This is a genomic window from Hyphomicrobium sp. (assembly GCF_009026145.1).
In the GTDB taxonomy this organism is placed as follows: domain Bacteria; phylum Pseudomonadota; class Alphaproteobacteria; order Rhizobiales; family Hyphomicrobiaceae; genus Hyphomicrobium_A.
Map to the genome: position 1 here is coordinate 1 of NZ_WBUE01000020.1, position 55,165 is coordinate 55,165.

The 55,165-nt window shown below is 66.2% G+C and carries 59 protein-coding genes and 1 pseudogene; 20 read left to right on the forward strand and 40 right to left on the reverse strand.

Features of this window, described 5'->3' with window-relative positions:
- Positions 1–170: 170 nt before the first annotated feature.
- Entirely contained in the window at positions 171–2,930 is a 2,760-nt protein-coding gene (gene uvrB / locus F9K20_RS14575) for an excinuclease ABC subunit UvrB (protein ID WP_291003432.1), read from the forward strand.
- Here the strand turns inward: uvrB and F9K20_RS14580 are convergent, their stop codons facing one another.
- The 4 genes from F9K20_RS14580 to F9K20_RS14595 form a co-directional block, all read right to left on the reverse strand.
- On the reverse strand, positions 2,931–3,326 hold the full coding sequence (locus tag F9K20_RS14580) for a hypothetical protein (RefSeq protein ID WP_291003200.1): 396 nt from the start codon (positions 3,324–3,326) through the stop codon (positions 2,931–2,933).
- Between the two features lie 102 nt (positions 3,327–3,428).
- On the reverse strand, positions 3,429–3,668 hold the full coding sequence (locus F9K20_RS14585) for a hypothetical protein (protein ID WP_291003202.1): 240 nt from the start codon (positions 3,666–3,668) through the stop codon (positions 3,429–3,431).
- An 80-nt stretch (positions 3,669–3,748) separates the two neighbouring features.
- Entirely contained in the window at positions 3,749–4,297 is a 549-nt protein-coding gene (locus tag F9K20_RS14590; protein ID WP_291003205.1) for a DUF3280 domain-containing protein, read from the reverse strand.
- Between the two features lie 161 nt (positions 4,298–4,458).
- Positions 4,459–5,451 carry a hypothetical protein gene (locus F9K20_RS14595; protein ID WP_291003207.1) on the reverse strand — a complete coding sequence of 331 codons (993 nt, stop codon included), beginning with the start codon at positions 5,449–5,451 and terminating at the stop codon, positions 4,459–4,461.
- Between the two features lie 199 nt (positions 5,452–5,650).
- On the opposite strand from F9K20_RS14595, the gene F9K20_RS14600 reads away from it, so the two are divergent.
- The 4 genes from F9K20_RS14600 (at position 5,651) to F9K20_RS14615 (ending at position 7,359) form a co-directional block, all read left to right on the forward strand.
- Entirely contained in the window at positions 5,651–6,085 is a 435-nt protein-coding gene (locus tag F9K20_RS14600) for a hypothetical protein (RefSeq protein WP_291003210.1), read from the forward strand.
- Between the two features lie 104 nt (positions 6,086–6,189).
- Positions 6,190–6,462, forward strand: coding sequence for a hypothetical protein (locus F9K20_RS14605; RefSeq protein WP_291003213.1), 273 nt, complete (start codon positions 6,190–6,192; stop codon positions 6,460–6,462).
- 55 nt (positions 6,463–6,517) lie between these two features.
- Complete coding sequence (locus F9K20_RS14610; protein WP_291003215.1) at positions 6,518–6,976, forward strand: FKBP-type peptidyl-prolyl cis-trans isomerase; 459 nt, start codon at positions 6,518–6,520, stop codon at positions 6,974–6,976.
- Between the two features lie 110 nt (positions 6,977–7,086).
- Positions 7,087–7,359, forward strand: a complete 273-nt coding sequence (locus F9K20_RS14615) for a hypothetical protein (RefSeq protein WP_291003217.1) — start codon at positions 7,087–7,089, stop codon at positions 7,357–7,359.
- Between the two features lie 13 nt (positions 7,360–7,372).
- On the opposite strand, the gene F9K20_RS14620 is transcribed toward F9K20_RS14615, so the two are convergent.
- Together F9K20_RS14620 and F9K20_RS14625 are read right to left on the reverse strand one after the other, a co-directional pair.
- The gene (locus F9K20_RS14620) at positions 7,373–7,666 is read right to left on the reverse strand and encodes a hypothetical protein (protein WP_291003219.1); all 294 of its coding nucleotides are present in this window, start codon (positions 7,664–7,666) and stop codon (positions 7,373–7,375) included.
- A 123-nt stretch (positions 7,667–7,789) separates the two neighbouring features.
- Positions 7,790–8,416, reverse strand: a complete 627-nt coding sequence (locus F9K20_RS14625) for a hypothetical protein (RefSeq protein WP_291003221.1) — start codon at positions 8,414–8,416, stop codon at positions 7,790–7,792.
- A 354-nt stretch (positions 8,417–8,770) separates the two neighbouring features.
- Between F9K20_RS14625 and F9K20_RS14630 the strand changes: the two genes are divergently transcribed.
- The 5 genes from F9K20_RS14630 (at position 8,771) to F9K20_RS14650 (ending at position 14,043) form a co-directional block, all read left to right on the forward strand.
- Positions 8,771–9,184, forward strand: coding sequence for a nuclear transport factor 2 family protein (locus tag F9K20_RS14630; RefSeq protein ID WP_291003223.1), 414 nt, complete (start codon positions 8,771–8,773; stop codon positions 9,182–9,184).
- A 271-nt stretch (positions 9,185–9,455) separates the two neighbouring features.
- Positions 9,456–11,630: a methylmalonyl-CoA mutase gene (gene scpA, locus F9K20_RS14635; RefSeq protein WP_291003225.1), complete on the forward strand. Its 2,175-nt coding sequence runs from the start codon at positions 9,456–9,458 to the stop codon at positions 11,628–11,630.
- A gap of 359 nt (positions 11,631–11,989) precedes the next feature.
- Positions 11,990–12,244 (forward strand): hypothetical protein, encoded by a 255-nt coding sequence (locus tag F9K20_RS14640; protein ID WP_291003228.1) that lies wholly within the window; start codon positions 11,990–11,992, stop codon positions 12,242–12,244.
- A 151-nt stretch (positions 12,245–12,395) separates the two neighbouring features.
- Positions 12,396–12,932: a hypothetical protein gene (locus F9K20_RS14645; protein ID WP_291003231.1), complete on the forward strand. Its 537-nt coding sequence runs from the start codon at positions 12,396–12,398 to the stop codon at positions 12,930–12,932.
- A gap of 139 nt (positions 12,933–13,071) precedes the next feature.
- On the forward strand, positions 13,072–14,043 hold the full coding sequence (locus tag F9K20_RS14650) for a magnesium transporter CorA family protein (protein WP_291003234.1): 972 nt from the start codon (positions 13,072–13,074) through the stop codon (positions 14,041–14,043).
- Between the two features lie 158 nt (positions 14,044–14,201).
- On the opposite strand, the gene chrA is transcribed toward F9K20_RS14650, so the two are convergent.
- Complete coding sequence (gene chrA, locus F9K20_RS14655; protein WP_291003236.1) at positions 14,202–15,518, reverse strand: chromate efflux transporter; 1,317 nt, start codon at positions 15,516–15,518, stop codon at positions 14,202–14,204.
- Positions 15,519–16,432: 914 nt separating this feature from the next.
- Between chrA and F9K20_RS14660 the strand changes: the two are divergent.
- Positions 16,433–16,717: pseudogene (locus tag F9K20_RS14660) on the forward strand (septal ring lytic transglycosylase RlpA family protein); the annotation flags it as partial.
- A 77-nt stretch (positions 16,718–16,794) separates the two neighbouring features.
- Here F9K20_RS14660 and F9K20_RS14665 read toward each other — a convergent pair.
- Positions 16,795–16,980, reverse strand: coding sequence for a hypothetical protein (locus F9K20_RS14665; protein WP_291003238.1), 186 nt, complete (start codon positions 16,978–16,980; stop codon positions 16,795–16,797).
- A gap of 217 nt (positions 16,981–17,197) precedes the next feature.
- Here F9K20_RS14665 and F9K20_RS14670 point away from each other — a divergent pair, with 217 nt between their 5' ends.
- Complete coding sequence (locus F9K20_RS14670; RefSeq protein ID WP_291003240.1) at positions 17,198–17,977, forward strand: helix-turn-helix transcriptional regulator; 780 nt, start codon at positions 17,198–17,200, stop codon at positions 17,975–17,977.
- A 53-nt stretch (positions 17,978–18,030) separates the two neighbouring features.
- On the opposite strand, the gene F9K20_RS14675 is transcribed toward F9K20_RS14670, so the two are convergent.
- The 5 genes from F9K20_RS14675 to F9K20_RS14695 all read right to left on the reverse strand — a co-directional run bounded on the left by F9K20_RS14675 (position 18,031) and on the right by F9K20_RS14695 (position 22,960).
- Positions 18,031–19,104 (reverse strand): ABC transporter ATP-binding protein, encoded by a 1,074-nt coding sequence (locus F9K20_RS14675; protein ID WP_291003242.1) that lies wholly within the window; start codon positions 19,102–19,104, stop codon positions 18,031–18,033.
- Complete coding sequence (gene modB, locus F9K20_RS14680) at positions 19,094–19,768, reverse strand: molybdate ABC transporter permease subunit (protein WP_291003245.1); 675 nt, start codon at positions 19,766–19,768, stop codon at positions 19,094–19,096. Before modB ends, F9K20_RS14675 begins: the two co-directional genes overlap by 11 nt.
- 9 nt (positions 19,769–19,777) lie before the next feature.
- On the reverse strand, positions 19,778–20,587 hold the full coding sequence (modA, locus tag F9K20_RS14685) for a molybdate ABC transporter substrate-binding protein (RefSeq protein WP_291003247.1): 810 nt from the start codon (positions 20,585–20,587) through the stop codon (positions 19,778–19,780).
- 65 nt (positions 20,588–20,652) lie between these two features.
- Positions 20,653–21,723, reverse strand: a complete 1,071-nt coding sequence (locus tag F9K20_RS14690; RefSeq protein ID WP_291003250.1) for a patatin-like phospholipase family protein — start codon at positions 21,721–21,723, stop codon at positions 20,653–20,655.
- 304 nt (positions 21,724–22,027) lie between these two features.
- Complete coding sequence (locus F9K20_RS14695; protein WP_291003253.1) at positions 22,028–22,960, reverse strand: metallophosphoesterase; 933 nt, start codon at positions 22,958–22,960, stop codon at positions 22,028–22,030.
- A gap of 140 nt (positions 22,961–23,100) precedes the next feature.
- Between F9K20_RS14695 and F9K20_RS14700 the strand changes: the two genes are divergently transcribed.
- The 4 genes from F9K20_RS14700 (at position 23,101) to F9K20_RS14715 (ending at position 25,699) form a co-directional block, all read left to right on the forward strand.
- Positions 23,101–23,565, forward strand: a complete 465-nt coding sequence (locus F9K20_RS14700; RefSeq protein WP_291003255.1) for an NUDIX domain-containing protein — start codon at positions 23,101–23,103, stop codon at positions 23,563–23,565.
- A gap of 137 nt (positions 23,566–23,702) precedes the next feature.
- Positions 23,703–24,242 carry a GNAT family N-acetyltransferase gene (locus F9K20_RS14705; protein ID WP_367115815.1) on the forward strand — a complete coding sequence of 180 codons (540 nt, stop codon included), beginning with the start codon at positions 23,703–23,705 and terminating at the stop codon, positions 24,240–24,242.
- Between the two features lie 63 nt (positions 24,243–24,305).
- Entirely contained in the window at positions 24,306–24,842 is a 537-nt protein-coding gene (locus tag F9K20_RS14710) for a deaminase (protein WP_291003257.1), read from the forward strand.
- Between the two features lie 434 nt (positions 24,843–25,276).
- Positions 25,277–25,699: a GFA family protein gene (locus F9K20_RS14715; RefSeq protein ID WP_291003259.1), complete on the forward strand. Its 423-nt coding sequence runs from the start codon at positions 25,277–25,279 to the stop codon at positions 25,697–25,699.
- 12 nt (positions 25,700–25,711) lie between these two features.
- Here F9K20_RS14715 and F9K20_RS14720 read toward each other — a convergent pair whose 3' ends face one another.
- The 5 genes from F9K20_RS14720 to F9K20_RS14740 all read right to left on the reverse strand — a co-directional run bounded on the left by F9K20_RS14720 (position 25,712) and on the right by F9K20_RS14740 (position 32,119).
- On the reverse strand, positions 25,712–27,004 hold the full coding sequence (locus F9K20_RS14720) for an adenylosuccinate synthase (protein WP_291003262.1): 1,293 nt from the start codon (positions 27,002–27,004) through the stop codon (positions 25,712–25,714).
- Between the two features lie 138 nt (positions 27,005–27,142).
- The gene (locus F9K20_RS14725) at positions 27,143–28,855 is read right to left on the reverse strand and encodes a mucoidy inhibitor MuiA family protein (RefSeq protein WP_291003265.1); all 1,713 of its coding nucleotides are present in this window, start codon (positions 28,853–28,855) and stop codon (positions 27,143–27,145) included.
- A 138-nt stretch (positions 28,856–28,993) separates the two neighbouring features.
- On the reverse strand, positions 28,994–30,151 hold the full coding sequence (locus F9K20_RS14730) for a phosphoserine transaminase (protein WP_291003268.1): 1,158 nt from the start codon (positions 30,149–30,151) through the stop codon (positions 28,994–28,996).
- An 86-nt stretch (positions 30,152–30,237) separates the two neighbouring features.
- On the reverse strand, positions 30,238–31,050 hold the full coding sequence (locus F9K20_RS14735; RefSeq protein ID WP_291003271.1) for an outer membrane beta-barrel protein: 813 nt from the start codon (positions 31,048–31,050) through the stop codon (positions 30,238–30,240).
- A gap of 232 nt (positions 31,051–31,282) precedes the next feature.
- A complete protein-coding gene (locus F9K20_RS14740; RefSeq protein ID WP_291003273.1) occupies positions 31,283–32,119 on the reverse strand; it encodes an outer membrane beta-barrel protein in 837 nt (278 codons plus the stop codon).
- A 280-nt stretch (positions 32,120–32,399) separates the two neighbouring features.
- Between F9K20_RS14740 and F9K20_RS14745 the strand changes: the two genes are divergently transcribed.
- Entirely contained in the window at positions 32,400–32,561 is a 162-nt protein-coding gene (locus F9K20_RS14745) for a hypothetical protein (protein ID WP_291003276.1), read from the forward strand.
- Between the two features lie 65 nt (positions 32,562–32,626).
- Here the strand turns inward: F9K20_RS14745 and glmM are convergent, their stop codons facing one another.
- From glmM to F9K20_RS14825, 16 genes are all read right to left on the reverse strand, one after another.
- The gene (glmM, locus tag F9K20_RS14750; protein ID WP_291003279.1) at positions 32,627–33,979 is read right to left on the reverse strand and encodes a phosphoglucosamine mutase; all 1,353 of its coding nucleotides are present in this window, start codon (positions 33,977–33,979) and stop codon (positions 32,627–32,629) included.
- Between the two features lie 206 nt (positions 33,980–34,185).
- Entirely contained in the window at positions 34,186–35,271 is a 1,086-nt protein-coding gene (folP, locus tag F9K20_RS14755; protein WP_291003282.1) for a dihydropteroate synthase, read from the reverse strand.
- A gap of 12 nt (positions 35,272–35,283) precedes the next feature.
- Positions 35,284–35,868 (reverse strand): hypothetical protein, encoded by a 585-nt coding sequence (locus F9K20_RS14760; protein ID WP_291003285.1) that lies wholly within the window; start codon positions 35,866–35,868, stop codon positions 35,284–35,286.
- Between the two features lies 1 nt (position 35,869).
- Entirely contained in the window at positions 35,870–36,067 is a 198-nt protein-coding gene (locus F9K20_RS14765; RefSeq protein ID WP_291003288.1) for a hypothetical protein, read from the reverse strand.
- A 9-nt stretch (positions 36,068–36,076) separates the two neighbouring features.
- On the reverse strand, positions 36,077–38,005 hold the full coding sequence (gene ftsH / locus F9K20_RS14770) for an ATP-dependent zinc metalloprotease FtsH (protein WP_291003291.1): 1,929 nt from the start codon (positions 38,003–38,005) through the stop codon (positions 36,077–36,079).
- A gap of 199 nt (positions 38,006–38,204) precedes the next feature.
- Positions 38,205–39,503, reverse strand: coding sequence for a tRNA lysidine(34) synthetase TilS (tilS, locus tag F9K20_RS14775; RefSeq protein WP_291003294.1), 1,299 nt, complete (start codon positions 39,501–39,503; stop codon positions 38,205–38,207).
- A gap of 46 nt (positions 39,504–39,549) precedes the next feature.
- Positions 39,550–40,605 (reverse strand): tol-pal system protein YbgF, encoded by a 1,056-nt coding sequence (gene ybgF / locus F9K20_RS14780; RefSeq protein ID WP_291003297.1) that lies wholly within the window; start codon positions 40,603–40,605, stop codon positions 39,550–39,552.
- A gap of 162 nt (positions 40,606–40,767) precedes the next feature.
- The gene (locus tag F9K20_RS14785; RefSeq protein ID WP_291003300.1) at positions 40,768–41,769 is read right to left on the reverse strand and encodes an OmpA family protein; all 1,002 of its coding nucleotides are present in this window, start codon (positions 41,767–41,769) and stop codon (positions 40,768–40,770) included.
- Positions 41,770–41,988: 219 nt separating this feature from the next.
- Positions 41,989–42,498: a peptidoglycan-associated lipoprotein Pal gene (pal, locus tag F9K20_RS14790; protein WP_291003303.1), complete on the reverse strand. Its 510-nt coding sequence runs from the start codon at positions 42,496–42,498 to the stop codon at positions 41,989–41,991.
- Positions 42,499–42,849: 351 nt separating this feature from the next.
- Positions 42,850–42,975 carry a hypothetical protein gene (locus tag F9K20_RS14795; protein ID WP_267873852.1) on the reverse strand — a complete coding sequence of 42 codons (126 nt, stop codon included), beginning with the start codon at positions 42,973–42,975 and terminating at the stop codon, positions 42,850–42,852.
- 206 nt (positions 42,976–43,181) lie between these two features.
- The gene (locus tag F9K20_RS14800) at positions 43,182–43,316 is read right to left on the reverse strand and encodes a hypothetical protein (RefSeq protein WP_291003310.1); all 135 of its coding nucleotides are present in this window, start codon (positions 43,314–43,316) and stop codon (positions 43,182–43,184) included.
- Between the two features lie 273 nt (positions 43,317–43,589).
- The gene (gene tolB / locus F9K20_RS14805; protein ID WP_291003437.1) at positions 43,590–44,864 is read right to left on the reverse strand and encodes a Tol-Pal system beta propeller repeat protein TolB; all 1,275 of its coding nucleotides are present in this window, start codon (positions 44,862–44,864) and stop codon (positions 43,590–43,592) included.
- 239 nt (positions 44,865–45,103) lie between these two features.
- Positions 45,104–46,120: a protein TolA gene (locus F9K20_RS14810; RefSeq protein ID WP_291003313.1), complete on the reverse strand. Its 1,017-nt coding sequence runs from the start codon at positions 46,118–46,120 to the stop codon at positions 45,104–45,106.
- 165 nt (positions 46,121–46,285) lie between these two features.
- Positions 46,286–46,735: a protein TolR gene (gene tolR, locus F9K20_RS14815; RefSeq protein WP_291003316.1), complete on the reverse strand. Its 450-nt coding sequence runs from the start codon at positions 46,733–46,735 to the stop codon at positions 46,286–46,288.
- A gap of 32 nt (positions 46,736–46,767) precedes the next feature.
- Positions 46,768–47,484 carry a protein TolQ gene (tolQ, locus tag F9K20_RS14820; protein ID WP_291003319.1) on the reverse strand — a complete coding sequence of 239 codons (717 nt, stop codon included), beginning with the start codon at positions 47,482–47,484 and terminating at the stop codon, positions 46,768–46,770.
- A gap of 283 nt (positions 47,485–47,767) precedes the next feature.
- A complete protein-coding gene (locus F9K20_RS14825) occupies positions 47,768–48,424 on the reverse strand; it encodes a carbonic anhydrase (protein WP_291003322.1) in 657 nt (218 codons plus the stop codon).
- 232 nt (positions 48,425–48,656) lie between these two features.
- On the opposite strand from F9K20_RS14825, the gene F9K20_RS14830 reads away from it, so the two are divergent.
- Both F9K20_RS14830 and F9K20_RS14835 read left to right on the forward strand, forming a co-directional pair.
- Entirely contained in the window at positions 48,657–49,361 is a 705-nt protein-coding gene (locus F9K20_RS14830; RefSeq protein ID WP_291003325.1) for a hypothetical protein, read from the forward strand.
- A 439-nt stretch (positions 49,362–49,800) separates the two neighbouring features.
- Positions 49,801–50,169 (forward strand): hypothetical protein, encoded by a 369-nt coding sequence (locus tag F9K20_RS14835; protein WP_291003328.1) that lies wholly within the window; start codon positions 49,801–49,803, stop codon positions 50,167–50,169.
- A gap of 204 nt (positions 50,170–50,373) precedes the next feature.
- Here the strand turns inward: F9K20_RS14835 and F9K20_RS14840 are convergent, their stop codons facing one another.
- The 6 genes from F9K20_RS14840 to F9K20_RS14865 form a co-directional block, all read right to left on the reverse strand.
- A complete protein-coding gene (locus F9K20_RS14840; protein WP_291003331.1) occupies positions 50,374–50,658 on the reverse strand; it encodes a hypothetical protein in 285 nt (94 codons plus the stop codon).
- A 175-nt stretch (positions 50,659–50,833) separates the two neighbouring features.
- Positions 50,834–51,136 carry an HU family DNA-binding protein gene (locus F9K20_RS14845; protein ID WP_291003334.1) on the reverse strand — a complete coding sequence of 101 codons (303 nt, stop codon included), beginning with the start codon at positions 51,134–51,136 and terminating at the stop codon, positions 50,834–50,836.
- Between the two features lie 167 nt (positions 51,137–51,303).
- Positions 51,304–51,783 (reverse strand): YbgC/FadM family acyl-CoA thioesterase, encoded by a 480-nt coding sequence (locus F9K20_RS14850; RefSeq protein WP_291003337.1) that lies wholly within the window; start codon positions 51,781–51,783, stop codon positions 51,304–51,306.
- 46 nt (positions 51,784–51,829) lie between these two features.
- Positions 51,830–52,735: a metallophosphoesterase gene (locus F9K20_RS14855; RefSeq protein WP_291003440.1), complete on the reverse strand. Its 906-nt coding sequence runs from the start codon at positions 52,733–52,735 to the stop codon at positions 51,830–51,832.
- A gap of 107 nt (positions 52,736–52,842) precedes the next feature.
- Positions 52,843–53,922: a Holliday junction branch migration DNA helicase RuvB gene (gene ruvB, locus F9K20_RS14860; protein WP_291003340.1), complete on the reverse strand. Its 1,080-nt coding sequence runs from the start codon at positions 53,920–53,922 to the stop codon at positions 52,843–52,845.
- Positions 53,923–53,970: 48 nt separating this feature from the next.
- Positions 53,971–54,585 carry a TMEM175 family protein gene (locus tag F9K20_RS14865; RefSeq protein ID WP_291003343.1) on the reverse strand — a complete coding sequence of 205 codons (615 nt, stop codon included), beginning with the start codon at positions 54,583–54,585 and terminating at the stop codon, positions 53,971–53,973.
- Positions 54,586–54,756: 171 nt separating this feature from the next.
- Between F9K20_RS14865 and F9K20_RS14870 the strand changes: the two genes are divergently transcribed.
- Positions 54,757–55,149 (forward strand): hypothetical protein, encoded by a 393-nt coding sequence (locus F9K20_RS14870; protein WP_291003346.1) that lies wholly within the window; start codon positions 54,757–54,759, stop codon positions 55,147–55,149.
- The last annotated feature ends 16 nt before the right edge of the window (positions 55,150–55,165 follow it).

Here is a 55,165-nt window from a genome sequence, read left to right on the forward strand (position 1 = left end):
CCCTCTCTCCCCGCGCCCCTTCGGCGGGGAGAGAGGGCGGGGGTGAGGGGCAGCTACGAGCAGCGCCAGATTTTGCCCCTCACCCCGACCTTCTTCCCGTAAACACGGGGAGAGGGGATAGCGCCGCGCAGCCCCGCCCGAGCTATGACCTCGAAGAGACCCACAAGCCGCTGCCGGCGCTGCGCCAGCAGGGGCCGCGGCCGCCATTCGCCGGCGAGTCGATCGGCAAGTACCTCGATGCGCTGCTGGCGAAGCCCGAGCAGCGCTCCGAGCGCGCGCGCGAAATCCTGCAAAGCCAGCCGATGCTGGCTACACATCCGCTCGTGTCTGGCGACCAGCCGACGTTCATGCCGCACCGGCCCGAGCGACCGGAGAAATCGGAGGGCGGCATCCGCTTCCGGATCGTCTCCGACTACGAGCCGAAGGGTGACCAACCGACCGCCATCGCCGAGCTGGTCGACGCCATCAACAAACACGAGCGCAGCCAGGTGCTGCTCGGCGTCACCGGCTCGGGCAAGACGTTCACCATGGCCAAGGTGATCGAGGGCACGCAGCGTCCGGCGCTGATCCTCGCCCCCAACAAGACGCTCGCCGCGCAGCTCTACGGCGAGTTCAAGAGCTTCTTTCCCGACAACGCAGTCGAATACTTCGTGTCGTACTACGACTACTACCAGCCGGAAGCGTACGTGCCGCGCACCGACACCTACATCGAGAAGGAATCCTCGATCAACGAGCAGATCGACCGCATGCGCCACGCGGCGACGCGCGCCCTGCTGGAGCGCGACGACGTGATCATCGTCGCCTCCGTGTCGTGCATCTACGGCATCGGCTCGGTGGAAACCTACACGGCAATGACCTTCACCGTGCAGGTCGGCGAGCGGCTGTCGCGCGACCAGCTCATCGCCGACCTCGTCGCCCTGCACTATCGGCGCAACGACGCCAACTTCGTGCGCGGCTCGTTCCGCGTGCGCGGCGATACGGTGGAGCTGTTCCCGGCCCACTTGGAGGACCGCGCCTGGCGCATCTCGCTGTTCGGCGACGACGTCGAGAGCATCGTCGAGTTCGATCCATTGACGGGGCAAAAGTCGGACGACCTGGCGCTGGTCAAGATCTACTCCAACTCGCACTACGTGACGCCGAAGCCGACGCTGCAGCAGGCGATCAAGTCGATCAAGACCGAGCTGAAGCAGCGTCTCGACGAGCTCTACGCCAACGGCAAGCTCCTGGAGGCCCAGCGCCTCGAGCAGCGCACCATCTTCGACATGGAGATGATGGAGGCGACGGGCTCGTGCGCCGGCATCGAGAACTACTCGCGCTATCTCACCGGGCGCAAGCCGGGCGAGCCGCCACCGACGCTGTTCGAGTACCTGCCCGACAACGCGCTCGTGTTCGTCGACGAGAGCCACGTCACGGTGCCGCAGATCGGCGCCATGTTCCGCGGCGACTACCGGCGCAAGGCGACGCTGGCCGAGTACGGCTTCCGCCTGCCCTCGTGCATGGACAACCGCCCGCTGCGCTTCGAGGAGTGGGACGCCATGCGCCCGCAGACGGCGTTCGTGTCGGCGACGCCGGGTGGCTGGGAGCTGGAGGAGACGGGCGGCGCCTTCGTCGAGCAGGTGATCCGCCCCACTGGCCTCACCGATCCGCCGGTGCTGGTGCGCCCGGCCAAGAGCCAGGTCGACGACCTGTTGTTCGAGGTCAAGGAGACGGCGAAGCGCGGCTACCGTACCCTGGTGACGACGTTGACCAAGCGCATGGCCGAGGACCTCACCGAGTACATGCACGAGGCCGGCGTGCGCGTGCGCTACATGCACTCGGACATCGAGACGCTGGAGCGCATCGAGATCATCCGCGATTTGCGCCTCGGCGCCTTCGACGTGCTGATCGGCATCAACCTCTTGCGCGAGGGCCTCGACATCCCCGAGTGCGCGCTGGTCGCCATCCTCGACGCCGACAAGGAAGGCTTCCTGCGCTCGGAGACTTCCCTGGTGCAGACCATCGGCCGCGCGGCGCGCAACGTCGACGGGCGCGTGATCCTTTATGCCGACACGGTGACCGGCTCGATGGAGCGCGCCATCGCGGAGACCGAGCGGCGGCGCGAGAAGCAGATCGCATATAACGCCGCCAACGGCATCACGCCGGAGAGCGTGAAGAAGAACATCGCCGACGTGCTGGCTTCCGTCTACGAGCAGGACCACGTGACGGTCGACATCGGCCTCGCCGACGCGCCGATGGTCGGGCACAACCTCGCCGCCGTGATCGAGGACCTGGAGCGGCGCATGCACGAGGCGGCGGCCGATCTCGAGTTCGAGACCGCGGCGCGACTGCGCGACGAGATCAAGCGCCTGCGCGACACCGAGCTCGCCGTCGCCGACGATCCTCTGGCGCGGCAGTCGGAGGTCGAGGACAAGGCCGGGTCGTTCAAGGGGGAACGCAAGTACGGCCCGAGCGCCAACCTGCCGGCCGGCTCGCGCATTGCTACCGAGTACGAGCCGGTGCAGCCGACCAACGCACAGTCGACGGCGAAGCCGCTGTCACGCATCAAGAAGCCGTCGCTGGACGACATGGGGCCCGGCACCGACCGCGCTATTCCCCGCCGCGAAGCGGCCAGCGGCCAAGCGGCCGCCGGGCCCGAGGCCCGCCATCGTGCCGAAGGCGCGTCTCCGACACGACGCGGAGGGCCCGCGCCGCATGGCGCGGATCAGCCCATGAGCGAGAAGGGTCTTCCGGCGCGCGCGCCGAGCATCGATCCGCGCGCCAAGGCGGGTGCGTTCGGGGAAGGCGTACGCGGACCGCACAAGCCGACGCTGGACGAGATGGGCCCGCACGCCATGCTGGCGCGCCCCGCGCGCACCGTCGACGTGCCGACCGAGGCGGAGAAGAAGGGGCGCCGCGGCCGCCGGCGCAAGACAGGCAGACCGGGGCAGTAGCTACGCGGGAGAAAACTTCCACCACGCGAGTGCCAGGGCGGCGACAGGCAGCAGAGCCGGCAGGCCGACCGTCGCCGCCGCCTTGAGCGCCAAAAGCGCGCTGGCCTTGTCAGGCGGCGCGACAAGTCCCGTCACCGCGACCAACAGAGCACCGACGAGCCAGGCGCCGGCGTTCGCCATCAGCAACCAGCGCGGGGCGGTCTTGCGCGGGTTCATGAAGCCCGCCACGGCGCCGAGCAGCGAGGCGAGCGCAAGAACGCATGCGGCGATGAACAGGAGCTGGGCGCGCTGCGGCTGTCCGCCGCCCATGAACATGACGAGTTGCAGGAAGAGGAAGGAGAAGGCGAGGCCTACGACGCCGCCGAGCACACCAAGCGTGGCATAGAGCAACCGCATCCGGCAAAATGCTCCCCACGCCTGTATAGCGGTGGAGCGCATCGGCGGACAAGGCGCGATCTCGCCGGATGTGACAGGGGCATTAGCGGCGACGAGCCGTGCTCAGTCGTTGCGGGCGGCGGTGCAGCGTGCGCAGCCGCAGGATAATGAGTGCGCTTGCGTGTCGGCGCTGCAGGCCGTGGTCTCCTGCATGGACTTCGCCGAGGCGGAGGCGACGCCCGAGTGGGCGGCTGCAGGCGATGCGGTCGCTTGGCCCTGCTCGGCAAACGCAACAGCGGGCACGCTGACCCAGCCGCCGGTGGCGAGCACGGCTCCAACCAGCACTGACGCGGACGACTTCATGATTGTGCTCCCTTGTCGCTGCCGACCGTTCGGATGCTATAACATCCGAAATATGGCGACTTTCCAGCGCCCATGGCCGCCTAGGTACGCGGCCTGGCGAGGATGCGGTTCTGCATCAGCGACCTGACCCCGCGCCACCAGGCGTAGTTGGCGCCCATGCGCAAGCCGGTGAAGTAGTTGGCGACGGGCGCGCCCGTGCCGGCGTCGAAGAACTGCACGAGCAGCGTGTACTCGGTACGGTTGATCCGAGTGAGCGTTCCGATCACAGCCTGGTCGGCACCCAGCTTCCGGGTGATAGGACCAACGCAACCACCGCAAGCGCGCATCTTGTGCGCCTTCACCGGCTCGTCCGGCGCGCCGCTCGTATCGACGATGCTGTAGCGGCCCGACTCGCCAAGCAGGCGCCTCGCCTCCTGCGTCGCTTGCTCGAGGTAAGCGGCATCGCGCTCATCCGGCGCAATGATGCCGCCGCCGGCACTGAAGTCCTCCAGCTCGAAGGCGTAGACGGCCACCTTGATGGGCTGCGGTTCCATACTGAGCGCCATATCGATGCGCGCGACGACCGACAGCGCGGCGCAGGCACACGCCAGCAGCGCGCGAAGGGGTAATGTAGAGGCTGCACGTGCCATGGGGGAAACCTCGCTGCTGCGTGCCTTCGTTGGCCCATCGGTTTGCGGCAGCGGGGCCGAGCCTCACATAGACGATTGCCCGAGCGCACCAAGGCAAATCGCCCGCCGAGGACGGGCAATTTTCCTAGGTGCTCGATTGAAAGCGGTCGTCGCCGGTGGCGCTACTGCACGGGCGCTGGTGTCAGGTTCGCGACCGAGGCCGGCGCCGGGGCGATGTCGTACATCCGGTCGAGCGTCGCATGATCGGATGACGTCTTGCGCAACGAGTACAGGTACTCGTCGACGAACGGCCGCGGCATGCCGAGCCGGCCGCGTCCGCGCGCGTCCGCCTTGGCACGCATGCCGTCGAGGCCGGTGGCGAGATGCTCCATGCAGGTGACGCGCGAGAAGATCATCTCCTTGATGTCCCCGCGCGGCCGGCATACCTCGCCGTAGCCGTTGCGCACCTCGGCGCCGGCATGCGCCGGGAAGTACAGCGCTTCGGTGCCGCCGCTGCGCTTCTTCCTGTTCTGCTTTTGGCTGCCCCAGAAGCAGATCATGTCGCGGCCGTCCACCTCTCGGCGGCCGGTGTAGACGACCTGATGCCCCTTCTCGGAGGCGCCGACGTTGTCGTTCCAGAAGATCTTCAGGAAGTCGCCGGGACGTGCATAGGCGAGCTTGTCGTCGCGAAAGCTCATGCCGGTGCCGGTGTGTTTCAAGAAGGCGGCGACGCCGGCGCCGTTGGCATTGAAGATCCAGAACGGGCCCTGGCCGTCGACCAGCTGCGTGCCGTCCGGCAAGCGCCGCCTGACCTCGAGCGCGCGCAGTTGGTCGGGGGTGAGGCTGATCCTGCCGCCGTTCTGCAGCACCGCGACGAGGTGACTATAGAGCGCGTACGTGGCGCTGGTGCAGTGGGACGGATGCCCGTCGTAGACGCGCAGCTCCCAGCGGCCGCCGCCGACGTTGTGCGCCTGCACGGCCGGCGCCACGAAGTCGGAGCCGATGCTGTAGCCGCCGCCGGTGGGAAGCTCGCGGATGATGTCGAGGATCATGCGATTGTAGTCGACGCCGACGCACGTGCGCGGCTCCGCTTGGGCGCCGAGCGATGTCGCGGCGAGCGCGAACGCAGCGATTGCGGCGCCAATAAACCTTGTCGCCGAGGATGCGATCCTCATGCTGGGAAGTTCCCCCGAATTGCCTGTCCTCGCGCCTATATGCACCCCTTCCTGGGCACGATAGCGGCACTCGCGCGCGGCGAGTCGTCTCGCTTTTGCTCGTTCTGATATTCTGTGCGGCGGTGTGGCGCGGAAGCGTCAGCTAGATTGAAGCCAGCCCAGCAAAATCGGGCCCGGCCAATATTGCATGAGGACGAACATGCGCCATCGCTTGAAGCTCGCAGCACTGCTCGTAGGCAGCGCAACTACGGGAGCGCACGCCTTGCTGGCTCCTGAGTACTACCGCAAGGCGCGTGCCGAGGCGGCGTATCACGTGCAGGTCGCCATTACACGCGTAGTGGCGCCCGCTTCAGGTGCGGGCGCGTGCAGCGTGGAAGGGACGATCGCGGAGATCTTCAGGGACACTCCGAGCAAGCTCGCCGAAGGCATGCCGATCAGCTTCCCCATCGCCTGTCATCTCCCCGGCGAGATGGTGCCCATCGGCGGCACGATATGGACCGACACCGAGGCGCTGATGCACGCCAAGTACATCGAGGTCTATCTCGTCGCCGACGGCGCGGGCTACGAGACGGCTCTGTCGCAGTCGCGGATTATCGACGAGCCCTCTCCGATGCCGCAGCTACCCGTCGACTGACGCAGCGCAGGGGGACAGACATGGGAATCGGTGCGACACTTTGACTTGCCAGCAATGGTCCGCGCGCTTACCTTTGCAGGTGAGGTAAGCGCACGGTGAGCGCCATGACAGAAACCTGCACACGCGAGATTTCCAAGGCCGAGGTCGAACGTTTTCTCTACGGCAAGCACATCACCGCCTGCCCTGCCTGCGGACGCTTCCGCTCCCAGTGCGATCTCGATGTACAGGCCATCACCTGCCAGCGTCCGGCATCGGCCGGAGCATCCGCCACGCCGGTAGACGTGCTGATGGTCGTCTGCCAGAACTGCGGGGCCATCCAGTTTCACGAGCGCACCGTCATCGCCAAGTGGCTCGACTGCCAGCGCCGCGTGAAATGACAGGGCAGCCGTCGCGCAGTCGCTAGCTCCCATCACGAACAACCGGAGGAAACGTATGGCCGCTTTTCCGCGTGGAGGCGCCGCCTTGGCCCTCGCGCTCATTGCTTCGCTCGGCACCTTTATCGGCGCCGCCTCCCTCCCCGCTCTCGCACAAGAAGGAAAGACCATGACCACGCCCTCCGGCCTAACCATCGCCGACAGCAAGGTCGGCAGCGGCGCCGAGGCGCGCCCGGGGAACACGTGCGTGATGCACTACACCGGTTGGCTGTACGAGAATGGCGCCAAGGGTGCCAAGTTCGACTCCTCGCTCGATCGCGGGGAGCCATTCGAGTTCGGTCTCGGCCAGGGGCAGGTGATCAAGGGCTGGGACGAGGGCGTCGCCGGCATGAAGGTCGGCGGCAAGCGCACGCTCATCATCCCGCCGCAGCTCGGCTACGGCGCGCGCGGCGCCGGCGGCGTCATTCCGCCCAACGCGACGCTGCTGTTCGACGTCGAGCTGCTCGAGGTGAAGTGAAGCGGGGGCCGCGGTCGCGGGCTGTTCCTACCGGAACGGCTCGCTGACCCAGACAGGGCTATCGGGTGGGCCACGGCTGCACGGCGCAGCCGACAGAAGAGGCTCCGCCCATGTCACGCATCATGAACTGGATCGAGCGCGACAGCGCGCGCACCGACGAAATTCTCGCTAGCCGTCCGACGCTGTGGATCATCATCCGAACGCTAGCCGGCGTGCTCGTCTCGGTGAAGGGCGTCGCGCTGACGATGCACGCCGCGCACGCCTGGCATTACGCGCTGGCGCCATTGCTGTTCGTCGGCGGCATCATGCTCGCCTTCGAAAGCACCAAGATTCTCCTGGAGCGCGTGCAGACACGCACGCCGAGCGCTATCGAGCACGAGTAGCAGAAGGATCCGCTCACTTCAGCGGGCCGCGGTCGCAGTTGTCGCCACAGCCGATCGGGTACCCCCAGGCCGGGAAGTACGGCGGCTGGATGTAGTAAGGCCGCGGCCGGCGCATCTCCCAGGCGGGGCGCCAGTCACCCGAGTTGTAATAGGGATAGTAGCGCGGCGGCTCGTAGACGTAGGGGTAGCGATCCGGTGCATCCGGGTCCTTGTCACGCCAGAACCACCCGGCCTCGGCGGGCGCAGGCATGAAGAGACCAGCCGTGAGAGCCAAGCCGATAGCGGCAAACGCTGTCTTCAATTGCATATGACACCCCTGAATCGTCAAACCTTAGGCGATTCCGCCGAACCGGCACAATGACCGCCGGGACGCACCCCGCACCTAAAATAGCGCGCGGAAATCTCAGACGTTTCTCCGCACGCTTGGGGGTCAGAGGATGGCCAGGGCGGCAATCACGGCCGCGGCGCACAGGATGACGAGCGGCTCGGTGAGGTTGGCGAGCGCGCCGGCCATCAGCGCCGCGTGACTGAGCCCCTCGCGCTCGATGGCCAGCAGCGCACGGTCGCGCTCGTCGATCTCGCTCATCACGGCGTCGGCGTGCGCGCGCGTGCAGGCGCCTGCGAAGTGAACGCGCAGCGGCACGAAGACATAGCGCGTTCCCTTGAGGGCCGTCTCGAGATCGAAATCGGGCTCGCAGGGGACGTCTTCGAATTGACGGCGCACCGCCGGCGAGGGGATCTGCCGGTGATGGACGGTGACGAAGGCGCGGTAGAGCTCCAACAGCGAGGGCTTGTCGGTACGCGCGATGTCGGCGGCGACACGATCGCAGCCTCCGCTCCACAATGCCGACTCCGGGTCGGGCTCGCAGGTCATGCGCACGGCGTAGCCGGACGGCAGGTCGAGGCGCCCCTGGCGGTCGCTGATTTGGATAGCCAGCGAGACGCCTGCAACGGCCAGCGCGGCGGCGGCGAGCAGCCGCCAGTGCCGCCGCAATTCGCCCGCCAGCACAGTGGCCAAGGCGGCCACCCTCCCCCTGACGCTGCTGCCGACTGCCATTTGCCACCGTCCCTGTTGCCGCCACTCCTAGCGCAGCCGCTGCTTATCCGTCGATGGTATAAGACGCTCAGGTGCAAAGGTTGAAATCGCATCGCTTTTACGTTTGTGGGACGGCGGGTTAACCAGGCGGTGCGGGGGCAGACCGTCAGCCGCCGGACGTTTTTCACTGGATATCCGGTAACGAATAAGGCACTGATCGCCGCTTACGGATTGTCGCAGCAAGCGACGCCGCAACCAGGGCATTTGAACCCGCCCGCGGCGCAGCGGCTCGTGATCGATTTCTCAGAGCGGAGCGGTGCGCGCTGGCGCCCTCGGATATGCATCTTCCGTGAGCCACCAGACACCGATCGAGCGATGGATACGGCCATACTTCTGCAGAACATTTACCGATGCTTTCGCGAGAAGCGGCTCGCCGACGTCATTGAGCTGCTCAGCGACGACTTCAAGTTCAAAGCACAATTACCGGATGACCCCCTCGACGGGGGCAAGCGTCCGCGCAGCCGCGCCGAGCTCGCCTTGATGGTTCACAGGTCGATGGAGGAGTACGACATCCTCACCTTCGAGCCTGGGCATATCATCGTCGCCGACGGCCTCGCCTCAGCACAGGCCGAGGTGAAGTTTCGTCACAAGAAGTCGGGCAAGGTCCTCGAGACGCGATTCTTCCACGACTGGCGCGTCGCCGACGGAAAGGCCTGCGAGCTCGAGCAGCGTCACGACATCGAGCAGCTCAAGGCGTTCGCCAGGAGCCTCGAAGACGCCAGCTCGTGACACACGAGCCCGCCCTGGGTCGGCAGTATCGGGTTTTGGTCCCCGGACCTGACGTGCCCCGCCCCTGCGGCTGGCTGCCCAAGCCTCCCGCCGGCGCCCTCGCCCTGAAGCTGGCATCCCCACGCAGGCGGTTGGCCAGAAGCAGAAAATTGAGCAGACTTAACCCTCCCGACGGCGACGCCGCGTCCCGGCGCAAAGCTGCGGGGTTCTGCTATGCTGAATATGGTGAGCGCGCTCCGGCGCTCAGGACATCGATATTGCAAGGCAAAGAATGACCGGCCTCCCCGACTTCACGAAGATTGACCTCGACAACGGCAACGGTGCGAGGACCGCACCGGCGGCGGCCAGCGACGCGGCCGCCTGGGAGGCCCCGGAAGGCATCGCCATCAAGCCGGTCTACACGGCGGTCGACACCGCCGGGCTCGACTTCCTCGATACCTTCCCCGGCCTTCCCCCCTACTTGCGCGGGCCCTACCCGGCCATGTACGCGCTGCAGCCGTGGACGGTGCGCCAGTACGCCGGCTTCTCGACGGCCGAGGATTCCAACGCCTTCTACCGCCGCAACATCGCCGCCGGCCAGAAGGGGCTGTCGGTCGCCTTCGACCTCGCCACGCACCGCGGCTACGACAGCGACCACCCGCGCGTGCGCGGCGACGTCGGCATGGCGGGCGTCGCCATCGATTCAATCTATGACATGCGCACGCTATTCTCCGGCATCCCGCTGGAGCAGATGTCGGTGTCGATGACCATGAACGGCGCCGTGCTGCCGGTGCTCGCCTTGTTCATCGTCGCCGGCGAGGAGCAGGGCGTGCCGCCGGAGAAGCTCTCAGGCACCATCCAGAACGACATCCTCAAAGAGTTCATGGTGCGGAACACCTACATCTATCCGCCCGAACCCTCGATGCGCATCGTGTCGGACATCTTCGGCTACACGTCGAAGCATATGCCGAAGTTCAACTCGATCTCCATTTCCGGCTACCACATGCAGGAGGCGGGAGCGACCGCCGACCTCGAGCTTGGCTACACGCTCGCCGACGGCATCGAGTACGCGCGCGCCGGCGTCGCCGGCGGGCTCGACATCGACGCCTTCGCGCCGCGCCTGTCGTTCTTCTGGGCCATCGGCATGAACTTCTACATGGAGATCGCCAAGATGCGCGCCGCGCGTCTCCTGTGGGCGAAGCTCTTGAAGGAGGAGTTCAAGCCGAAGGACGCGCGCTCGCTGTCGCTGCGCACCCACTGCCAGACCTCGGGATGGTCGCTCACGGCGCAGGACGTGTTCAACAACGTGACGCGCACGTGCGTGGAAGCCATGGCGGCAACGCAAGGCCATACGCAGTCGCTGCATACGAATGCCCTCGACGAGGCCATTGCGTTGCCGACCGACTTCTCGGCCCGCATCGCCCGCAACACGCAGCTCCTGTTGCAGCAGGAGACCGGCACCTGCCGCGTCATCGACCCGTGGGGCGGCAGCTACTACGTCGAGCGGCTGACCTACGAGCTGGCGGCCAAGGCGCTCGCCCATATCGAGGAGGTCGAGAAGCTCGGCGGCATGGCCAAGGCGATCGCCGCCGGCATCCCCAAGATGCGCATCGAGGAGGCCGCCGCACGCACGCAGGCGCGCATCGATTCAGGCAAGCAGACCATCGTCGGCGTCAACAAGTACCGCGTCAGCGACGAGGCGCAGATCGAGATCCTCAAGGTCGACAACAAGAGCGTGCGCGAGCAGCAGATCGCCAAGCTGCAGCGCTTGCGGGCCGAGCGCGACGAGGCGGCGGCGCAGGCGGCGCTCAACGCGCTGACCTTAGGCGCGCGCGGCAGCGCCAACTTGCTCGACCTCGCCGTCAAGGCGGCGCGCGCCAAAGCCAGTGTGGGTGAAATTTCCGATGCCATGGAGAAAGTGTTCGGCCGCCACCGCGCGGAGATCCGCGCCATCTCGGGCGTCTACCGGTCGGAGGCCGGCAGCATGAATACCAACGTCGCCAAGGTTCTGCAGCTCGTCGAGACCTTCGACAAGAACGAGGGCCGCCGCCCGCGCATCCTCATCGCCAAAATGGGGCAGGACGGGCACGACCGTGGGCAGAAGGTGATCGCCTCGGCGTTCGCCGACCTCGGCTTCGACGTCGACATCGGCCCCTTGTTCGCCACCCCCGACGAGGCGGCGCGCCAGGCGGTGGAGAACGACGTGCACATCATCGGCGTCTCCTCGCTCGCCGCCGGACACCTGACGCTGGTGCCGGACTTGAAGCAGGCGCTGGAGAAGGAAGGGCGCGGCGACATCATGATCGTGGTCGGCGGCGTCATCCCGCCGTCCGACTATCCGGCGCTGTTCGAGGCCGGCGCCGAGGCGGTGTTTGGGCCGGGCACCAACATCCCCGAGGCGGCCACCGACCTTATCGGCAAGCTCAACGTGAAGCTCGGGCACGCCGGCAAGGCCGCCGCGGAGTAACCACGGCCCCCGCCTGACGTGGATCGCGGACTTCGTGAGATGACGGCATTCCGCTCGCCTCCCCCCATCACGTCATTGCCGGCGTCATGGCGGAGCCATGCTTCGCATGGACGGCCGGCACCCACGCAAGTCGACGCGGCGGATCCGGTGTCGCGATTGAGTACGCTGAAGCGTAGCGGGGGGCGGCCACGGTAGTCTGCGCTGAGATTGGCGTGGATCGCGCCCTTCGCCGCGATGACGGGCATTTACTGGCCATTGAGACAATTCGCGACATCACTTGTTTCTGCCCGTTGAAGCTGGCACGCATCGGGCCTACGTCGGAATGGCAAGAGACGAACTAGCCGACGGAGAGACCCGCGATGAACGAGCGGATCGAGCGGGGTTTCATGGCCTTTCTCGGCGAGGGGCAGGAAGGCATCGGCGCGGTGCGCGAGGTTGCCCCCCAGCACATCGTCATCTACGTCGAGAACAGCGGCGAGTTCATCGTGCCGCGCACGGCCGTGCGCCGCGTGCACGACAGCAAGGTGATCCTCGATCGACGCCTGCTCGACCGGGCACTACTGTCCGCCGTCGGCCACGCGCACGACCGCGAGGATCCCAATCTGGCCGGCTGAGCCGGCCCCCCGCGGCATTACACGCCCCTGTGCTTTGCGGAACAGCCCGCTGACGGGGTATAAGTCATAGCAGTTCCAATCCTGCGGGGCGGGTACGCTTCGGGCCAAGAGCCATGGGCGCCGCCGCTCCGCATTTCGATCGGGACACCAGATGCTGCGCACGTTCTTTTCCGGCCTCGGAGTGCTGTTCGCCGCGCTTCTCGTCTTCAGCGCGAGCTTCCTCGGCAACGTCGCCGCCGACCTCTACCGCCATAGCGGCGAGCACGAGGCGGTTGCCGTCGAAATAACGCGCGAGCTGTCGCGCACCTGGAAGCTGGCGGATATCGAGCAGCATTATGTCGCCGACGCGCGCCAGGAGCTGTTGCCGGTTCTCGGCGCCGATCTCGACGACCTAAAGCCGCTCGGTGCTCTGCTCTATGCAGACAACGTGCGGGTGGAGATGCGCTGGTCGCGCGTCGACTGGCAGCGCATGCTATCGCCGGCCGTGGCCGCCGAGCGCCTCGCCGAGTTGATCAACCGATCCGTTAAGGTGTCCTTCGTCGGCAAATTCGCCGGCGGCCTCGCCGACGTGACGGCTGAGCTCAAACGCGAGGATGGGCGCATGAAGCTGTGGCGGCTACGCATCGACAGCCGGGAAAAGCCGCAGCCGGAGGAGTATCCCGGTCGGCGCGTCATTAGCCACGCCTGACCCGATCCCGTCAGCGATCCGAAGCCTTGCTGTATTGGCCTGCCAAACGGCGCCGGCGCAGCTCGACGACGGTTGCGCGCGCTGTGCGGCGGGCGTAGGAAGCCCTCGATAAAGGTCGCTGGCGCCGGAGCCCAAGCGCATGATGACGATCTACGAATCCAACGGCAAAGCGCTGAAGGTGCACGAAACCAGTGCGCCGCTGACCGGTAATTGCGTGTGGATCGATCTGCTGCAGCCGACCGCCGAGGAGGACAAATTCGTCGAGGACGCGCTGGCGATCGATATCCCCTCGCGCGCCGAGATGCGCGAGATCGAGCCCTCCAACCGCTTCTATCAGGAGCGCGGCGCCTACTTCATGACCGCATCGATCGTCTACAGTGTCGAGTCGCCGGTTCCGCAGACAAGCCCCGTGACCTTCATTCTCGCCGGCGACCGGCTGGTCACCGTGCGCTATGCCGAGCCGCGCGCCTTCCCGCTCTATCTGCAGCGCGTCGAGAAGGGCGATGCGCCGTGCACGACCGGCGCCTCGATCATGACCGGCCTGATCGACGCCATCGTGCACCGCATGGCGGACCTCATCGAGCGCATTCAGGACGAGGTCGACCGCCTCGCGCAAGCCGTCTTCGACCTGCGCGGCGGAGTGCAGACGCGCAACCGCCGCCTCGACGTTTTGCTGAAGCGCATCGGCAAGACCGGCGACAACACAGCTCGCGCCGAGGACAGCGCCGCCTCGCTCAATCGGCTGCTTCTCTACTTCGTGCAGGCGACGCAGGACCGTGAGGACGACCCGCGCATCCGCCAGCGCATCAAGGGCGCGCAACGGGACATCAACTCGCTGATGGACCACACCAAGTTCCTGTCGCAGCGCATCAGTTTCATCCTCGATGCCACGCTCGGCATGATCAACATCGAGCAGAACCAGATCATCAAGCTGTTCTCGGTGATGGCCGTCGTCCTGCTGCCGCCGACCCTGGTGGCGTCCGTGTATGGCATGAACTTCAGGCACATGCCGGAGCTCGAATGGACGCTCGGCTATCCGTGGGCGCTCGGACTGATGGTGCTCGCCGCCATCGGCCCCATCATCTATTTCCGCCGCAAGGGCTGGTTCTAGTGTCCTGATTCCGAAGTTCGCCAGAGCTCGTTGCTGGGGGAGGAGCGAACTTCGGAATCATAAGGGACACTAGAATCATAGACCTGCTAGTGTGACTCAGATCGAGAAATTCGCTCGATACCTCACTGCTGATTATGGCGAATTTCTCCATCATCACACTAGGCAGGCGCGAGGCCGAGCCACAGCAGCGCCGCCGCGCCGCACGCGCCGAGCGTCGCCACGATGCCCCAGCGCAGCGCGAAGATGAGCACGAGAGCGAGACACGACAGCGCCAGCGCGGCGATGTCGAGCGTCGATGCATCGGGCACGTAGAGGCGCAGCGGCCCAGCCTGCCGCTCATCTACATGCGCGAAGACGACGTGCAGCGCGAACCATAGCGACAGGTTGGCGATGACGCCGACCACGGCCGCGGTGACGGTGCGCAGCGCGGAAGCGAGACGCGGGGCGTGCGTCAGGCGCTCGACGTACGGCGCGCCGACGAAGATCCACAGGAAGCAGGGCGCGAACGTCGCCCACAGCGTGACGAGCGCGCCGAGCGCGCCCATGGCGACGCCGCCTGCGCGCAGCGCGGCGATGTAGCCGACGAACTCGGTGACGAGGATGAGCGGGCCATTGGTCGTCTCGGCGAGTCCCAACCCATCGAGCATCTCGCCGGCAGTGAGCCACCGATAGCCGCTCACCGCTTCCTGCGCCATATAGGCGAGGACGGCGTAGGCGCCGCCGAAGGTGACGACGGCGAGCTTGGAGAAGAAGAAGGCGAGCTGCGCCAGCACGTGTCCGGAGCCGAACACCGCGGTTACCGCGAAGAGGGGCACCAGCCACACGGCCAGCCACGTGGCGAGGGTGCCGAGGGTCTTGGAGACAGGAACCGGTGCCATCGCTTCGGCTTGCGCCGGCATCGCGCCAGGTGCGCGCAGGAAATAGCCCGCCACCGCCGCCGCCAGGATGACCAGCGGAAACGGCAGGTCGAGGAAGAAGATGGCGACGAATGCGGCGAAAGCGGCGGCCCAGTCGAGCCGGCCCTTGATGGCCCGCTTGCCGACGCGCACCAGCGCCTGCAGCACGATGGCGAGGACGGCCGCCTTTACGCCGACGAACAGCGCCGCCACGGTCGGCGTAGCCCCGTAGGCGCCGTAAAGCATGGACAGCGCGAGCACCAGCGCCGCGCCCGGCGCGACGAACAGGAGGCCGGCGGCGAGGCCGCCCTTGACACCGTGCAGGCGCCAGCCGGCGTAGGTGGCGAGCTGCATGGCCTCGGGGCCGGGCAGCAGCATGCAGAAGCTCAAGGCGGAGAGAAAGCGGCGCTCGTCGAGCCAGCGCTGCTCGTCGACCAGCACGCGGTGCATGAGCGCGATCTGCGCTGCCGGTCCCCCGAACGAGAGCAGTCCGATCTTGCCGAACACGGCGACGAGCTGACGGAAGGACGGGAGTGAGGATGCGGGCTGCCGGTCTTGAGTGTTGCTCGAGCGTTCCATGCGATGCCTCCAAAGGCGTTGGAGACGGCGCTTGGACACGAGGTCTAACGGGGCGGCCCGTCTTGCCCCACGCAACATGCTACGCGCCCGACACGCACGCAGCAACCCGCTGTCGCTGTGGTTGTCCCCATGCATGCGACCCGCCGTCGCGCCTGCCAGCCGGCAAGCGGAAGCTAACTCCTTCACGCGCCGACGTTCCTTCAAATGTTGCGCGAGTGTCGCTCAAATTGAAGCATTGACCGCCACAATTAGCGGTGGTCGGTAGCGCGCACCAGGACGGGGGGCACTCCCCAATCATCTCTGAAGGCGGCTGAACAGGTTCTGGTGTTCCGCTCCGGACTTCGAACTGCGCAAGACGATCCCTTCCCACCCAAATCGCACGCCGCTCAACGAGCGCGCCTCCAGGCTTCCACCGAGATGCCTGGTTCGGGGATCGGCATATGTCCCGAGCATTCGCCGCCCGCAACGAGGAGTACGAAATGCGGACCTACCTTTCTTCCGCCTTGACCGTTGTTGGTTTTGGCCTGCTGACGTTGTCGCCGGCCAGCGCCGAGAACGCCCCGTGGACCTGCATGAGCCCGGCGTTTGCCTGCGGCGGGGCGCCGGCAGCCACGAGCTATCGCTCTTACGAATTCTCTGGCGAACGCACGTATCGTCGCCAAGCGAGCAGCAAGCGCAAGAGCGCCAAGGTCGCCAAGCACGAGACCGCCAAGCCGCAGGCCGAGCGCCAGCAGCAGACCAAGGTCGATCTGCCTGAGCGCAAGGAGCAGGCCAAGGTCGACCTGCCCGAGCGCAAGCAGACGCAGGCCGAGGCGGCGACCGAGAGCAAGGCACCCGTGCTCGAGAAGAAGCCCGAGATCGCCGTGCGCAAGGTCGAGACGACGGAGCGCGCCTACCGCACCACGTCGTCGCAGTCGGGCATGGCCTCCTACTATGGCACCGAGTCCGGCTCGCGGACGGCGTCTGGCGCACGCTTCAATCCCGGCGCCATGACAGCCGCGCATCGCACGCTGCCGTTCGGCACCAAGGTGCGGGTCACCAACAAGCGCAACGGCAAGTCGGTGGTCGTCACCATCAACGATCGCGGGCCGTTCATTCGCGGGCGCATCATCGACCTGTCGACGGCCGCGGCCGGCGTCATCGGCATGAAGTCGTCCGGCGTCGCGCCGGTGACCGTCGAGCGCATCGCGACCAACTGACGGCGCCTACGCTAGAACGAATGAGGCGGCGGGACGCGAACCCCGCCGCCTTTTCATTTGTGCAATTGGATCTACGCTCAGCCGACGATGAGGCTGTGCAGCGTGGCGAAGTCGGGAAGGAAGCGTGCCACACCCAGCTCGCGCACGCCGACCAGCAGCATGCCCCCGACCACGACGGCGGCGCCGCCCAAGGCGACACAGACGGCCGCGCACGGTCCGGCGAGATGGCGGGGATCGTTGAGATAATCGCTCGGGGCCTTCATGGCATTGAGCTCCTGATCACGGCGGTGCGGCCACACCGCACCTGGGCGAATTCCACCTCGACACTGCCCGCGCCGCCCCGGAAAGACGAGGCGCCCAACCCCCAACTTCCAGGAAACGCAGCTAGCGCGTGGTTCCGTTTGCCCAGAGGGGAGAATTGCCGGTAGATTCCGGCAAATTGCGTTCGCAATGGCGTCCACTCCGAGGCAGACCGCAGCCATGAAGGCCACCGTGTCGAGATCAGCGCGTGAATCGGCCATCGCCCAGATCAAGACCGCAATGATCGAAAAAAAGCTGACGCAGGCTGAGCTTGCGGATGCCGCCGACTGCCACGAGAAGACCATCCAGAACCTGCTCGGCGGCCGCTCGGTGCGTGATCAGACGCTATTCGACGTATGCATGGTTCTCGGGCTCGACTTCGACAAATTGCAGGGCGCCTGGAACGGGGTCGGGACCGCGACGCCGGCCCCGCCCGAGTTGCAGGGCGAAAACGGCGGCGTCGTCGCCCCGCTGTACATGGGCGCCTACACGCGCGCCGCGGTCGACCACTACATCGGCAGCTACCTCACGCTGCGCGCCTCGTTCTCGCGTCCGGAGTGCATCGTCGCCTACCGCACCGACGTCACGTGGGATCCGGACTGGCCGAGCCTGCTGTTTCAGGAGCGCGACCGGCTGGATGCCCCCTACTCGCATCGCGGCCGGCTCTACATCCCGTCCTCGTCCATGTTCATCCACCTGGTGTCGCTGACCAAGGGCGCCATGCGCATGGTCGTCGTCTCGCAGGTGGATCGTTTCGGCGAGATGCGCGGCATCATCACCACCATCCACAAGCACGGCGCCATGCTGATCCCGGTGGCGACGCCCATCGTGTACGCCAAGCGCGAGGCGTTCGACGGCAACCTCGGCGACATCACGCCGGCGAGCCCACTGTATCCCGCCTACAAGAAAGCGCTCGACGAGACGGTGAGCGACGGCTACGCGCGCCTCATCGGCCCCTAGCATCACGGGGCTGCAGGTTGGACGAGCGCGCATCCGCCCTGTAATCAGTGTAATCAGTCTTCGCGCATTACATGGATGCCTGCCGGGTCGAGCTGTGCGCTGACAACGGCGCCGACCTGCATATTGCGCGCGGCTGCCTCGCGCGCGCCGATCTTCAAGCGCAGACGGAGCGTCTCGAGATCGAGAATGAGTCCGATCAAATCGCCCAGCGGCTGCACGTCGGCAACCGTCCCCATCATCACGTTGACCGCTTCGGCATCGCTCGCAACGAGAGAGATGCAGTCGGGCGGCAGCAGGGCGCTGACGCGGTCGCCGGCCCGGGCGCCGTTGGTCGAGGCGACGGCGAGCGTGTGCGGACCGCAGCGAATGTGGCCTGCATCCTGCACCGTGGCAGGAACCAGATTGGCTTGTCCCATGAGCCGTGCGACACGCGCATCGGCGGGGCGCAGACGCACCTCGTCGGGGGCGCCGATCTGCAGCGTCTTGCCGCCATGCAGCACGCATATACGGTCGGCCAGCGCCTGCGCCTCTTCTAGATCGTGCGTGACGAGCACAATGGGGACATCGAGCGAGCGATGCAGGGCCGCGAGCTCCTCCTTCAGTGCCTCGCGCGTCATGCGGTCGACGGCGGAGAACGGCTCATCGAGCAGCAGAACCTTGGGATCGCGCGCCAGGGCGCGGGCCAGCGCAACCCGCTGACGCTCGCCGCCGGAGAGCTGATCCGGGCGCCGCGCTTCGAGGCCCTTGAGATGCACGCGCGCGAGCAGTCCCGCCGCCAAGCGGCTGCGCGCCGGCTCCGTGAAGCGGAGCATGGCAAGGCGCACGTTGTCGAGGGCGGAGAGGTGCGGGAACAGTGCGTAGTCCTGGAACACCAGGCCGACGCTACGCGCCTGCGGGGAAAGGTCGATGCCTGCGTCGGTGTCGAGCCAGGTTTCGCTGTCGGCGACGATGCGTCCCGCCTGCGGGTGGTAGAGGCCGGCAATGCAGCGCAGCACAGTGCTCTTGCCGCTGCCCGACGGGCCGATGAGGGCAAGGAGCTCGCCGGGTCGGCAGGCGAGCGTCACGTCGAGCGGGATCGGGCCCGCCTGATTGAGCGCGACCGACAGCGCCGTTGGGTCATGGCGCATGCGTGCCGGTCCTCTGGCGCCGCGCCAGCATATGCACGACGGCGATGGCGATGAGCGAGAAGGCGAGCAGGACGGCTGACATCACGCCCGCCTCCTCGATGTGGAACGCCTGCACGCGATCGTAGATGGCGATCGACAGCACCTGCGTCTCGCCGGGAATGCTGCCGCCGATCATCAAGATGACGCCGAACTCGCCGAGCGTATGGGCGAACGTCAGCGCGACAGCGGAGACGATACCGGGCCAGGCGAGCGGCAGCTCGATGCGCCGCATCGTCTCCCAGCTCGACAGGCCGCTGACGAAGGCGGCCTCGCGCACGTTGCGGGGAATGGCCTCGAAGGCGCGCTGGATAGGCTGCACGGCGAACGGCAGGTTGATGATCAGCGAGGCGACGAGGATGCCCGCGAAGGTGAACACCAGCGGTGTCCCGAACGCCGCCCTGAGCAGGTTGCCGAAGCTCGATTGGGGCGAGAAGGCGACGAGCAGGTAGAACCCCAGCACCGTCGGCGGCAGCACCAGCGGCATGAAGATCAGCGCTTCAATACCACTTTTCAGCGGCACACGGCTCCAGGCGAGGAAGCGCGCGATCGCTATGGCTACGGGCAGGAGCAGGATAACCGTCCACGCGGCGAGCTTCAGCGACAACGAAGATGCGGTCCAATCCATCGCCGAGCTTTAGTTGGTTGCCGGAAGGACGAATCCGTAGCGCTGTAGAATCGCTCGCGCTGCAGGCTCTTGCACGAAATAGTAAAATTTGTCCGCCACGGCGCCCGCGTGCTTGAGCAACACCATTCTCTGACGCAACGGCGCATGCAGGCTTTCGGGCAAAAGTGCCCAGGTGCCGCGATCTGCGACCTCAGGCCGAAGGACGAGGGACAGCGGGACGATTCCCCCTTGGGCAGATCCCGAAGCGGCAAACTGGGCGGCCTGCGAGGCGTTCTCCCCAAGAACGAGGCTCTGCTCGATATTGTGCCATAGCCCGAGAGCCAACAGCGCTTCTCGCGCAGCGCGGCCGTAGGGCGCGTGTTCGGGGTTGGCGATCGCGAAACGCTCGATGCGGCCTTCGTTCAGTGCGACAGCAAGCCCAGCGAGATTGCCGTCGACCTCGAGCGGCGAGCCGGTCGGGGCAAAGATGACGATACGCCCCACTGCATAGAGAGTGCCCTCATCGCGGGTCAGCCCACGCGCGGCCAGCTGCTTCACATATGCCTCGTCGGCGGACAGATAGACCTCGAATGGAGCACCGTGTTCGAGCTGAGTGAAGAAGTTCCCGGACGACCCGAATACCAGCTTGACCGAGTGTCCCGTTTGGTTGCGAAAGAGTTCAGCGACCTCGGCAAGAGCAAACCGCAGGTCGGCCGCAGCGGCGATCGATGGCGCCTCGTCGGCACGCGCGGGCGCGTGAGTGCTCACGGCCAGCATGGTGAATGCACCGACCAGCGCCAGCCGCTGCGCGGCGCGCAGCGCGCTCAGTGCAATGCTCATGACCACCTCCGTGCCGTTTCGGCCGCATGATAAGCAGCCGTCTCGGTCGCAGTCGAGCGTTATATTCAGTCGGGAATATCGGCCGCAACGGGAGCCTTCGCTTTGCCGGCGCCGCGGTCTTCGCCAGCGGAACCGCCGACGCGCCGGTGCGTCAAGAAGCGCTCCTTCAGATCGACACTCGATCGGCGCCCGATTGCCGACCGGTGCCGCCCCAGCCATTTGTCGGCCTCGTCGCGGCCGGCGCTGAAGAGATAGCTCAGCAGCGTCCAGTCGGGCTTCATGTTGCTGTCGGGGCTGAGCGCACTCGTATAGCGGCCGGCCTCGATGAGGTGGAAGCGGTGCGTCGCCAGCTTGCTGAAGCGTCCGCGCGGGCCGCCGATGCGCCCCTGCTGGCACTCGCGCACGGTCTCGATCAGCTCCACCTCGCGAATGAGCGGGGCGTTGAAGGCGAGGCGGTTCGCGTGTAGCGAGATCTCGCGCACTCCGGTCGGCAGCCCCGGGCGCACAAGCGGGTTGAGCTGCACGATGAGCGTATCCTCGACCGGGCTCTCCATGGCCAGCGTCTTGATGTCCGGGTTGGCCGAGAAGCCGCCGTCCCAGTAGGCGACGCCGTCGATCTCGACCGCATGGTGCAGCGTCGGCAGACACGAGGAAGCGAGTACCGCCTCCACGGTCAGCTCGTGACGCCGAAAGATGCGCGAGCGTCCAGTGGCCACTTCCGTCGCGGCGATGAGCAGCTCGATAGGCGAATTCTGCCGCAGCTTCGCGAAATCGATACTCTCCGACAGCAGGCGGCGCAGCGGATCGAAGCCGAGCGGGTTGAACTCGTACGGCGACCACAGGCTCGCCATCTGCGCCAGATGCGGCGTGCGCGTGAGACCGTAGAGAAAGGGATTGAGGCGCAGCAGGTCCGGAACGCCGGCCTTGTGCACAGCCTCCCACACGCTGCGCAGCTTGTTGCGCGCCGACGTCTTGCCGCCCTCGCTGAGGCCCGACGCGACGGCAACGGCATTCACTGCGCCGGCGCTCGTCGCGCTGACCCAGTTGATCTCGAGCTCGTCGTCCTCGAGCAGTCGGTCGAGCACACCCCAGGTGAAGGCGCCATGCGCACCACCGCCCTGCAGCGCTAGATTCAACCGAACGTTTCGCCGGAATAGCCGCACTTGCATTCGCCCCGCCTAGCCTGGGCGCTCCATCGGTGAGCACCCGTAGCCCTATATAGTGTCACGGCGAACGCGGCATGGGGAGAAGTGCGCCGCACGTCAGTCGGTGCGCTGGCGTGGCGCAGGCGCCATAGATTTGTGCAGCGCGCGCGTGACGCTACGCGTTTGCGCCGGCGTGTGCATTCGCACGTAAAGTCCGCGACCTGCGGATTGTCGCGATGGCCGTTCGTGCGACAACAGAGCGCGGCACTTGCTCGTGTGCAACGCAACCGTCCGACTACGTGACGAGCTTGCGCTCGATCTGACCCACGCTGCGCCCACCGGTTTCGAGACCGCGCGTGGCGCACTCGATGTGCACGCGCCCGTCGACGCGTCCAATGCGCAGCAAGTTGTAGCGACCAAGAGGCTCGTTCTTGTGCACGCGCGCGATGGAGCCGGAGGCAACACCTATGACGGGAATATTTCCTCCCCCCGTTTCGGGCAGACGCGCGAAATCCATGTGGCTGTCGCAATGATTGTGCCCGTGCAGCACGAGCTCGGCGCCGTGCGCAGCGAGAATGTGCGCGAGCGCTTCGGCGTCGCGCAGGGCGCGGCGCGGCGGCGCTTGTCCCGGCAACGGCGGATGATGGATCAGCACGACACGGATGAGGCCTTCTGCTGCCAGCTGCGGCAGCAGCGCGGCGAGCGCGGCGCGCTGCCTTGCCCCGACCTCGCCAGCGGCGATGAAGGGTGGCGTCTCCACCGCCGAGTTGACGCCGATGAGGACGACGGGGCCAAGGCGACGCACGAACGGAAATTGCGCCGGCGGAGGCGGCACGTACTTCGCACCCCAGGCGTCGGCCCGCATGTAAGCGGCCCAGCGGGCGATGCCGGGGTCGCCGCGCAGCGATGTGTAGATGTCGTGATTTCCCGGAACGACGGTGACATCCTGTGGCGTTCCGACCTCGTTCAACCACGCGGTTGCAGCCTCGTATTCCACCGGTAGGCCGAGATTGATGAGATCGCCGGTGACGGCAATATGGTCGGGCTTGTGCGCCAGCATGTCGGCGACGACGAGATCGAGCGCCGCGCGATGGTGCGCATGGCGGCGATGGCGGCGCCAATTGAGGTAGCCGAGACCACGCTTGACGTTGAGATGGCGCAGCGCGACACCGGGCATCGGTGACAGATGCACGTCCGACACGTGGGCAAGCGTGATCGTTTCACTCATCGCGTGGCTCAGCAGGGATTGCCGTCGTTAACGGTGCTCGGGCAGGATGCCGCGCGCCGAACCTAGCACGGCTCGACATGAGTTGAGCGCATGACGCAGACGCCCGAGACGCGCGAAAGGTCGCGCAATGAAGGAGCGGAATGTTGTCCAGGAACCTGATCGCTGCCAGGCTTCTGCAACGCTATTGGCGACTGTCGCGCGGCCTGACGCTCGGAGCGCAAGCCGTGTTGATCGATGCCGAGGGCTGCATTCTGCTCATTCGCCACACCTATCAACCCTACTGGCGCTTTCCCGGCGGGGGCGTCGAGCGCGGCGAGACCGTGGAGGCGGCGCTCAAGCGTGAGCTCGACGAGGAGGTTGGGGTGGCGCTGACGGGTAGGCCGGAGCTGTTCGGCATCTATTCCAACGCCGCCATATTTCCCAACGACCACGTGGCACTGTTCGTCGTGCGCTCTTGGCAGCAGACGCGCGTCCCGGAGCCGAACTACGAGATCGCCGAGCAGCGGTTGTTCGCGCGCGACGCACTGCCGCCCGACATGAGCCCTGGCACCGCACGGCGCGTCGAGGAGATATTCGCCGGCGCCCCGCGCAACGCCATGTGGTGACCCTGGACCGGCCGCCGGCCGCGTGCTACAGGGCGCCCATGTCGAGACGGCTCCGAGGCTCAGCACTGCGACGAGGCGGCCAGCACGCGTGCGCCGCCATGCCTGATTTGCCGCTATAGATACTGAGACCCGCCGGCTTGGCCGAGCGGGTTGCCTCGAAAGCCTCGCCTTCCATGTCGCCCAACGTCACCAACCGGCCTCTGACGCCGGCCGACTTTCCCGCGGTGTCCCGCCTGCACGCCACGGTCTTCGGGCCCGGCCGCTTCACGCGCACCGCCTACCGCGTGCGCGAGGGCGCGCCGGCCTTCTCGCCCTACTGCCGTGTAGCGATGCTCGGCGAGCGGCTGATTGCGGCGGTGCGCTTCACGCCTATCACCGTCGGTGGCGAGGGCGGCGCGCTGCTGCTGGGTCCGCTCGCCGTCGATCCAGAATTTGCCGGCCAGGGCTTCGGCAAGCGGCTGATCAGCGAAGCCATGGAGGCGGCAAGGACGGACGGCGTGCGCCTCGTGCTTCTCGTCGGCGACGAGCCCTACTACGGCCGCTTCGGATTCCGCCCGGTTCCGCCGGGGCAGATCACGCTGCCGGGTCCGGTGGATCCGCGCCGCCTGCTCGCCGCCGAGCTCATTCCAGGCGCGCTTGCGCGCAGCTGCGGCCCCACCGCCGGACAACGTGCGTGATGACCGGCGCCATCGGTTGCGCATAGACTTGCCACGGATACGAGGTACGGCAGGGAGGGAACGATGGACAGGCGGACGTTGCTCAGTGGAGGCGGCGTGCTGCTCGCTGCTCAGCTGCTGCCGGGTGAAGCCGGGGCACGGGCGAAGTCCTCGCCGGCGACGGCGGACGACGCGCGCTTCATGCAGCTCGCCATCGACCAGGCGAAAGAGGGCGATTATCCGTTCGGGGCCGTCATCGTGCGGGGCGGCCGCGTGCTCGCCTTCGGGCGCAACAGCTCCAAGCGCAACGCCGATCCCACGGCGCACGCGGAGATGATGGCCATTAGGGCCTTCCTCAACGGTCATGAGCCGGAGGCCTTCAAGGAGACCACACTCTACACGTCCGGCGAGCCGTGCGTGATGTGCATGGGAGCGATCGTGTGGTGCGGTATCAAGCGGGTGGTGTTCGCCGCCTCCATCGCGCAGCTCGCGACGCGCATCGGCCAGATCGACATCAGCGCGCGGCAAATTGCCAACGCCACCCCGTTCGCCAGCATCGACATTACCGGCGGACTGCTATCGGGCGACGCCATGCGCCTGTTTCCGAACGGAAAGCCGTAGCGGCGCAAAGGACGTCGACGGATCTCTTGTGTGCGCGGCGAGTCTTATCGGCCAAGCGAGCGACACGGAGTTCAAAGATGCGCAGTATCATCCTATGGCTGCTCGGTGTGCCGATCGGCGTCATCATCCTGATGAACCTCTTCAACGTGAGCTAAGCTTGGTGTTGAGGACAGCGTTGAAATTCCACTGTTTTGCCGATCGCGTCGAACGCCAAAAAACTTTCTGCATCGGCCGGGAACGAATTTCGATGCGTCTGCATTGTCTCCGCGGACACGGGTCTCGCTCCCCTCCCCCATCCCCCTCGTCGAGGCACGCGTCCGCCCATTGAAAGGACACCCGCTGCTCGAGCATTCGAGTCGGGTGTCCTTCTCATTGGGTCGTCTCGAGGCGCGGATGTAGCTATGCTCCCCCGCTGGCGGCGAGGGAGGAGAGACGTGTCAGGCACACCGTTCGCCCAGGGGCGCTGCCAGTGCGGCGCCGTGAGCTTTTCCGTCGCGGCACCGCCGGTGACCATGGGCCAATGCCACTGCAAGGACTGCCAGCGCGCATCCGGCACCGGGCATATGTCGAACGCCCGCTTCCGGCGCTTGGACGTGACGATCAGCGGCGAGACGAAGACATTCGCCGTCAAGGCCGACAGCGGCAACGTCAACACGCGCCACTTCTGTCCGACTTGCGGCAGCCGACTGTTCGGAGAGAATTCCGGCCGCCCCGGCTTCATGAACGTCGCGGTCGGCGCCTTCGACGACCACACCTGGTTCGATCCTCAATGGGTGCTCTACAAGAATTCGCAACCGCTGTGGGACATCACCGCCGAGGACGTTCCCTGCTACGACGGCATGCCGCCACCGACCTGAAACGGCGGCGCATCAGTCGGCGAAGGGGTCCTTCATGAGGATGGTGTCGTCGCGCTCGGGGCTGGTCGACAGCATGGTCACCGGGCGCTCGATCAGCTCCTCGATGTAGCGCACGTACTTCACCGCCTGGGCCGGCAGCTCGCTCCACGAGCGGGCGCCATGCGTCGACTGCGTCCAGCCGGGGAGCGTCTCGTAGATCGGCTGCACGCGCGCCTGCGCGCCGCTCCCCGCCGGCAGTCGGTCGATGCGCTCGCCATCGAGCATGTAGCCGACGCCGACCTTGATCTCATCGAAGCCGTCGAGCACGTCGAGCTTGGTCAGCGCGATGCCGTCGATGCCGGCAATTTTCAACGTCTGGCGCACCAGGGTCGCGTCGAACCAGCCGCAACGGCGCTTGCGGCCCGTGACGGTGCCGAACTCGCGGCCGCGCTCGCCGATGCGCGTGCCGATCTCGTCGTTGAGCTCGGTGGGGAATGGCCCCGATCCGACGCGCGTCGTATACGCCTTGGCGATGCCGAGCACGTAGCCGATGCTGCGCGGGCCCATGCCGGAGCCCGTCGCCGCCTGTGCCGCGACCGTGTTGGACGAGGTGACGAACGGGTAGGTGCCGTGGTCGATGTCGAGCAGGGCGCCCTGCGCGCCCTCGAACAGGATGCGCTTGCCGGCGCGGCGCTCGTGGTCGAGCAGGTCCCAGGTCACGTCCATGAAGGGGAGGATCTTGGGCGCGATCTCCTTCAGCTCGGCGAACAGTGTGTCCTTGGAGATCTCCGGCTGTGACAAGCCACGGCGCAGCGCATTGTGATGCACGAGGATGCGATCGATCTTGGCACCCAGCGTCGCCGGGTTGCGCAGGTCCTGCACGCGGATGGCGCGGCGACCGACCTTGTCCTCGTACGCGGGTCCGATGCCGCGGCCGGTGGTGCCGATCTTGCCGGTGCCCGCCGCTTCCTCGCGGATGGCATCCAGCTCACGGTGCAGCGGTAGGATGAGGGTGGCGTTCTCGGCGATGCGCAGGTTGTCGCGGCTGACAGCGACGCCCTGTGCGGCCAGCTTGTCGATCTCCGCGCACAGCGCCCACGGGTCGACGACGACGCCGTTGCCGATCACGCCGAGCTTGCCCGAGCGGACCACGCCCGACGGCAGCAACGATAGCTTGAAGGTCTTGTCGCCGATGACGAGCGTATGACCGGCGTTGTGTCCGCCCTGGAAGCGGACGACGATGTCGGCACGCTCCGACAGCCAATCGACGACCTTGCCTTTACCTTCGTCGCCCCACTGGGCGCCGACCACCGCGACGTTCGCCATTTCGGATCCCACTCGTGACTAGGCCCCGGATCGGACGCCGGGGCCATCCGGGGCCTTATAGCGCAGAATCGCCCCCGCCAACCCCTCCGACGGGGCGCCTACGGCACGGGGGGAGCGGGCGTGACCGTAAAACCGGGCCTAATGATAGACGATAGCCCGGGCGCCCGGCCAAATGACGCGGTAGCCGAACTCGATCAGGCGCTCCTCCTCGGGCCCCAGCTTGGATTCGAAGGCGATGACGCCGCGCTTGCCGTCGATGTCCTTCTTGCTGGGCTGCGCCGGACCGACGAACTCGACCTTGATGTCGTCGTTCTGCGACACCGGGATGTGGTCGTGGACGACCAGCTCCACGGCGCGCTCGTGCATGTTCTTCACAGTGATGCGGTAGTTGCGGCTGTCCGTGCGCGCCGAGGAGATGAGACCGGTCTCCCCGCGCTTTTCATCGGCTATGGCATGGCGCACACGCACCTGGTCGTCGGCGCCGAAGCCCAGCTCGTGCTCCTCTCCGGGTGACAGAACGGGAAGAGTGCCGGTGCCGACAAAGGTGCCGTCGCGGAACAGGGACACGGCACCCGGAAGTAGCGGCGAGCCCTTCGGCAGGATGAGCTTGGCGTAGAGATAAGCCTTGGCGTCGAGCTTCGGCACGGTGCGCACGCTGAGCACCGGCTCGATACCATCCTGCTGCAGGAACACGCGCTTGGCCTCGCCCGTGGAAGGAACGGTCAGTCGTCCGGGCACGGCGAAGACGGCCTGGAAGGGCGCCGTTTCGATTGTGGCGCCCTGCTCAGCAACGTCGAGCTCGGGTGCAGCCTCTGCGGCGGCACTCTCGGCGCCCGCGCCCGGCGCAGCCTTCTTGCGCACGGCGAGGCCATCGTAGGCGGCCATCGGGGCAGGTGGCGGCGCCGACCTGGCAAGGGCTTCCTTGGCCTCGGGCTCGAAGTCGACGGTCACCGTGTCGATCGTGGGCGCCGCAGCGTTGGCCGTCGGCCGTGTCGTCGACAGCAGCAGCGCGATGTTGTCCCAGCTCTCGCCGGTGCGCTGCACGATATCGGCGCGCCGCGCCAGCTCCAGCAGCGGCGGCGCAGTTTTCGAACCGGTGGCGAGGCGGGCGTCGTAGCGCGGCGCCCAGCCGGCGTTGCGCACCTGGTAGCGCACGGTGAGATCGGCTTCGAGCGGGGCTGCAGCGACGACGAACACCTTCACCTCGGTCTGCTCCGAACGCCCTGGGGCCAAGGCGGAGAGCTTCTTCTCGAGGTCCTCGATGCGCCGATCGAGGTCGCGCTTCTTCACCTCGGCGTCGAGCGCCATCCGTTGCGCTTCCGTCATCCCGGAGCCGATCAGCGACAGGACCTGCTGCCAGTCCGTATGCGGTATAGGTTGCGCTGCTTGCGCGGGTTGGCCTTCCTCCGGCTGCGGGTGTCCAGGCATCTGCGCCAGGTTCTGCAGCAGCCTCTTCTGCGTCTGCGCGGCATCCTCCTGACCCTGCACGAGGCCGCGCTCGTCGCGCAGCTTCTCGATCTCGTCCTCGATGCCCTTGCGCTCGGCCTGCAAGGCTTCCTGATCGGCGCGCGGGATGTAGCGGCGGCGCGTGTCTACCGATTGGATGTCGAGGCCGGCCGTCGCCTTGCCATCGACGCGGATCGAGCCCGGCACCGCCTCGGCGGGGAGATCATCGAAGATGAGCGTATGCTCACCCTTGGCGAGCGCCAGGCGCGCAGCGCGCGTCGCCTCGGCTCCGGCGGGGAATACGGTCACCGTCGCGAGACGCGAGGTGACGGGGATCTCGTCGGCCGCTGCCCGGCTGGCGAGAACGGCGGCAAAGACGCCGGTGATCGCAACGAGAGTGCGCATGTTAGCCCCATTTCTTGCTTGCTCTCACGGCCCCCAAAATCACGACTTGGCGGGCGCCCCCGGGGTGAGACGAGTGAGGGCGGTTCGCGTCTGAATTATGACGGGTTGGGGCGTGCCGGGTGGACTTTCCCGGCGGTGTTAACCGACGGCGGCGCGGGCTTCCGCGTAAGCCCACTCGAGCCAGGCGGTGAGCGCCTCGAGGTCGCTCCGCTCGACCGTCGCCCCGCACCACACGCGCAGGCCCGGAGGGGCGGTGCGGTAGGAGCCGATGTCGTAGGCAACCCCTTCCTCGGCGAGGCGCGCAACCATGTGCTCGGCGAGGCGGCGCTCCTCGGCGGGACCGCCGGGAACCCCGGTGAAGCGCATGCACACGGAGGTATTGGAGCGCGTCGCCGGCTCTATGGTGAGATTGGTGATCCAGGGCGTGCGCGCCATCCAGTCGAAGAGCACGGCAGCATTGTCGTCGGCGCGCCTGTGCAGCGCCGTCAGGCCGCCGATGCTCTCGGCCCACGCCAGGGTGTCGAGATAGTCCTCTACGCACAGCATGGACGGGGTGTTGATCGTCTCGCCGGCGAAGATTGCCGCATTGAGCTTGCCGTCCTTCTTCATGCGGAAGATCTTGGGCATCGGCCACGGCGGGCTGTAGCTCTCGAGGCGCTGCACGGCGCGCGGGCTCAAGATCAGCATGCCGTGCGCGGCCTCGCCGCCGAGAATCTTCTGCCATGAGTAGGTGACGACGTCGGCTTTCGCCCAGTCGATCGCCTGCGCGAAGACGGCCGACGTGGCGTCGATGAGCGACAGCCCAGCGCGATCAGACGGGATCCAGTCGCCATTCGGCACGCGCACACCGGATGTCGTGCCATTCCAGGTGAAGACGACGTCGTGGTTCCAGTTGACGGCCTTAAGATCCGGCAGCGCGCCATAATCGGCCTCGAGCACGCGCACGTCTTGCAGACGCAGCTGCTTGACGATGTCGGTTACCCAGCCCTTGCCGAAGTCTTCCCAAGCCAGAACATCGACACCGCGTGCGCCGAGCAACGACCACATGGCCATCTCGAAGGCGCCGGTGTCGGATCCAGGCACGATGGCGACGCGATAATCGGCAGGAAGCCGGAGCAGCGCGCGCGTCTTGTCGATGGCAAGCTTGAGCCGCGCCTTGCCGGCGCCCGAGCGATGCGAGCGGCCGACCAGCGCCGCGCGCAGCGCGTCCGGCGTCCAGCCGGGGCGCTTGGCGCAGGGGCCGCTGGAGAAGTTGGGGCTTCCGGGGCGCTGTGTTGGCTTGTCGAGGCGAGTCATGATGGCGGGGTCTAGAAGGCGGCGGCTGCCGCGTCAACCGACCATCGCAGCTCCGCCGACGCTTCTTTCGTCCAATGACGCGCCCGCTAGTTCACGTAGAAGCGGAAGCCGGCGCGGATCTGGTGCTCGTTGAGGCCGTCGAAGCCGACGCTCGACGGAAAGCCGCCGATGCCCATGCTCACGTCGGTGCCACCGATGTACATGTAGCGGTAGTTCACGTCGATGGCGAAGAACGACGAGAAGTCATACGACACGCCGGCCATGGCGGCGCCGGCGAACTTCACCTGCGTCGTCCGCGTGTCGGCGCTGTAGCTGCCCGTCGAGTCGGTCCAATCGGCGTTGCGCGTCAGCTGGTTGACCGCGAAGCCGACGCCGACGCCGACGTACGGCGTCCACGGCGTGCCGGTGCGGATGTCGTAATAGGCGTTGGCGAGCAGGATCGTCGATATGAATTTCGTCTTGTCATCGATGAGCACCGCGTTGGCCTGCGGGCCGCTGCTGAAAGTTGCCGACATGATGGACTGGATATCGACGGTGAAGTCCGTGCGCAGGTGCGGGGCCCACACGTAGCCGACGCCGACGCCGCCCATGAACGAGGGCAGGAAGCTGTCGTACAGCCAGGCGTCCTGCAGCCCGACCGTGCCCAAACCGTAGGGCGTGCCCGTCGTCGTCACCGAAGGATTGCCGCCGAAGCCGGCGGCGAAGTCGCCACGGAAGTACCAGTCGGCCTCCTCGACGGGAACGGGAATAGGGGCCGGGACCGGCGTGCGCACACCGTATGGATTGATGCCGTTGGAATAGTAGGGATCGCCGTCGGCGAGCGCGGGCGACATGCTGGCGCCGATCAAGCTCGCGCCGAGGGTCAGGGCGAGCGAAAGTGTCGTGAGTGCACGGTTCATCTGCGTCGATCCTCGCTTGACGGCTGGCAGGCCTTAAGCCTCGCCCGACGTCCTAACTCTGCTCTTGAAGGCTTGAGCCGCCCGACGGGGCGGTCGCCTCACGCGTTAAGCAAACTAGGAAATCGAACTTCGACTGCAGGCGGCCGCGATCGACGCCGGGCCGTGAACGCCGGGCCCTTGAAGCGAGCCCGGCGCGGCTTTCATGCAAGGCGCCAAAGCGGCGCCGGCCGGCTTACTTCACCGGCTGATAGACGACGGCCTCGCGCTGCAGCTTGTAGCGAACGCCCAAGAGCAGGTCGTTGGAGGTGATGTCCTTGATCTGGTGTCCAGCGTACGAGTACTGCCCCAGATAGGTGGTCACCGGGCCGCTCTCCGCCGTTCCGAGATCGGCGTAGCGATAGGCCAGGTCGACGACCATCTGCGGGGTCACGTCGTAGCTGACGCCGGCGTGAATGGCCCAGGCGAAGTTGGTGCTGGTGCTGTTAGCACCGAAAGCAACGCCGTGGTTCGGCACGTTGATGTCCTTCAGACCCTCGACCGTCAGACTGGCGAAGCCAATGCCGGCGCCGATGTAGGGCGTGAACCCGCACCAGTTACCCATGTCGATGTAGGCGTTGACGAGGCCCAGCCAACTCTTGATGTCGGCCGTGTACTCGTTGGTTGCGGCGCCTGTGCCGCTGGATGCGAATGGATCGCGATAGCTGTCGGCGCCGAAGAAAGCCGCATCGCCGCGGTATTCGCCGGTGAGATCAAAGCGCAGCCAGTGCCGCGCCTGCCAGCCGATACCGAGTCCGTAAAGGACGCTCGTCTTCATGTCGTGATTGTAGATCTGAAAGGTCGAATTCTCGGCGTAGCCCTCGTTGAACATACTGCCGACTTCAGAATTCGCCTGGCCGACGTAGCCCTTGAAGTAGATGCCGCGATCGCTCGGCGGCGGCGGAGGGACGTCGTAGCCGCCCTTGAGGCCGCCGTCGTAGATGTCGGCCGCCATGGCGGGAGCGCACAAGGCGAGCACGATAGCCGACCCGAGCGCGGCGCCTAGCGAATAGGAACTGCGATTGGTATTCATGGTACTTCCCCTTCGAATTCGTCATGCCGCCGCAGCGGCGCTCGTGTGGCGAACGCGAAACGTGCTCAGTCGACGACTATGGGGAAGAAGACTTAAGGGACACTTAATCGGCGTCTCGGAATGAAACGCTCGCGCGGGGCGCGATCCGTTAACGGCTCGTTAAGCGGCGGGAAGTCCCGAGAGGGCGGGGGAAAGCACAGTTGACGGCGTTCGACACGCGTGGACAGCCGGCGGCAGCACCTATACGCTGAAAGGCATTGCAAACCGGGGATTGAAGCCCATGGATACAAGAACAATCGTCATTGTCTTGGCCGTTCTGATCGCGATCGTCGGATTGGCGATGTACGCCATGCAGGGCACCACGCCAATGGCGCCCGAGGCCACAACGCCACCCGCAACAACGGCACCCGAGACGCCCGCAACGCCGCCGCCGACGCCGTAATCACGGTTTGCGGCCAAAGCCGCGGCAACGGTCTGGATTGGCGCAATAAAACGGCGCTGAGCCGCTCAGGCCGCGGCTGCGGCACGCACCGCCTCGACGATGTCGCCGACCACCGTGTTGACGAGCCGCTCGTCGTCGCCCTCGGCCATGACGCGGATGACTGGTTCTGTGCCCGACGGACGGATGACCAGCCGCCCGTACTCGCCGAGCTTGGCCTTGCCCGCATCGATGGCCTTGACGACGCGCGTGTCCTCCAGCGGGCTGCCGCTCTGATAGCGCACGTTCTTGAGGATCTGCGGCAGCGGCTCGAAACGGTTGGTCACCTCGCTCACCGTCGAGCCGGTCGAGACGACGACGGCCAGGAGCTGTAGCGCCGTGACGAGCCCATCGCCGGTGGTCACGTAGTCGGACAGCACGATATGCCCGGACTGCTCGCCGCCGACGTTGTAGCCGTGCTTGCGCATATGATCGACCACGTAGCGGTCGCCGACGGGCGTGCGCACCATCTCCAGCCCGATGCTCTTCAAGTAGCGCTCCAGCCCGAGGTTGCTCATCACCGTGGCGACGACGCCGCCGGCGGTCAGCTTGCCGGAGCGGTGCCAGGTGTCGGCGATCACCGCCATTAGCTGGTCGCCGTCGACGATGTTGCCCTTCTCGTTGACGATGACCACGCGATCGGCGTCGCCGTCGAGGGCGATGCCGACGTCGGCGCGCACCTCGCGCACCTTGTTGATCAGCGCCTCCGGCGCCGTCGAGCCGCACTTGTCGTTGATGTTGCGGCCGTTGGGCTCGACGCCGATCTTGATCACCTCGGCACCCAGCTCCCACAGGGCCTCGGGCGCCACCTTGTAGCCGGCGCCGTTGGCGCAATCGATGACGATGCGCAGCCCGTCGAGGCGCAGGTTCTTCGGCAGCGTGCGCTTGGCGAACTCGATGTAGCGCTCCTGCGCGCTCTCGACACGCGTGGCGCGGCCGATGGCCTCGGCGGGGGCCAAGAGCTCGGCGGTATCGGCATCGATCAATTCCTCGATGCGCCGCTCGGTATCGTCGGAGAGCTTGTAGCCGTCGGGATCGAACAGCTTGATGCCGTTGTCGTCGAACGGATTATGCGAGGCAGAGATCATCACGCCGAGATCGGCGCGCAGCGAGCGCGTGAGCATGGCGACGGCCGGGGTCGGCATCGGCCCGAGCAGGAACACGTCCATGCCGACGGCGGTGAAGCCCGACATCAGCGCCGCCTCCAGCATGTAGCCGGACAGGCGCGTATCCTTGCCGATGACGACGCGGTGACGGTAGTTGGTCTGCGTTTGGAAGATCTTGCCGGCGGCCATCCCGACCTTGAGCGCGACCTCCGAGGTCATCGGCGACTTGTTGGCAAGACCGCGAATACCGTCCGTGCCGAAATAGCGGCGCGACATGGGGATCCCCTTGGCTCTGTTCAGTGGCTTCTGCCTACCATTTCGCGACTTCGATTGCATAAGCTACCCCGACGGCTCCCCGCTTGCGAGCACGGTAAGCACCCGGCGCGAACGTTTTGCGGCGCCCGGGGCGCAAACCCTTCAAATCCTGTTGGCGCAGGTTACACACCGCACCCTTAAAAAGCCGAAACCACCCTGGCGGGGCGTCAGGCGAGCGCCCGGTCGCTGCCGGTCAGCGCCGCGCGCCAGACATTGAGCGCCTGGCGGGTGGCGGCGACGTCGTGCACGCGCACGATCTGCACCCCCTGGGCGGCCCCCGCCAGCGCCGCGGCGATGGAGCCCGGCACGCGGTCGCGCGGGTTGGGGACGTCCGAGATGTGGTCGATGAGCTTCTTGCGCGAGGCGCCGAGGAGCACCGGCGCCCCGAGCGCGTGGTAGAGCGACAGCGCCGCCATGACGGCGACGTTGTGATGCAGGTGCTTGCCGAAACCGATGCCGGGGTCGACGACGATCTTGGCCCGCGGAATGCCGGCTGCCTCGCAGGCGGCGATGCGCGCTTCGAGGTAGTCGAACACATCGAGCACGACATCGGAATATTGCGGATTGTCGTTCATCGTGCGCGGATCGCCTTGCGCATGCATGAGAATGACAGGGAGCCCCGTCTCGGCGGCGGCACGCATGGCGTCCGCATCGTGGGTGAGCGCCGAGACGTCGTTGAGGATGTCGGCACCGGCGGCCGCGGCACGGCGCATCACCTCGGCTTTGCGCGTGTCGATGGAGATCAGGGCATCGGTGCGCGCACGCAGGCCCTCGATGACCGGCATGACGCGCTTCAGCTCCTCATCGAGAGGAACGCAGTCGGCGCCGGGGCGGGTCGATTCCCCGCCGATGTCGAGGATATCGGCGCCCTCCTCGGCGAGCTGCAGCCCGTGGGCGATGCCGGCCTCGACCGAGGCGTGCACCCCGCCATCGGAGAAGCTGTCGGGCGTGACGTTGATAATGCCCATAATGCGCGGGCGGTCGAGAGCTAGCCCCGCGAGGCGCGGGCGGGGGCTGGTGATGGCTTCGAGATCCTTAGCCGCGTCGAGTGTGCCGCGGCCCCAGTCGCGCTCCACCGCGTCACCGAGGGGTACGATACGCCGCCTGACGCGCGTCCCGTCGCGCTCGGCGATCTCCACGGTGGTGAAGCGCAGCGGCTGGCCGGCGAGCGGCAGCCCGCTAAAGGCGTCCTCGTCCGCCTCGATGGGCGCTGGAAAGAGCCCGATGGGCCGCAGGTAGGTCGTGCGCTGCATGGCTGCGGACCGCTATTGCACGACGTCCGAGTCACGTACTCGGAACACGCCTTTGATCACGTCCGGATTGCATACACAGATCTGAATGTGCGTCTTCTCGTAGAAGCCAGCGCCTTCGTAAATGGGTGATCCTTCAAGGAAGATACCCGATACCGTATCGATCGCCGGCTCTCCCGCCGACTTGCGGATCTCATGCACTGTCTGAATTACGGCTCGATCAAGCCTACGCATCAGCAAGTCATTGCCGCCGGCATTTTTCGGCAATGGCAGCCCGGCACGACCGTAAGTCGAGTCCAGAGATCTATAAGCCCTTCTCGTATGCTCTATACCCGCCTCGGTTGCGAGATCGAGACAAAGTCCCAGCTCGACGACAGCCCCGACAACGGCCGCCGTCCAGTCGGCTTTCTGGCGCGCCTTCTTCTCTGCGGCGAAAGCTAGGGCTCGGCGCGGATTAGCTTGCCAAAAATAGATTCCAGGGCCGAGCCAATCATAGTCGTTGTCGCTAGCTACAAACGGCTCTCCCGCAAGCACAAGCTCTGCCGCCTCAAGCGAGCAACCGTGGTAGCCGAGAATGAATGAGGTCGACAGGCGATGCACGTCAGCGATAGTTCTTTGTTGGCTTGCCCCGGCTGTCGATAAAGCCCAGCTCCTTAAGCTTTCTGCGCGCCGTATCCTCAGATGCAGTATTCGCCGCTACCCAAGCGTCCGCAGCCACCTTGAACCGGGCCGTGTCCTCAGCATCAATGATGCGCGAGCCAGTGTCCGCCACACGGCTCTCGCGCTTCTTCTTTGTCATCCGTGCACCTCAGGACTGCGGTTGCGGCTCCATCGGGCCGGTGCCGCCGGTGGGGCGGAAGCGGCCACCGGCGCTCGGCACCGCCGAGCCCACCTGGTCCTTGGGCCCTTCGTCATCGGACTTGCGCACGATCTTCTCGCCGCGCATCAGCGCCTGCACCTCGTCGCCCGAGATCGTCTCGTACTCCATGAGCGCCTGCGTGATGGCCTCGAGGTCGCGGCGACTCTCCGCAATCACCTGGCGCGCCTGATTCTCGCCCTCGGTGACGATGCGACGGATCTCCTGATCGATCAGCCGCGCCGTGTCCTCCGACATGTTCTGGCGCTGCGTGATGGCGTGGCCGAGGAACACCTCCTGCTGGTTCTCATTGTAGCGCAGCGGGCCGAGCTTATCGCTCATGCCCCACTCGGTCACCATGCGGCGCGCCAGGTCGGTGGCCTGCATGATGTCGCTGGAGGCGCCCGTGTTCAGGTGATCCTTGCCGTACACTGCCTGCTCGGCGCAGCGGCCGCCGAACGACATGGCGATGCGCGCCTCGCACCACTGCTTGGAGTAGCTGAGCTTGTCGCGCTCCGGCAGGTTCATGGTGATGCCCAGCGCACGGCCACGGGGGATGATCGTCACCTTGTGCAAGGGATCGCCGCCGGGAACCTTGAGGCTGACGAGGGCATGGCCGGCCTCGTGATAGGCGGTGGCGAGCTTCTCCTCCTCGGTCATGATCATGGAGCGGCGCTCCGCACCCATCATCACCTTGTCCTTGGAATCCTCGAACTCGAGCTGCGTCACGAGTCGCTTGTTGCGGCGCGCCGCGAGCAGCGCCGCCTCGTTGACGAGGTTGGCGAGGTCGGCGCCCGAGAAGCCGGGCGTGCCGCGGGCGATGACCTTCGGGTCGACGTTGGGCGCGATCGGCACCTTGCGCATGTGCACGCGCAGGATCTTCTCGCGGCCCGCCACGTCCGGGTTGGGCACGGTGATCTGACGGTCGAAGCGGCCGGGACGCAGCAGTGCGGGATCGAGCACGTCGGGGCGGTTGGTTGCCGCGATGAGAATGATGCCCTCATTCGCCTCGAAGCCGTCCATCTCGACCAGCAACTGGTTGAGCGTCTGCTCGCGCTCGTCGTTGCCGCCGCCGAGGCCGGCGCCGCGATGGCGGCCGACGGCGTCGATCTCGTCGATGAAGATGATGCAGGGGGCGTTCTTCTTCGCCTGCTCGAACATATCGCGCACGCGGGACGCGCCGACGCCGACGAACATCTCGACGAAGTCGGAGCCGGAGATGGTGAAGAACGGCACGTTGGCTTCGCCGGCGATGGCGCGGGCGAGCAACGTCTTACCGGTGCCGGGTGGCCCGACGAGCAGCGCGCCGCGCGGGATGCGTCCCCCGAGCCGCTGGAACTTCTGCGGGTCACGCAGGAACTCGACGATCTCCTGCAGGTCGTCCTTGGCCTCGTCGACGCCGGCGACGTCCTCGAAGGTGACGCGCCCGTGGCGCTCGGTCAGAAGCTTGGCGCGCGACTTGCCGAAGCCCATGGCGCGCCCGGAGCCCGACTGCATCTGGCGCATGAAGAAGATCCACACCGCGATGAGCAGCAGCATGGGGAACCAGTTCAAGAGCATGCCCATGATCGAGGGCACATCCTCGTCCGACGGACGGGCGCGGAACTTGACGCCCTTCTTCTCCAGCCGCTCGACGAGGGTGGAATCCTGCGGAGCGTAGGTGGTGAAAGAGGTGCCACCGTCGCGCATGGTGCCGTAGATGCGGCTGCCCGCGAGCGTCGCGTCGGAAATGTTGCCGTTGTCGACGGCGGTCAGGAACTCCGAGTAGGTGATCTCGGTGCCGCGCCGGCTCTGCGTCGGGTTGTTGAATAGATTAAAGAGGGCCGCGAGCAGGACCAGAATTGCAACCCAGATGGCAAGCTTTTGAAAGTTTGAGTTCATTTCGTTCCCTGTGGAGCGCGACAACGGCTCGCGCCGACCCTATCCCCGGATCCGCCCGGGCGCCGCTCTAAGCTCGCCGTTAACATAGGAGTGAGCCTACACAATGCCAAGTTACACGGCCTTCGCTCCCCAGGAGCTTAACGGCGGATCACATTGTCGGCGACCGCCGCGCCGTCGCAGCGCCAGCGTTTTCACGGGCTTAGCCAAGGAATTCGGCCGAATAGAGCCGCCGTTGGGCTTCCCAGTCGGCTGGCGCCCCCGGCAAGCCGGCAAGCCGCGGAACGACGATTAGCTCTTCCTGATGCCAAAAGGCCGGTAGCGTGGCGGCGGCGCCGGCCGGCAGATCGCGCAGGGTATCGAAGTCCTGGCGCAGCCGCGCAAAGGCCTGCGCACCGAGCGCCCGCACCTCGATGGGACCAGGACTGTCGGGCGCCGCGCCGACGCGAAACCTGCGGTCCCACACGCCAGAGGCTCCGGGCGGCAGGGTGAGCGTCGGCAGGGCCTCGCGGCCGGCCTCGCGCCACACGCGGATGTCGTCGCCATGGGACATGACGATGGCGCCGGCAAGCGTGGCGCCTTCGAAGCCGGCCTGCGCCACGCGCTCAACGAGCGCCTCTAGCTGGGCCAAGCGCAGCGGCTCGGACTGTCCGCCGTAAGATGCGATGAGCCGCGCGAGCAGACGCAGGCGCAGCTCCTCCGGTGCCGCCAGCCAGGCGGCACGGTCGAAGCTGGCAAAGGCGCCGCCGTGCAAGTCGAGGCGCGCTTTCCGCTGCAGATCGCCGAGCGCTGCCTCGAGCGCCGCGCGTACCCGCGCCAGGCGTCGCGCGCTGAGCGCGATCTTGTCGTTGCTGAGCCCTAGACCGGCAAGCAGGGCCCTCGCCTTGCGCAGGCGCACGCGCTCGAAGCGCTCCGCATCGTTGCTTGGATCCTCGATCCAGGTAGCGTTTGCAGCTCGTAGCGTTGCGCGCAGGCGTGCCCCCGAGACAGCGAGCAGCGGACGCAGCAGCTTCATTTGCCGATCATCGCCGAGCGGGCGCGAGGTCGCCATAGCCGCGAGGCCATCGAGGCCGCTCCCACGCGCCAAGCGCATGAGCAGGGTTTCCGCCTGATCGTCCTCGGTGTGGGCGGTAACAACCCCCACCATGCCATGGGAGCGGAAGCCGGCGGCCAGCTCGGCGAGCAGCCGGTAGCGGGCTTCGCGCGCCGCATCCTGGAGGCCGGTGGCCGGCTTGTCACCCGACCACGCCAGCAATGCCGTGTCGAAGCCGAGCGCCTGCGCCTGTCCGATGACCCACTCGGCCTCGGCGCGCGAGCCGGCGCGCAATCCGTGGTCGACGGTAGCGACAACGACTTGCATCGGCGGCCGCGCGCGCAGCCGCAGCCAGCGCCGCACAAGATGCATCATGGCGACGCTGTCGGCGCCGCCCGACACGGCGAGGATCAAGACAGCAAATGCACTGAGCGGGGCAAAGAACGCATCAAGCTCGTCATTCCGCACCGGATCGGCGTCGGAAGGAGGGCTACAAGGCAGCGCTGCGCCTTGATCAGCTGCAGCCAATTCGCTGGCGCTCCGACTTGGCGCGCATCTTGACGTTCTCGGGCGCATTGGGGAACCGCGTGGACAGCTCGCCGAAAGATGAGCAGGCGGCGTCCTTCTGGCCAAGACGATCGAGCGACATGGCGAGCTTCAACAGGCTGTCGGCGGCGCGCGCATTGCCCGCGTAGTTTTGGTAGCCCTTCAGGAAGGAGCTGGCCGCAGCCTTGTACTCGCCGCGCACGAAGTGAGCCTCGCCGAGCCAGTACTGCGCGTTGCCGGCGAGGGAATCCTGCGGATAGCGGGAGAGGAAGTCCTCAAAGGCGCCCTGCGCGGCCGCATAGTCGCGCTGCATGAGGTAGCCGTAGGCCGTCTCGTAGAGCTGCTTGGCATTGCTCGCATCGGCAGCATTGGGCGCCGTTGCGGCGCCGAAGGCCGGGGGCAGTGCCGCCATCTCGGGTGCTGGGCCGGGCGCTGCGCTCGCGCCAGAGGGTTGATCGCTTTCGATCAGGCCGCTGATCGAGTCACCGCCGCTGCCGGCAGTGACGGTGGTCGAGCCGAAGCGGTCGGCGTCGGGAGCCAGGGCGCCATTCGGCTCGGCTCCTGTGGCGGCTGGCGGTTGCGCCTCGAGTGCCAGGCCGCCAGGCGGGGCACCCGCATCGGAACGGCGCGGCTGGGCGCCGAGCGCCCGCACCTGATCGGTCAGCTGCTGGATCTGGGCGGCGAGCGCGCGCATCTGCGTCTCCAGCCCGTCGAGGCGGACGCTATCGACCCCACCGCCGCCGCCGGCCGCAGATGGAGCACCACCGCCGCGGGCGAGAGATTCGAGCGTGCCGACCACGACCTGCATGTCGACGAGTTGCTCCTCGAGTTGCTCGATGCGCTGCTTCAAAGCAGGATCATCCGCAGCCTGCGGCGCGGCAGCCTTGGCCTTGGACTGCACCTGCTGCGCGTCGGCTTGCGCCACTTGCAGCGGCTCTGGCAGGGACTCGGCGGCGATGGCGCCGGTCGCTAGCCCGACGACGCATGTGCCGCTGACCAACATCGATGCGAAACGGCGAGGCATGAGCGTTGGGTCACCTGGGCTATGACAGGGCCGGACGTCGAGGCTACTCGGATCGGTCGCCGGACGAGTACGGCCGCGGGTTGTGCGATCTGCCGACCGCGCTCGGCGGTGGGCATTTGCAGGACACTGTGGCTTCCTAGGCATCACTTACGGCACGGGTTGTCAACGCGCCACCCCAACCTGCCGGGCAGCGGCGGCGGGCCCTTCAATCGCCGTGGCGGGCGCGAAGGTGCCGGACGCCGGCGGGGCGAGGGCTGCGGCGCGCGGAGCGCTACCGACAAGACCGAGGCGGTCGCGCGTTCCAGTGGCGAAGACGAGCGTCACGACGCGGCGGTTTTGGGCGCGGCAATCGGTATCGGCGCACGTTGCGAGGCGCACCGAGCGGCCGAGCGGCACCACGGCGAGGCGGGACGGCTCGACACCCTCATCGATGAGACGCTGACGCACGGCCTCGGCGCGCTGCTCGGAAAGGGCAACGTTCTCCTGATCGGTGCCCGGCTCATCGGCATGGCCTTCGATGGCGGCCTCGAACTCGTGCCAGCGCATCAGCCATTGCGCCTGCGCGGCGAGTGCCGAGCGGGCGCGGCTGCCGAGCTCGGCGCTACCAGGCGAGAAGAATACGCGGTCCCCGGCTTCGAGGCGTAGCTTCGACTGAATGGAAGCGTTGCGCCGCAGCTCCACATCCCAGGCCGGGCTGCGCGTGGCGGGCAGCGCGAGCGGGGCGGGGGCATCGGAAAGCGCAGGCGCGGCGATGGAGCCGGTCATTGCCGGCGGCGCGGCGGCGCGCGCCTGCGGACCGCCTTCCGCGAAGCCGCGAGCGGCGCTGTCTTGATCGAGAGCTGCAAGCTCGCGGCGCGCATGCGCTGCGGCAGCACTCGTCGGGTAGCGGGCGATGAGGGATTGAAACGTCTCGCGAGCAAACTCGGCATGGCCGGCCGCGAGCTTCTCGACGCCGTCCAGATAGAGCTCCTCGGCGCGTTGCTCGCTATCGTAGCTGCCGACGGCGCGGCCGGCATCGGACGGCTCGGCGTTGGCGACGCGCGGGCAATCGCCGGCAACAAGAGCGATGAGTGCAAAGGTTACGATGAGCGTGCAACGTCCCGCGTCCGAGCGAAGCGCGGCTGCGCCGAGACGCATGCTCGACCCGCGCTGAAGCCACGACATAAGAAATCCTCGCAAGCAAACCGCTGAAATACCAGCGATCATTGCCCAGGATTTGCGGCAAATCTTTGCCGTGTTGCGGAAATGCGCGCGCAGGTGTGGATGTGCGGCGCCTGCGCCACAGAATACATCTGGCGCCGCTTTCGCAAGTCCTGAAACGCAAAAAATCCCGGGGGCTACCCGGGATTTGAATTTAGTAGAATGCCGACCTCGAGAGCGCGCTCAGTTGCCGGCCGTGCGCGAGTTGAGCACCGTCTGCGCGCGGCGATTCTGCGACCAGCAGGAGATGTCGTTGCAGACCGCTACTGGACGCTCCTTGCCGTAGGAGATCGTGCGGATACGCGAGCCGTTGATGCCGTTCTGGGCCAGGAAGTTGCGCACCGTCGTGGCGCGGCGCGCACCCAGCGCGATGTTGTACTCGCGGGTGCCGCGCTCGTCGGCGTGACCCTCGATGGTGATGGTGTACTGCGGGTACTGCTGCAGCCACTGCGCCTGCTTCTGCAGAATCGCGTTAGCCTCCGGCGTCAGGTCGGTGCTGTCGGTGGTGAAGTAGACGATGTCACCGACGTTGACGGAAAAGTCGCGGTGCGAACCGGGCGTCACCGACCCGTCGCGGCCCGTCAGCGACGACGCCGGTTTGTTCTCATCATTTGCACACGCGGCGGCCAGGGCACCCACGAGCAGTACGGCGAGAAGGCGCGTTGCGCGGGTGAACCAGGTTGTCGTGGCCATGAAATTCCCTTTCGTCGCCCTCCACTCAACATCGAAGCGAGGCGACAGTTCCAGATCGGGCACGGTTATCCGACCGCTTGTACGAAAATATGGCCGGCACCCCGAGCAAGCCGGCACCTTCCCCCGATTCGCCGCGGGAAGCACCGACATCGAACCAATAACCGGTGGGCAGCGGCGACGCGCGGCGACCAATGGACCCGGTGTTGCGCCATGGCAGCAGGCGGCGGCAGCGCCAGGCGGCGATACGCTCAAAAAAGCATCAAGGCCGAGGTGAGCGCTCTGAAGCGCCCACCTCGGCCTTGAAATTCGGCCTCCCTGGCAGGCGCCAAGGAGGTGACACCTTTCGGCGAATTACCGAGCCGGCTGCGCGGCGACCGGAAGATCGGCGCCGAGCTTCAACGGAGCAGGCTCCTCGCGGCGGCAGGCGCCGAGAGCAACAGCAGCGGCAACAGCCGCGATAAGGATGGCCCCCTTCATCGTCATCATCTCCTAAAAGGTTGTCCCAACTCGAAAAGCAAAATGCTTAGCGAGCAACTTCCGTGGTCATGTCGGCGCCGAGCTTCAGCGGAGCAGGCTCTTCACGACGGCAAGCGCCCAGAGCAACAGCAGCGACGACGACGGCGAGCACGATTGCACTCTTCATAGCATTTTCTCCTATGTTGTCCTGGCCTTGCCGCCGGCTCTTAGCGAGCGGGCTGCGTGGCGGCAGGCATATCAGCGCCCAGCTTCAGCGGCGCCGGCTCTTCACGACGGCACGCGCTCAGCGCAACGGCCGCAACCACTGCTGACAAAACGATCAGCCCCTTCAAACCCTGCATGGTCTCATCTCCTGATGCTTTATCGGCACTAGCCATATATTGGGGTACTGGCGCGGCTCGTCTTGATCAAGAACAGAGGCAGTTATCCCTCAGTTTTCCAAGCCGGTAGGTGCGAAAATGCCACGCCGTTCCACGCCGTCCTCAACACCTCGACTAGTACGTCCCACCTCGTCGGAAAAGCCTGAATCTACGCCCTAAACTCGCCTCTCCGACGTCGAGGCGCTTGTGCACCATTGAGCGCTGAAGATCGTTAATTTCAAGTTAAGCGCTGTCTCAATTCAGGAGCGGCGACCACGCCGGATCGGAGGCGAAAGATGGCGTACGGATCGTTCGCTCGTTGTAGCCGGTCAAATCGACGGAAAAGATTCGCGCCCCTCCGTTCTCCCCCTGCGATTCCCGGAAGAACATCAGCACCCGGCCGTTGGGCGCCCAGGTAGGGCCTTCGTTGTGGAAGCCCTCCGTGAGCACGCGCTCGCCCGAGCCGTCCGGGCGCATGACGCCGATGAGGAAGCGGCCGCCGAGTTGCTTGGTAAAGGCGATGTAGTCGCCGCGCGGCGACCAGACGGGCGTCGAGTAGCGCCCATCACCCTGGCTAATGCGATGTGGGTTGGAGCCGTCCGAGTTCATCACGTAGATCTGCTGGCTGCCGTCGCGATCGGTCTCGAAGACGATCTGGCGTCCATCGGGCGAGTAGCTCGGGCTTGTGTCGATGGCGTTCCCAGGTGTCAGTTGCCGCCGTTGCCGCGAGCGCAAATCCATCTCGAAGATCGATGAGTTGCCCTCCGACTGCAGGCTCATGATGACGCGCTGCCCGTCCGGCGAGAAGCGCGGAGCGAACGTCATCCCCGGAAAATCGCCGACGATCTCGCGCTGGCCCGTCTCCAGGTTCATGAGGAACACGCGCGGCTGGTCGCCGGCGTACGACATGAAGGTGATCTCCTGATTGGTCGGACTGAAGCGCGGGGTCAGCACCAGCTCCTGGCCCTTTGAGAGCAGGCGCACGTTGAAGCCGTCCTGATCCATGATGGCGAGGCGCTTGACGCGGCGATCCTTGGGACCGGTCTCGTCGACGAACACCACGCGCGTGTCGAAGTAGCCCGACTCACCGGTGAGCTGACGGTATACCTGATCGGCGATGATGTGCCCGACGCGGCGCCAGTTCTGCGCGCTGGTGGCGAATCGCTGGCCGGCGAGCTGTCGTCCGGTCGTCACGTCCCACAGGCGGAATTGCGCAACGATGCGGCCGTCCGCCCCGCGCTCGACGTCGCCGACGACAAGTGCGTCGGCGCGTATCGCGCGCCAGTCGGGAAAGCGTGGCGCGGCATTCACGTCGCGCACCTGTTCGAGGAACGAGGCGCGATCGAGCGGCTCGAACAATCCAGACCCGCCAAGGTCATTCTGCACGACGTCGGCGATGTCGGCGGCGAGCTTTGGATCGGGGCCGAGCAAGTAGGGAATGGCGATGGGTATGGGTGCGATGGTGCCCTGCGTCTGGCGCCCCTGCAGTCCACCGCCGGCCGCCGGCGGCGGAGCTTCGAACTGGCGCATCTGCGCATCGAGACCGCCGCCCGGCGATGGCCCCTTGTAGCTGTCGTCGGGACGCTGCGCCGACGCGGGCGCAACCAGCGCCACTGCCGCGAGCCAAGCCAGCGCGCAGAGCAGGAAAGGTCGCCAGGCAAATACCCCGCGCCCGCTCGCTGCCGTCCGTACGTTCTCGTCTCGCATGTCGTTTGAACCCTTTGCCCGTCCGGGCGCTGCTTAGCATCGAATCGTTGCGGGGCGCACGCCTATCGCTGCACCAACCCAAGAATGACGGGCCAGTCGAAGGCCCAGGTGACCGTGCTCCAGGCCTGGTACATGTCGGGCGGCAGTTGAAACGGCGCGCACTGCTTGATGGCACGCACCGACGCGTCGGCAGCGATGGCATAGAGCGGCGTGTTCTGCCGATCGACGACCACCGGCTCGCCGTCGAGCGAGCCGTCCTGGTTAAGGCGGAAGCGCACATTGACGATCGGCGTATCGGGACCACCGCCGCCGCCCGGCAGGCGCGCGCAAGGCTCCAACTGCCGGTTGATCATCGACAGCAGCAGGTCCTGCTCGCGCGCCGATAGGACGGTGTCATTGCCCTGCCGCTCGCCGACCGTGGGGCCGGTATAGTCAGTCGGCTTGGTCGGCGGCGTCGAGGATTGTGGCGCCCCGCGCTTGTCGGGCGACTTGTCGATGAGCGCGGCGATCTTGTCGGCGTCGAACTTCTTTTTCGCCTCCTGCTTGCGCTTTGCCTCGGCCAGTTTCTTCTTCCTCTCCTCGGCCCTCTTCTTCTCCTCGGCTTTCTTCTTTTCTTCCGCTTTCTTCTTTTCCTCGGCCTTCTTCTTCTCCTCCTCGGCCTTTCGCTCCTGCTCGAGCTTCTCCTCGAGCTTCTTCTTCTCGTCGGGCGTCGGGCCAGGCTCCGGCGTCGGCTCGGGCGGCGCCGCCGCGAGCTTTTCCGCAATCGGATCCTTCTGCGGCTCAGCCTTCTCGGGCTCGGGCGGCGGCGGCTCGGCAGCCGGCGGTGGCGCGGTAATGGGCTTCGGCTTCTCCGCCTCCTTCTTGGAGACCTCCTCTGGCGGCTCCTCCTTCGCCTTTGCCTCGAGCTCCTTCGCGGTCGGATCGCCACGCTTCAGGCGCGTCAGCTCGGACGGCGTGATGATGGTCGCCTCGATCGGGATGACGGAGGGCAGGTCAGGAGGCGCGTGCTGGATCGAGATCAGCGCGTAGGCCAACAACAGGGCATGGCCGACGAACGAGGTGAGGAGCCCGCGGAACACGCTTAGCGTCCCGATGCCGAAGTACGCCTGAGCTCGCTGCAGGGGCCGAGAGCGAACTTCGGCATCATAAGGGACGCTAGAAGCATGTGTCTGCTAGTGCGATTCAGATCGCGAAATTCGCTCGCTACCTCGCAGATGATGATGGCGAATTTCGCGATCATCGCACTAGCCTCCATCCTCCACTTCCGTGACCAGGGACACCTTGCGGAAGCCGCCGGCGCTGATGCGCCCCATGACGCGCATCACCGTGCCGTAGGCGACGCCCTTGTCGCCGCGCACGAAGATCTGCTCGTCGTAGCCGTTCTTGGCGATGGCCTTCAGCTTCGGCGCGATCTCATCGAGTGTGACGGCTGTCTCGCCGATGAAGACGCTGCCGTCGGCTTTGACGCTAATGGCGAGCGGCTCCTTGTTCGACTCGAGCTGCTTGCCTTTCGCCTGCGGCAGCTCGATCGGCACACCCACTTGCAGCAACGGCGCAGCGACCATGAAGATGATGAGCAGCACGAGCATCACGTCGACCATGGGCGTGACGTTGATCTCGCTCATCGGCGCATGCCGACGCGAGCGTCGGCGCCGTCCTGCCGCCTGTGGCGTTGCCCTGATGCTTGCGCCCATGGTTGCCCTTCCCCGCTTGTTGGCGGGCTCCCTTAGGTTCTGACGTCGATCTGCCGCGAAACGATGGCGGCAAACTCGTCAGCGAACGCCTCCAGCCGATGGCTGATCTGGGCGCTGTCGGCGGAGAACTTATTGTAGAAAATCACCGCCGGAATGGCGGCGAGAAGGCCGAGCGCGGTCGCGAACAGCGCTTCGGCGATGCCGGGCGCGACAACCGCGAGGTTGGTGTTCTTCGACACGGCGATGGCCTGGAAGCTCGTCATGATGCCCCACACCGTGCCGAACAGCCCGACGAACGGCGCCGTCGCGCCGACGGTGGCGAGGAACAGAAGGCGACGGTCGAGGCGCTCCATCTCGCGGCTGATGGTGACGTCCATCACCTTCTCGACGCGCAACTGAATGCCGCCCAGCGCACGGATGTTGCCTTCGACGGAGCGCTTCCATTCGCGCATGGCGGCTACGAACAGCGCCGCCATGGTGATCGGTTTGGTGCGCGACAGCGCCGTATAGAGCTCGTCGAGCGACTGGCCGGACCAGAACATGTGCTCGAAGCGGTCGGACTCGACGCGCGCACGGCGGAAGGCGAAAAATTTCTCGACGACGATCGCCCATGACCAGATCGAGGCGATGAGCAGCCCCGCCATCACGAGCTGCACCACGATGTGGGCCTGCAGAAACAGCTCGAGGAAGGAGAAGCCGCCCACCGTCGCGGGACCGATGGCTTCCTGGGCGAGATCGGTGGGGTTCATTTGGTTATCCGTGACGTGGGCTGAGCCGGGAACGCGGGCGGTCGCGATGGAGGCGCCGTACGACCGGACCCGCCGGCCGCGCGCAACCGAAGCCCGAGTGTGACGTGCTTCGCCCACATCCCCAAGAGGGCATGTTGCCTCGCAATATGACCAAACGGGGGCGCCGCGGCCCGCGACTCAGGCTCACGGCGCGGATTTTACAGCACGCCGCAAAGCGAGACCGGGCTGTCGCCACGAAAACCGCGGTCCGCTCGGCAGCTGCATCGGCGCGCGTGCACGTCGCTCACGCCATCTCGAGCAGGCCACGCCAGCCGCCCGACTGGGGATCGTAGGCCGAGAGCGTGCCCTCATCCATGTCGTAGATCCAACCGTGCACGTTGAGCCGGCCGGCGCCCACGCCTTCGCGCACAATGGGGTAGGTCATCAGGTTGTCGAGCTGGAACTGCACGTGCGCCTTGATGGTGGCCGTCAACCGCTCCGCCCCCGGCACGCGCGCGGCAGCGATCAGCTGATGCGCCGGCTTGGTGAACTCGACCCAGCGGCCGAGGTGCGCCTCGCTGCCAGGCAGGATCGGCTCGAGCAGGGCCGCAATGCCGCCGCAGCCGGTATGCCCGCACACGACGATATCGTCGATGCCGAGGTGGCCGACGCCGTATTCGATCGCGGCCCCGACGGCATCGTCGGCGGCATCGGCCGGCGGCACGACGTTGGCGATGTTGCGCACCTCGAAAAGCTCGCCCGGATCGGCGTTGGTGATCGTCGCCGGTACGACGCGGCTGTCGGCGCAGCCGATCCATAGCAGGCGCGGCTTTTGCTGCTTGGTGGCCAGGCTCCGGTAGAAGGCCCGGTCGCGCTCGAACTGCTGGCGGAAGCGCTCGTGCCCCTCCATCGCGTCCTTGATGTCCAGGTCTATACCCCTGGCGTCCTTCTGAGTGGTCACGCATCCCCCTTCCCGTCGCGGGCTCCCCTTACCGCATCATGGTGAGCGGGCACGCAGTTGTCGATGCCACGAAGGCTTCACCGCTCGAGGCATCCATACTTTCTTGGCAGCCTTGCGCTTACAGTTTCCGCGGGCTGACGGGGCGCGCCGGTTCGGCGTCCTAATTCGGGCTAAATCAGCCACTTAATTCCCGGCTGCCATGGGGAGCCGGGGGGCCGAGCGAGCCTGGTCGATGGTCAAGTTGCGTATCCTGCTACTGCTGCCGGCGGCTTGCTTGAGCCTCGCCGCGTCTCATTTCGCCCTTTCCCCCGCGCATGCCGAGGAGTGGGTCGGCCGCAGCGTCACGCTGGCCGGGCGCAAGGTCTCTTGCGGCAAGGCCGACATCCTCATCGACCGCGAGCTGCCGAGCGAAGGCGGCGCCGGCGACACCACCCTCATCCTCAATCCGAACATGCTGAACCAGCAGCCGCCGACGGTACGGCTGTTCGTGTTCAACCACGAGTGCGGGCACATTTCGGTCGGCGATAGCGAGCTCGATGCAGACTGCTACGCGGTCAATCACGGCGTGCGCGACGGCTGGCTCGACCGCAAAGGCCTGGCGCAAGTGTGCGACAGCTTCGAAGGTGCACCCGAGACGGACACCCACCCCTCCGCCAAGCGGCGCTGCGCCAACCTCGACCGCTGCTTTGCCAAGGCACAGGCGGAGATGCCGCCCATCGCACCCAAGCCGGTGCCAGCCAGGATCCTGCCGAATGTGCCGGCGACGATCACCGCTGCGGCGCCGGAGCTGCCGGTGCGCAAGAACGCCGCGCTCGGCCAGCCGAAGGTGCTGTCGGCTTGGCGCTGCACCGACCCGCTCGACGTGACCACGGGATCGACCGATCCCATCGGCCATGTCATCAAGAAGGACGCCGAGCGCAACGAGCGCTGCCGCTAGGCCTCGCGGCGCAAGTACATCGCGCGGCCATCCCGACACGCCCACGAGCTAACGCCTGGTTGCCCGCTGCCAGAAAATGGCGCGGTCTATTCTTGTTTTCTATTTACCCCCATCGCAGCATTGCGCTTCTAATCGTTATAATTTTCGGCGTTCGGTTTATTAGCTTTTGGCCCGAAATGAATAGTTGCAGGGTCGCTGCGGCCATCACTCTGGAAACAAACGGTTATTTTGCGTATTTCTTGTCGTTTTGGCACGCCGAACGACGCCGTCGATGCCCTTCATTAACCATAACCGGAAATGCATTCTCTTTGTTTTTCCGGCTAACCGATTTTTACAGCGGGTGCATGTTATTCATTTCGCGTGCCGTTTGGCGTATTCGGTTTATTACCGAAAGCCGAACATTGGAAAATCATGCGTGGGTGAATTTGGGAGTTTTTCGATGCGTGGGCTTCTTGGAGTTCTGGTTGCCGCGGGCGTGATGGCCGGTACGAGCATGGCTGTGACGACCTCTGCGGAAGCGCACTGGTTTGACCGCGGCGGCTGCTGCACGGTCGCAAAGAAAGTCTACTACCGCCAGCCGACCACCAAGCTGGTGCGTAGGGTTTCGTACGAGCGCGTCCGCAGCTATCGCACCGTGTGGGTGAAGAAGCTGTACCGTGACCGCTGCGGCTGCCGTAAGTTCTATCGCCGCGTCGCCGTCCAGCAGCCGACCGTGTCGGTCGTCCGCAAGGTGACCTGGGAGCGCGTGCGCGCTTACCGCACCGTCGCCGCGACGAAGTACTATCGCAAGCGCTGCTGCTGCCGCTAAGCGGTACCGCAGTTCCTGCTGACAAGCGGAGGACGCGGCAGGCGCCGTGTCCTCCCTTGTATTTCGAGACGTCGATCGATCCGTCGCCCGCTGCGGCATTTTCTTTTCGCCGCCCGAATTCCGTTCCCCGCGCAGCCACTGCCAATACTGCGCACAGCGGCACCGGGGATGAATCCCGGACGTCCTGCCGCGCAAGCGAAGGCGCTATTTCCCGCGCTCGTGGTCGCGCTGCCAATAGACGAACCACACCGTCACCAGCGCCGTCAGCACCATGGTGGCGAGGATATCCGTGCGGTTGATGAAGGCGACCCACGTGTCCCAGCCCTGCAGCAGGCGACCGCGCGGCACGAGCAGACCGTTGCCGATCAGAATGGCGAGTGCGACCCCCGCCGTCAGCGCCACCGCCGCGGCGATTTGCAGGCTGCGTTTCAACACGCGCGGCACGGTGAGCTTCTTGCCCGGTACGACGAGGATTGTCTTCTCAGACATGTCACCTCCCTCGAATGCTGGTCCTCAAAGGTAGCCGATTCGGAGTCTAAGGCGTGCTGATGGCAACACTTTGGTGCGCCCGCGGCATGCGGCGCATGAAAAAACTGCGCGCCAATGCAGTTGCACTGGCGCGCAGCAAATCGCGAAGAGTGGAAGCGCGATCGCTAGAGGTCGATCAGACGGCTTCCTTCAGCTCCTTGGCGGCGCGGAAGGCAACCTTCTTCGACGCCTTGATCTTGATCGCCTCGCCCGTTGCCGGGTTGCGGCCCATGCGCGCCGGGCGCTTACGAACCTGCAGCACGCCGAGACCGCCGATACGGATCTTGTCACCCTTCTTCAGGTGCTTGGTGATCATGGTCACCAGATCCTCGAGCACTGCGGCGGCCTGCTTCTTCGGGATATCATGCGCTTCCGAAAGGGCAGCTCCGATCTGACGGAGCGTGATGGTGTTGATCTTCGGAGCGGGTTTTTCAGCCATCGGTTGTTTCCTTGAGAGAATCGTTCAGCCGGAGGGATATTACACGAGATGCACGCACAATGTGCCGTCGGCCGAGGGCGAATATGCGGGATAAGGGCCAAAATCAAGCGTTTTTTGCGCATCGGTGCACAGGAGTGACGGGCCCACGCGCGGCCGGTCGGCCACCCTCAGGGCCCGCCGAACGCCTCGCGCAGCGCGCTCGAGATGCGCAACGGCTTGCCCGAGACGGAGATTAGCACCACGGTAACCTCGGCCTCGACCAGCGCCGTCCCCTCGCGCGCAATGGTTTGCAGGAGGGTGAGACTCGCGGCACCGACGGCCTTCACGCGCGTGGTCACCTCGAGCAGCTCGTCGATGCGCGCCGGCCTCAGAAAATCGAACGTCATGCGCCGCACGACAAAGGCGGCAGGCTCGGTACCGCCCGAGCCGTCGATGAGACGGCGGTGATCGCCGCCGAGCAGACGCAGGAAGTCGGAGCGCCCGCGCTCGCACCAGCGCACGTAGCTGGCGTGATAAACGAGCCCCGAAAAGTCGGTGTCCTCGAAATACACGCGCACAGGCAGAACGTGACCGCGGCCGCCTTCTACCTCGATGAGGCGCCCGGCAAGATCGGGCCAGTTGCTTTCACGGTCGGTCGCGCCGGTCATGGAGGGAGGAGAGCCGATAACGGCGGCGTTGTCACGCTTGCGTACGTCATACGCCGAGCTCGATCATTACGATCTCCGGCGGCGAGCCGAAGCGCACCGGTATGCCGCTGCAGCCGAGGCCGCCGGAGACGATGAGGTTGCGCTCTTCTTCGACGACATGACCGTAGACGTAGCGGGCGCCGAACTTCGAGGGCACGACCGGCGCGTAGCCCATGAGCCGCACCTGCCCGCCGTGAGTATGGCCGGCGACGGTGAGTGCGACGCGCTCGGGCACCTGCGCGAAGATATCCGGCTCATGCGCCATCAGCACCACCGGTGCATCGTCGCTGGCAAGCGCCAGCGTGGCGCCGAGATCGTCGATGCCGTCATAGAGCGGCCGCCCCTTCCACCGCTTTTTGAAGAACGCCCATTGATCGCCGAGGCCTGCCAGCCAAAACGGCCTGCCATCCTTGATGAGCCGCACGCACGTGTTCTCGTGGACAGTGATGCCCGCATTCTCGAGCGCGATGCCGGCTTTGGTCGGACCGCAACCGCGCTCCTGCACGGCATCCTCCTCCCACCAATCGTGGTTGCCGAGCACGGCGTGCACGCCGAGCGGCGCCCTGAGGCCACCGAGTGCTCCCGCCCAATCCCTGTGTGCTACGGGCTCGGAATAGCGCGCAATGCCACGGCCGGCCACGTAGTCGCCGAGCAGCAGCACGCAGTCGGCGCCCAGTGCGTTGACCTGGGCGACAATGCCCTCGATGCGCTCGACGCTCATCCACGGCTTGCAGGCGTGCAGATCGGCGATCACTGCCAGCTTGAGCGCAAGGCCGACGGGCCAGCGGGGCGGCGCCAGCCGATATCGCGTCACGGTGGTTTCGAACGGCTCGGCCAGTGCATAGCCGCCGAAGCCGATGCTTGCGGCGCTGGCGGCGCCGAGGCCCTGAAAGAGTTGTCTGCGGGTGATCACTGGGTGGCCGAAGAAGCGATGCGGGAAACGGTGCAATGCCATTTTGACGCAAGAGATGTGCCAGAAGTTGACGTCATGTGCGGCAAAGCGGCTCGCCCGCCGCCGCCTCAGCCTGTCCCAACTTGACCTTCCCCATCCTCGCCAGTGTCCACATCCAGCACATCGAACAGGGGGCCCTGCGGGCTCGACGTTCGCTGCGGCCCCGACATGCCCAGGTGCTTGTAGGCCTTGAGTGTGGTGATGCGCCCGCGCGGGGTGCGGCTGATGAATCCCTGCTGCAAGAGATACGGCTCGACGATCTCCTCCAGTGCGTCGCGCGGCTCCGACAGCGCGGCGGCGATGGTCTCGATGCCGACCGGGCCGCCATCGTGCGCCTTGGCGATGCAGGACAGATAGCGGCGGTCGAGCGCATCGAGGCCCTCCCCGTCGACCTCCAGCGCCGTGAGGGCCTTGTCGGCCAGAGCCGCATCGATGATTGGCGCGCAAGCGACAGCCCCAAAATCGCGCACGCGGCGCAGCAGGCGCCCGGCAATGCGCGGGGTGCCGCGGGCTCGACGGGCGATCTCGTGCGCACCGTCACCGCCGATGGGCGCCCCGAGGACGCGCGCGCCGCGCGTCACGACGCGCTCGAGCTCCTCGACGCTGTAGAAGTTGAGGCGGATGGGGATGCCGAAGCGATCGCGCAACGGTGTCGTCAACAGACCGAGACGGGTCGTGGCACCGACCAAGGTGAATTTGGCGAGATCGATCCGCACCGAGCGCGCAGCGGGCCCCTCGCCGATGATGAGATCGAGCTGGAAATCCTCGAGCGCCGGATAGAGGATCTCCTCCACCGCCGGGCTCAAGCGATGGATCTCGTCGATGAACAGGACGTCGCGGTCTTCGAGGTTGGTCAGCAGCGCGGCGAGGTCGCCGGCCTTGGCGATGACCGGGCCGGAGGTGGCGCGGAACCCGACGCCCAGCTCCTTGGCCATGATCTGTGCCAGCGTCGTCTTGCCGAGACCGGGAGGGCCGGCGAACAACACATGGTCGAGCGCCTCGCCACGGTCGCGGGCGGCCTGGATGAAGACGCCAAGGTTGGCGCGCGCCTGCTCCTGACCGATGAACTCGGCGAGCGCCTGGGGACGCAGCGAAGCCTCCGTGGCGTCAGTGTCGCGCTTGGCGCCGGTGACAAGCCGATCGGTCATGGTTTGTTCCTGACCTGCTTTGCCACCGGCGTCAAGGTGACGGCGCAATCAGGGGCGGGATAAGCGATCGGCAATGGAGCCTGCCACGGCGGCCAGCAGCCACGTCCACTGCCCGGCGGCAGAGCCGGCGAGGTAGGCGACGCCGATGGAAGCTGCGAACACAGCGGAGACGAGCAAGGGATTGATGAGCCCGACGCGCCGCGTGCTCGCTGGCACGTCGCAGGGCATCAGTTCCTCGTCGCGGCTCGCATGCCACCACATGGCCGTCATGCAGAGGCTGCTCGTCATCAGCACGCCCGCGTAGAGAGCCGTTGGCAGCACACCGCCGCTGTCGCTCAGCACGCTGGTGACGAACGGGATGAGCGCTACCGTCATGAGGAAGAAAAGATTGAGCCACAGCAAAGCACCGTCGACGCGCCGGATGTGGGTGAACTGCGTGTTGTGGGCCATCCACAACAGGCCGATGACGACGAAGCTGAGGGCATAGCACCAGAACGAGTGCCACAGCCCCGAAAGCGCCGACGGGAGCTGGGCCTCACTGAGGCCCTCGGGGAGCTTGAGGTCGAGCACCAGCAGCGTGATGGCCACCGCCATGACCGCGTCGGTGAAGGCAATGAGCCGCTCCGACTTGAAGGTGCGGCCGATTTGGTTCGCGACGCTCATAGGGCTCTGGGTGAGCTGCTTCGCGATGAGCGTCAAGACGTCCGATCACGCGATGTTGCAGCGCCGCAATGATGTACGTCAAAACCTTGCCACTTCACAGGCTTATGCGATGAGGCTAGCGTCAACTGCAGCGGGGCTCGAGGGGAAAAGCACCAGTTCAAGAGTAGCAGCATGCATCGAGCCATCGTTCTCGCCTTCCTCTGCGCCATCACAGCGCTTCCCGCCAAGGCTGGCGAGCTCTGCCTCGCCTGCGAGCAGCCCGCCGCAACCTATCGCTGCAGCGTCGAGCAGCCGTCGCAGAAGTACAGCCTCGGCGGCGACCTCGAGCGGGAGATTTGCGCGAAGGTGCTGGCGAAGCAGGGCGAGCATCAAAAGTGCCACCTCACCCAAGTTCCCGAAGGGGGCGCGTGTGAAGGTCTCGAGCGCACCGTCACCGTAGCCGACTACCAGCGGGCGCTGAGCGGCAGTGACGAATCCACCTATGAGGTCGGCGCCTTGGAGACCGCGCGGCGCAACGTGCACGACACGTGGCTGTGCGTGACCTCGATGTTCAAAGATTGCTGATTTGTAAGGCGCCACA

Coding starts and splice junctions, on each gene's coding strand:
- F9K20_RS14735 (WP_291003271.1), bottom strand. CDS start 31,050: ATGAACCGTGCACTCACGACACTTTCGCTCGCCCTGACCCTCGGCGCG.
- F9K20_RS14730 (WP_291003268.1), bottom strand. CDS start 30,151: ATGACTCGCCTCGACAAGCCAACACAGCGCCCCGGAAGCCCCAACTTC.
- F9K20_RS14835 (WP_291003328.1), top strand. CDS start 49,801: ATGCGTGGGCTTCTTGGAGTTCTGGTTGCCGCGGGCGTGATGGCCGGT.
- F9K20_RS14650 (WP_291003234.1), top strand. CDS start 13,072: ATGATGACGATCTACGAATCCAACGGCAAAGCGCTGAAGGTGCACGAA.
- F9K20_RS14595 (WP_291003207.1), bottom strand. CDS start 5,451: ATGAGGATCGCATCCTCGGCGACAAGGTTTATTGGCGCCGCAATCGCT.
- F9K20_RS14745 (WP_291003276.1), top strand. CDS start 32,400: ATGGATACAAGAACAATCGTCATTGTCTTGGCCGTTCTGATCGCGATC.
- scpA (WP_291003225.1), top strand. CDS start 9,456: ATGACCGGCCTCCCCGACTTCACGAAGATTGACCTCGACAACGGCAAC.
- F9K20_RS14670 (WP_291003240.1), top strand. CDS start 17,198: ATGAAGGCCACCGTGTCGAGATCAGCGCGTGAATCGGCCATCGCCCAG.
- F9K20_RS14590 (WP_291003205.1), bottom strand. CDS start 4,297: ATGGCACGTGCAGCCTCTACATTACCCCTTCGCGCGCTGCTGGCGTGT.
- F9K20_RS14640 (WP_291003228.1), top strand. CDS start 11,990: ATGAACGAGCGGATCGAGCGGGGTTTCATGGCCTTTCTCGGCGAGGGG.
- F9K20_RS14785 (WP_291003300.1), bottom strand. CDS start 41,769: ATGTCGTGGCTTCAGCGCGGGTCGAGCATGCGTCTCGGCGCAGCCGCG.
- F9K20_RS14695 (WP_291003253.1), bottom strand. CDS start 22,960: ATGAGTGAAACGATCACGCTTGCCCACGTGTCGGACGTGCATCTGTCA.
- F9K20_RS14665 (WP_291003238.1), bottom strand. CDS start 16,980: ATGAAGGCCCCGAGCGATTATCTCAACGATCCCCGCCATCTCGCCGGA.
- F9K20_RS14830 (WP_291003325.1), top strand. CDS start 48,657: ATGGTCAAGTTGCGTATCCTGCTACTGCTGCCGGCGGCTTGCTTGAGC.
- F9K20_RS14620 (WP_291003219.1), bottom strand. CDS start 7,666: ATGCAATTGAAGACAGCGTTTGCCGCTATCGGCTTGGCTCTCACGGCT.
- F9K20_RS14615 (WP_291003217.1), top strand. CDS start 7,087: ATGTCACGCATCATGAACTGGATCGAGCGCGACAGCGCGCGCACCGAC.
- F9K20_RS14605 (WP_291003213.1), top strand. CDS start 6,190: ATGACAGAAACCTGCACACGCGAGATTTCCAAGGCCGAGGTCGAACGT.
- F9K20_RS14625 (WP_291003221.1), bottom strand. CDS start 8,416: ATGGCAGTCGGCAGCAGCGTCAGGGGGAGGGTGGCCGCCTTGGCCACT.
- F9K20_RS14675 (WP_291003242.1), bottom strand. CDS start 19,104: ATGCGCCATGACCCAACGGCGCTGTCGGTCGCGCTCAATCAGGCGGGC.
- tolR (WP_291003316.1), bottom strand. CDS start 46,735: ATGGGCGCAAGCATCAGGGCAACGCCACAGGCGGCAGGACGGCGCCGA.
- F9K20_RS14710 (WP_291003257.1), top strand. CDS start 24,306: ATGGACAGGCGGACGTTGCTCAGTGGAGGCGGCGTGCTGCTCGCTGCT.
- F9K20_RS14850 (WP_291003337.1), bottom strand. CDS start 51,783: ATGACCGGCGCGACCGACCGTGAAAGCAACTGGCCCGATCTTGCCGGG.
- F9K20_RS14600 (WP_291003210.1), top strand. CDS start 5,651: ATGCGCCATCGCTTGAAGCTCGCAGCACTGCTCGTAGGCAGCGCAACT.
- tolQ (WP_291003319.1), bottom strand. CDS start 47,484: ATGAACCCCACCGATCTCGCCCAGGAAGCCATCGGTCCCGCGACGGTG.
- F9K20_RS14585 (WP_291003202.1), bottom strand. CDS start 3,668: ATGAAGTCGTCCGCGTCAGTGCTGGTTGGAGCCGTGCTCGCCACCGGC.
- F9K20_RS14845 (WP_291003334.1), bottom strand. CDS start 51,136: ATGGCTGAAAAACCCGCTCCGAAGATCAACACCATCACGCTCCGTCAG.
- F9K20_RS14740 (WP_291003273.1), bottom strand. CDS start 32,119: ATGAATACCAATCGCAGTTCCTATTCGCTAGGCGCCGCGCTCGGGTCG.
- F9K20_RS14865 (WP_291003343.1), bottom strand. CDS start 54,585: ATGAGCGTCGCGAACCAAATCGGCCGCACCTTCAAGTCGGAGCGGCTC.
- F9K20_RS14630 (WP_291003223.1), top strand. CDS start 8,771: ATGGATACGGCCATACTTCTGCAGAACATTTACCGATGCTTTCGCGAG.
- pal (WP_291003303.1), bottom strand. CDS start 42,498: ATGGCCACGACAACCTGGTTCACCCGCGCAACGCGCCTTCTCGCCGTA.
- F9K20_RS14765 (WP_291003288.1), bottom strand. CDS start 36,067: ATGACAAAGAAGAAGCGCGAGAGCCGTGTGGCGGACACTGGCTCGCGC.
- F9K20_RS14645 (WP_291003231.1), top strand. CDS start 12,396: ATGCTGCGCACGTTCTTTTCCGGCCTCGGAGTGCTGTTCGCCGCGCTT.
- F9K20_RS14800 (WP_291003310.1), bottom strand. CDS start 43,316: ATGCAGGGTTTGAAGGGGCTGATCGTTTTGTCAGCAGTGGTTGCGGCC.
- modA (WP_291003247.1), bottom strand. CDS start 20,587: ATGAGCATTGCACTGAGCGCGCTGCGCGCCGCGCAGCGGCTGGCGCTG.
- F9K20_RS14610 (WP_291003215.1), top strand. CDS start 6,518: ATGGCCGCTTTTCCGCGTGGAGGCGCCGCCTTGGCCCTCGCGCTCATT.
- F9K20_RS14725 (WP_291003265.1), bottom strand. CDS start 28,855: ATGCGCACTCTCGTTGCGATCACCGGCGTCTTTGCCGCCGTTCTCGCC.
- ftsH (WP_291003291.1), bottom strand. CDS start 38,005: ATGAACTCAAACTTTCAAAAGCTTGCCATCTGGGTTGCAATTCTGGTC.
- ruvB (WP_291003340.1), bottom strand. CDS start 53,922: ATGACCGATCGGCTTGTCACCGGCGCCAAGCGCGACACTGACGCCACG.
- F9K20_RS14580 (WP_291003200.1), bottom strand. CDS start 3,326: ATGCGGTTGCTCTATGCCACGCTTGGTGTGCTCGGCGGCGTCGTAGGC.
- glmM (WP_291003279.1), bottom strand. CDS start 33,979: ATGTCGCGCCGCTATTTCGGCACGGACGGTATTCGCGGTCTTGCCAAC.
- F9K20_RS14870 (WP_291003346.1), top strand. CDS start 54,757: ATGCATCGAGCCATCGTTCTCGCCTTCCTCTGCGCCATCACAGCGCTT.
- folP (WP_291003282.1), bottom strand. CDS start 35,271: ATGCAGCGCACGACCTACCTGCGGCCCATCGGGCTCTTTCCAGCGCCC.
- F9K20_RS14840 (WP_291003331.1), bottom strand. CDS start 50,658: ATGTCTGAGAAGACAATCCTCGTCGTACCGGGCAAGAAGCTCACCGTG.
- F9K20_RS14720 (WP_291003262.1), bottom strand. CDS start 27,004: ATGGCGAACGTCGCGGTGGTCGGCGCCCAGTGGGGCGACGAAGGTAAA.
- chrA (WP_291003236.1), bottom strand. CDS start 15,518: ATGGAACGCTCGAGCAACACTCAAGACCGGCAGCCCGCATCCTCACTC.
- F9K20_RS14700 (WP_291003255.1), top strand. CDS start 23,101: ATGTTGTCCAGGAACCTGATCGCTGCCAGGCTTCTGCAACGCTATTGG.
- ybgF (WP_291003297.1), bottom strand. CDS start 40,605: ATGCCTCGCCGTTTCGCATCGATGTTGGTCAGCGGCACATGCGTCGTC.
- tolB (WP_291003437.1), bottom strand. CDS start 44,864: ATGCGCCAGTTCGAAGCTCCGCCGCCGGCGGCCGGCGGTGGACTGCAG.
- modB (WP_291003245.1), bottom strand. CDS start 19,768: ATGGATTGGACCGCATCTTCGTTGTCGCTGAAGCTCGCCGCGTGGACG.
- F9K20_RS14795 (WP_267873852.1), bottom strand. CDS start 42,975: ATGAAGGGGGCCATCCTTATCGCGGCTGTTGCCGCTGCTGTTGCTCTC.